Here is a 51,331-nt window from a genome sequence, read left to right as displayed (position 1 = left end):
GATCTCATGTCCGATTTTGAAAAATTTCTGAACAATGAAGAAATAAATGTTCCTCATCTCATAAAAATCGCAATAGCGCATTATCAATTTGAGACAATTCATCCGTTTTTAGATGGAAACGGAAGAGTCGGGCGTCTGCTTATCACGTTATATTTTGTCGCCTCTGGAATTCTTGAAAAACCTCTTTTGTATCTTTCGGCTTTCTTTGAAAAAAATCGCTCTTTATACTACGACAATCTGACAATAACTCGTGAAAAGAACGATTTAAAACAGTGGATAAAATATTTTCTGGTCGGAATTGCTCAAACTGCAGAAGAAAGCACACGCACATTGCAAAAGATAATGCAGTTAAAGTCAAAAGTTGAAGAAACGATTATGACAATGGGAAAACGGTATTCAACTGCACATACCCTTTTAATTGATTTATTTAAAAATCCTATTGCTTCAATAAAAAATATACAGAATATCACAGGACTTTCCGCAAAAGCAGCTGGAGATTTAGCCGCTGTTTTTGTAGAAAAAGGAATATTTGAGGAAATCACAAAGCGACAGCGCAACCGCATATTTGTATTTCAGGAATATCTAAAACTTTTTTCTAGCTGATAAGAATGAAACATGGAATCAAAAATGCAGATGAAAAAACATAAGCCGGGGGAAAAGCATGGAAAAAGAAATTATCAATCTAAGCAACTCGCAGTTTTCAGATGATTATATAAAGGACGTAAAGGATATTTTAAAGTCTGCCCGGAAGCAAAGCTACAAGTCTGTAAATTCCGTAATGATACAGGCGTACTGGCTTGTCGGATTCAGGATTGTTGAGCAGGAGCAGAAAGGCGAAAAACGTGCGGGCTACGGCGAAAAAATTATTGTGAATCTTTCAAAAGAACTGAACAAGAAAATCGGAAGCGGAATGTCCGAGGCCCACTTAAAAAATTGCCGTCAGTTTTATTTGACATTTCCATCAGCAAAGATTTGCTACACACTGTGTAGCGAATTGACTTGGTCTCACTTGCGTCTGATTATGCGGCTTGATTCCGAGGAAAAACGTAATTACTACATAAACGAAGCGAAACATGGAAACTGGTCAGTCCGGGAGCTTGAAAGAAGCATAAAAACCCAGATGTTTGAGCGGATTGTGCAGAACCAGATTCCTCAAAAATCAACATCCAAACTAAAAAATGAATCACTTGTAAAAGACCCGTATATTCTTGAGTTTTTGGGAATAAAGCCTGAAACTAGCAGTTCAGAAAAAGACATTGAAAATGCGATTATCTCAAACCTTGAAAAGTTTCTGCTTGAGATGGGGAAAGGGTTTTCCTTTGTTGAACGACAGATGCACGTAAAGACTGAAACTCAGGATTTTTTCATTGACCTTGTTTTCTACAATTATATCCTAAAATGTTTTGTTCTGATTGACCTGAAAAAGGGCGAGCTGAAACATCAGGACATCGGGCAGATGGATATGTATGTGCGGATGTTTGACTCGCTGAAAAAAGCCGATGACGACAACCCGACAATCGGAATTATTTTCTGTGCGGACAAGGACGAAAGCATCGTGAAATATTCCGTTCTGAACGAATCCCGGCAGATTTTCGCAAGCCGCTATAAAACCGTGCTTCCGACAGAGGAAGAACTGGGCGCAGAACTAGACCGCAACAGAAGATTCCTAGAAGAAAAATACGGAAAAAAACTGATTGAATAGCAGAATTAAGAGGCGGAGCAAAAACAATGCAGATGAAGAAATATAAGCTGGGAGAAAGTTGAAATGAAAATAAATTCTTCAAATAGTCCGAAAATACAAAGAAAAGGCTATGCGAATTTTAAGCGCGCTGAACTGTTTGAAAAACTAAAAACCTCGCTTGGTAAAGTCAAAAACAAAAAGACAGGAATTGAGGCGGTTCTTTCAAAAAAATCGCTTGAAAAAATGACAAGCGCGAAGGCAATAGAAAAGTCCAAGCAGAACGGATATTCTCTTGACGAGCATTTTGAAATGGCTGAAAAAATCATTGAACTTTTTGAGCGTGCCGAGCTTATTGCAAGCCACCCGGACTTGAAGAATCCTGACGACCCGAACATAATTTCAATAAAACGTTTTGCTTCTGCCGCAGATCTTTCAAACAGGTCTAAGAGCGAAGTTTTGATTACTGTAAAGGAAAGCATTGCCAACGGACATCATATTTATTCAATTGAGCTATTTAAAATAAATAAAGCCTCCGAAAAATTCAGAGGCTTGAGTGACGCGGCCAAAAACGGCGAACAGGGGAACTAACACACCTCACGTCCATAATTTGAATATAACATAACAAGGATTGGATGTCAAACAGGAAACAAACAATGCAGATGAAGAAATATAAGCTGGGAAAATTGATGGAAGTTACTCGCGGAATGTCTTTGGGCGGAGAATTTTATTCCACGAAAGGCGAACTGATGAGATTGACTTTGGGAAATTTTGACTACAAGAATAATTGCTTCAAAGATGACAAGTCAAAGGATAATCTGTTTTTTACAGGAGCTGTAAAGCCGGAATTTATTTTGAAAAAAGACGATATAATTACGCCGCTTACTGAGCAGGCAATCGGGCTTTTAGGCTCAACCGCGAAAATTCCGTGCGACGGAAAATATATTCAAAGTCAGGATGTCGCTCTGATAAAATGCAAGGAAAAACTGAATCCGAATTTTGCTTTCTATTTGATTCCGTCAAAACTTGTAAGAAATCAGTTAAGTGCAGCTGCCCAGCAGACAAAAATCAGGCACACTTCGCCGGGCAAAATAAAAGACTGCACTGTTTGGATTCCTGAATATTCTTCGCAGGAAAAAATCGGCAATTTTCTTTCTTCCATCGACAAAAAAATTGCCCTGAACAGCCGCATAAACGCAAAGCTTGAGCAGATGGCAAAACGCCTTTACGACTACTGGTTTGTGCAGTTCGATTTTCCGAATGAAAACGGCAAGCCCTACAAGTCCAGTGGCGGAAAAGTGGCCTACAACGCCGAGCTGAAAAGAGAAATCCCGGCTGGGTGGGAAGTTGGAAATCTTTATGAAATTGCGGACTATATAAACGGGCTTGCTTGCCAGAATTTCAGACCAAAAGAGAATGAACAATCATTGCCTGTCATAAAAATTCGTGAAATGAATGAAGGCATAACAAAAGACACAGAGCAAGTTTCAATAAATATTCCGGAAAAATATAAAATTAATAACGGAGATATTTTGTTTTCTTGGTCTGCAACTTTAGAAGTCATGGTTTGGAATAGTGGAAAAGGCGGATTAAACCAGCATATTTTCAAAGTTGTGCCAAAAAATTATTTTTCCAATGAATATGTTTATCAGCAATTGGATAGGTACATAGTAAACTTTCAAAAACAAGCGGAAGCCAGAAAAACAACGATGGGACACATAACTTCTGAGCATATAAATCAAAGCCGAGTGGTTCTACCGCCAAAAGAAATTGTTCAGGCTTTCACACAAAAAGTAAAAGCTCTGTCAAAAATGCAATCAAATCTAAAAACTGAAAATTTAAGATTGGCAATAATGCGAGATAGGTTGCTTCCCTTGCTTATGAACGGTCAGGTGGAGATGGTTTAAGGATTTAAAAATCTTGCGAAATCATAAGACTGAATATATACTATATGTATAAATTGTAATACTGTGTAAGCATGAATGAAGAATTTGGAGTAGTTTATGAGGGCGTTACTAGATACAAATATTATTATTCACCGTGAAAATACAAAAGCCACAAATTATGGAATAGGACTGCTTTTCTATTGGCTTGACAAATTGAATTATGAGAAATGCATTCATCCTTTTGTTGTTGAAGAGCTTCGGAGTTTTCATGATGAAAATATGCAAAATTTGTACAATGCAAAACTCTCCGCATATACAGAAATAAAAACGGTTGCAACTCAAACAGATGATTTTAAATCAAAACTTCCAGAAGAAAAAAGCCATAATGATAAAGTTGATAATCAATTGCTTTATGAAATTTATTCAAATCGGGTAGATTTGCTTATAACAGAAGATAAGGCGCTTAGAGAAAAATCAAGAATATTTGATCTAAGAGAAAAAGTTCTTTCCATAAATGAGTTCATTACAAGATGTACCAATGAGAATCCAGAACTTATATCATATAAAATGCTTGCCGTCAAAAAAGAGCTTTTTGGAAATATTGATATAAATAGTCCGTTCTTTGATACATTTAAAATTGCTTATTCTGGTTTTGAACAATGGTTTAGAAAAAAGAGTGATGAGAAAGCCTATGTTTGCCGTACAGACACAAATGATATTTTAGGCTTTTTGTATCTTAAAACAGAATTTGAAAATGAACCTTATTCTGATATAACTCCAGTTTTTCAGCCTAAAAAAAGACTGAAAGTTGGAACTTTTAAGGTGGAATCTTCTGGGTTTCGATTGGGTGAGCGTTTTGTAAAAATCATTTTTGACAATGCGCTTGAACGGAAAGTCGATGAAATTTATGTTACTCTTTTTGAAGATAGGCAAGAATTGAAAGCACTTGAAGATTTGCTTTTTGTTTGGGGATTTAGAAAATACGGAACAAAAAGAACAAACGGCAAAGATGAAGTGGTTCTGACAAAAACAATGCATTCTTATAATCCAAACTTTTCTGTAAAAGAAAATTATCCTAATATCTTGTTTGATAACCGCCAAAAATATTTTTTGCCGATTCTTGCAAAATATCATACAAGTTTGCTTCCGGATTCTAAGCTAAATACAGAAAATGAGATTGACTTTCTTGGAAAAGAGCCGCATCGTTACGCGCTTCAAAAAGTTTATATTTCTTTTACATCAGAGCGAGGTATGAAAAAAGGTGATTTATTGCTTTTTTATCGTATGGCAGAGAATGGTGAAATTAAAAAATATAAATCAGTTGTAACTACTGTTGGAATCATTGATTCGGTAAAATACATGAATCATGGTTTTAATACGAAAGAAGAATTTTTTAGAACGTGCAAAAACAGGAGTGTATTTACAGAACAAGAGCTGGAAGAATTTTGGAATAAGAAAAAGGACAAACTTCTTGTTGTGAATTTTATCTATGTGAAAAGTCTTGCAAAACGGCTTAATCTTGAGTATCTGTGGGCTAATGATATAATTCCATTTCCGAATGGACCAAGACCATTTACAAGGCTTTCTGATGAGCAGTTTAACAAGATACTGAATGATTCTAATACAAATATAGACTTTATAAGGGACTAAACATGTGCAAGATATTGTTATCAATAAAGCCGGAGTATTCATCAAAAATTTTACAAGGGACAAAAAAGTATGAATATCGCAGGCAAATTGCAAAGCGGACTGTCGATGAAATCTTGATTTACTCAACTGCCCCGGATATGAAAGTTATTGGCTCTGTAAAAGTCAATTCTGTAATAAAAGGAACACCGGCGGAACTTTGGGAAAAAACAGAAAAATATTCTGGTATATGCAGAGAAAAGTTTTTTTCATATTTTCAAGGAAAAGAAACCGCATTTGCATATAAATTGGGCGATGTTCAGACATTTAATCCTCCAAGAAATCTGACTGATTACAACATCAAGACAGCTCCGCAGTCATTTGTTTATTTGTAAACTTAGATATAAAGAACTGTTCATTTTGCATTTTTTCTGAATAAAATCCTCAGCTTCCCGGTTTGTTTCTGAAAAATCAAAAATCAGCTCTACAAGCGCATCTTTTGAAACCGAAAAAAGAAAATCCTTTTTTGTCATAACTGTTATGCGGTTTATTGTATGTTAAAAATAACAAAGTTTGAAGCGTAGAGGTTGATTTTTGGGGTTGCGTCTGTTTTTTTTTCATTTATACTCTCCAAAAATGTGAGTTTTCTTGATTTTGGCGACTATAACTGATGAAAATTCTGCACTCGATTTTTCCTGCAACGGAATAATCTACCGGAACATAAGAGATTTTCTGCTTGGGGAGATTTAGTTCAAATATTTTTTAGAATTTTAGAAATTGAACCAATTGTTTTGATTTTTCTGTTATTAAAATAGCGGACTGAATTTGAATACTCGCATCTCCTTTCACCCCTCCAAAATCCATTCCCTTATGTTCTTGCGCACGATTCCGTTTTCGTTTGAGGGCTGAAGCTCGTCCATTGTAAGAATGAGTTTTGGGAAGTTGTCGCCTAGTGCAAGGATCGATTTTAGCGGGCGGATTTCTCTTTCCTTTGTCTCTTCCGAGCTGATTAGGTATGCGACCTGAACGTAGAGCTTTTCGCCGTTCTTTTCCGCAGCGAAGTCAATCTCCGCATCGCCTATTTTTCCGATAAAGACCTTGTAGCCGCGCCGCAGAAGCTCGATGAACACGATGTTTTCCAAAATTCCGTTTATGTAGGTGTCCTTGTAGCCGTGCAGAAAAGTCAGCAGCCCCTGGTCGGCAAGGTAATATTTTTCCATTGTCTCAAGAATTTTCTTGCCGCGAACGTCATACCGCGGAACTTTGTAAAGGACGAGCGCGTTCTCAAGATATTTTATGTCGTTGTAGATTGTTTCCACGGAAAGCGGCCGTCCGCCGGACTTCATGAAGTCGGAAATCCGTTTTGCGGAAAAAATATTTCCTGTGTTGTCGGCGATGTAAAGGATGATTTTTTCAAGAACCGCGGTGTCTCGGATTTTGTTGCGTGCAATCACGTCTTTTAAAAGAACCGTCGAATATATTCCTTCCAGATACGAGCGGATTTGGACAGGATTTTCCATCATGTCCTTGAGTCCCGGAAATCCTCCGAATTCAATGAATTTTCTGAATGCCGCCGCAGAGTCGTTTTCAGAATTGAAATACAAAAATTCCTTGTAAGAAAGCGGCCAGATGTGAATCAGGACATAGCGACCGCTCAAGTACGTTGCAAGTTCGGAAGAAAGAAGGTTCGCGTTGCTTCCGGTTATGTAGATGTCCGCGTCAATCGTTGCGGAAGAGTAGAGCGAATTAACAAGCTTTTCCCAGCCGCTGACCTCCTGAATTTCATCCAGAAAAAGATAGAGCTTTTTTCCGCCTACCGCCTCGCTTTTTGATTTTATAAAGTCGTAGAGTTTTTTTGAGTCCAGAAATTCCGCATTCTCAAAATCTTCCATATTTAATAGGAGAATTTGGTTTTCCGCCGCGCCGCTTTCCAAAATCTTCCGCGAAAGAAGCTCAAGCATGAACGATTTTCCCGAACGTCTTATTCCCTGAAGCACTTTTATTACGGGCTTGTCCTTGTAAAGAGAAATTATTTCGTCAGTTCCGAATCTGTCCAGTGCAATCTGTTTCATTTGTTTCTAGTATAACCGAAAAAGTTTTGAAATTCAAGAAACGTTTCAGGTATAGTGGAAAGTTTTTGCTTAAGAAGAGATTCTTGCTTTTCCGCCGTATGTGTAGAAAGTACCGCCGATTGTACTTGAATGCAATAAAATTTTTTGCTAAATTCCTATTAGAAATTAGTCAAAGACTTTGAAAAATTTATAATAGGTGTAAAATGAGTTTTAAACGTGATATTTATCTCAAACGTTTGATTGTCCGTGAAAAGAACGGCCTTATAAAAATAATCACAGGAGCAAGGCGTGCAGGCAAGTCTTATTTTATGAACAGGATTTTCTGTGAATATCTTAAAAACAAGGGAGTTTCCGAAAATCAAGTCATCAAATTTGCCTTTGATTCTGACGAGGACATAGATTTGCTTGATTCATTTTTTCCAGAAGAAGAAACCCGTTTTAAGCAGAAAAACGGAACTTATTTAGTAAATGCCAAAAAATTCCGTGCGTTCATAAAAGAAAAAACAAATGAATGTGGCAGTTTTTATCTGCTTTTGGATGAAGTTCAGCTGCTTGAAAATTTTGTCGGAACATTAAACAGTTTTTTGAGGCATGAAAATTTTGATATTTATGTAACCGGTTCAAACTCAAAATTTCTTTCATCTGATATTATTACGGAATTTAAGGGACGCGGCTCGGAGGTTCATATTTTGCCTTTGAGTTTTTCTGAATATTGCGAAGGTTTGCATTTAAAACCTGATGAAGCATGGAAGTCATATATTGTAACAGGCGGAATTCCTTTGGTCGCTTTGATGAAAACTGATGAGGAACGTTTTTCTTATTTGAACAATTTGTGCGAGGAAACATATCTAAAAGACATAATTGAACACAACGGAATCAGAAAGCAGTCTGAGCTTGCAGAAACGTTTGACATGCTTTCTTCTATGATTGGCTCGCCTGTAAATGCTTTAAAGCTTGCCAATACTTTTAAAACGCTCACAAAGAAGGAAATTACTGACAGCACGATAACAACTTTTATCGGATATTTTGAAGACGCTTTTTTAGTTTCAAAGGCAAAAAAATTCAATATAAAAGGAAAGAAATATATTTCCTCTCCATTTAAAATTTATTTTGAAGATATAGGAGTCCGTAATGCAAGACTGAATTTCCGTCAGATTGAAGAAACTCACATCATGGAAAACATTTTATATAACGAGCTTCGCTACCGGGGCTTTTTGGTTGATGTGGGCGAGGTGAACATAAATGAAAAAACAGAACGCAGTGATGCCAACGGAAAAAATATCTATGCGCAAAAGCAGCTTGAAGTGGATTTTATAGCCAATTCTGGAAACCAAAAATTTTACATCCAATCAGCTCTTAGCATGGATTCGGCGGAAAAAGAGATTCAGGAAAAAAAATCACTTTACAACATAGGCGATTCCTTTAAGAAAATCGTAATTACAAAAAACAATCTGAAATCTTCTGTCGATGAAAAAGGCATTGTTACAGTAGATTTATTTGATTTTCTACTTAATTTTGATTTTTAACATTCTCCCTTGTTTTTTCCAATAAAGCCAGATGGAATAAGATAGAATCCAGTTCTTTATTCCATGTTTTATTCACCGATTTTTTCAATCGTGCATTGGCCGGGTTTTTGCCGTATAAGTTTTTCCTTTTCGCTATTTTCGACTGTCAGTATAAGCCCCTACAGGTTCCCCGTGTTCACCAAAATACCAATATGCATTATCTGGAACTTCATAGACTGCTATGCCGTCATCTTCCAAGTTTAATTTCTGTAAAGATGTGATTTTTTCCTTTAATCTTGCGCATATACGAGTCTTAATTCCTTTTTCATATTTTATTCCATCAATTGTCATATTCGGTGTGCACCATTCCGCTCCATGATATTGTTTAAGAGGTTTATCGTTTTCACCAATGCCGATGCTTTTTGGAATTGAGATGCTTTTTACAGTTTTGCTTGCAATCACGGATAAACTTCTGCAGCCAGGTTTGTAAACAACTTTCTGAAGTTTTCCCCTCCAGTCTTCATAGTCAATTGCGCCGCTGTAGTTTCTCCAGGTGTTTCCAAAATTAATGATTGGCTCTGAATACCAATTTGGTTCAATGATAAAACTTTCAAAATCATTCCCGCTAAATACAGGATTTGGATAGCTCGGATTACTCATATCAGGAATTCCCCAGGTGTGAGCAGAAAGTCCCTCGCCATTTTCAAAAATATAATCGACATTCGAAGGAAAATCTAATTTTGTAAGATGATTATTCTTAAATGCCCCTGCCTTAAATCTCAAATTTTTAGTTCTCGGCAGGACAATCAGATTTTGTATTCCACAATCCGCAAAAGCTTCTCTTCCAATTGTTTCTAAGAAAGGGGGAATTGTTACTGTTTTTATATTTTGATTTTTAAAAGTGTTATTCCCAATTTTTTTAAGCGAACTCGGAAGTTCCAGTTTTGTGATTTTATTTTTTGGGGCGAACAAAGAATCTCCGCAATAAATTTCCAAGACAGGATAATTTCCGATTTTTTCGGGAATCTCACATTTTGCGTTATTGCCAATATACTTTGTAATTTGTATGTACTTCCCGATTTTTTTATCAGTATATGAAGTAAATTCAAAATCCGACTCTGAATCAGCAAAAGATATATTTATCGCGATACAGAGCAGAAATAAAAAAATTGTAATCTTTCTCATTTATTTAGCTCCCGTAAAAAATCTACGCAAAATAAATCTTTGCGTAGGTTTCAGATTGTTAATTGATGATGCCTGAAAAGAAAAGCGCAAAAGTTGCCGCCAGGAATATAATCAGTAATAGTATGAAATATTTTTTTATAATTTCGAGCCAAGTCGCTGGTGGCAAAATTGCTGCCCAAATGCCGTACTTGAATTTTCCGATAAGTCTTACAACTCCTTCACTGGCAAGAAGTCCCCCAAAAGCACAAATAATTAATTTTATAATTGAATCAGACATATTATTTATCTCCTCGTGAAATTTCAATTTTTTTTAAAGAAAACTATTCCCGCTTTTTCATAACGAACCGCATGGTTCACAGAGCCAGTGATAATATCATCAAGCGTAATTTTTTCCGGCAATTTTTGCTTTAGTCCAGATTTGCTTAATCTGTCATTTTCTGCTTTTGTGATTTTTCCAATTCCTGAAAGTTTTTCTATGAATTCTGAAAGAAATTCTTTTGTAGGAAACGTATTCCTGTTTTTTATTTTTCTCATCAGATAATCTGTCAAAACTTTGCAAGGAATTGTGTGCTCGTCTGTGGAATCATTTTCAGATGCCTGAACACCTTCTGAAATATAACGAGGCTCTTTCCTAATCATCATTCCGCCAAGAATGAACTTAAGCGTATCTGAAAAGGCTTTCTCTGTGTCTTTTGTACAGATTTCATGCATTTTTAAAAAGTGATATAAAAATTCTGCACGTTCCTCGTAATTTGTTTCAACAAAATGTCCAGTCCAAGCCATGACTTGTTTTCCGTCCTGACTTATTTTGCTGTTAGGGCAGCTTTTATTTCTGCATTTTCAGCGTCAATAGTCTTTGTTATTTCTGGGATTTCGTCCATTTTTTGCTTGAACTCTTCATTCCTAAAAGAAAAATCAACCTTAATTTCAGGCTTTCCGTCAATAGGCTTCCAAAGTTTGAAGGAATTTGCTTTTTCTAAAAGCTCTGGATATTTTTTTAGATTGATTTTTCCTTTTATTGAAAAAAGACGTGTTCTTTCTCCTGAGAACGAAAGCCGAATTTTGCAGCTTTTTGCGAAAAACAAAAATCCATTATTCAGATTGATTGAAGCAGAGCATAGTCCGCCGCCAACAGAAACTGTGTTCTTCTTTTCAGTCTGATAGCTGCATATAAGCTTATAGACGGCGAACAAGCCTTTTGCATCTGGCATTTCCGAAAGGCTTGTCATAAAGGAAAATTTTGAAGATGCGTTTGATTTATCAGGACCTGGAAATGCGAAATCTTTTTCTGTAAGTCCGAGCCCAATTTGAAAATTTTTGAAACCTTTGTAAGATGCGAAATTTTCTGCCACACATTTATAGACGAATAATGCGGAGCAGCCGTCAAGCAAGTGTTTTTCTATTTGTTTCATTTCGTCAAGCTGCTTGTTTGATTTTGTACGCTTGTATTTGTCATATATGGATTTGTGCTCATTTTTCTGATTCTTCTTAAGTTTATTTATTGCATCTACAAGCTGCTGTGCCTGTTCCTCTGTAAGCTCAAAATCGGATGGCATCTTTTTTGAACCCTCAGCCAAATCAGCAGCGAATTTAAAATCTTCTCCATTCTCTAAATCATATATATCTTGAGTTGTATTTTTTAGTTTCTTAAAGAAATTGGAAACCGGAAGATAAAAATATATGAACTCGTCGCCGAAAGCTCCCGCATATTTTTGAGCAGTCTCGCTGGCTGCCGAAAATTCATTGCTTTCAAGAAGCTGCATTACTGCATTTCCTGCAATCTTTCTGGCCTGAGGATCATTTTTATCCTCCTGGACATTTACGACATTTATTTCCGTTTTGGATTCTCCAAAAACAACGCTAAAAATACCCATCTTTTTCCTCCGCGCTTACCGTCTGCCGACTTTCTTAGTCCGAATACTCAAACTTGGAAATCATTCTACAAGGAGGCTTTTATTTTGTATTGAGAGTTGAGCCTTGTAAAAAACGGGAGTTCAGTCCTGAAAAATCTAACTTTCAAATGATTAAAATGATTATTCAACAAACACGGTTCGGAGCAGTTTATTTTTTTGTAGTCCCCAAAAAAAACGCTTACATGGCAATGTTCTTGTAAAAAATTGATTTTTCACCCTGGAATTTCAACTCTCACTTCTGTTCCGGTTTCCTTGTCGCTTTTTATGTTGAGCGTGCCGCCTAAAAGCTTTGACCTCATTTCCATTCCGCTCATTCCAAAGTGAAGTTCTCCGTGCGTTCCGACATCGTTCTTGCGGCTGTTCACATCAAAGCCTTGCCCATCGTCAAAAATCATTATGCAGATTGTGTCATTTTCTTTTCGTATAACAACGCTTGTTTCGCTGCAGTTTGCGTGATTTTTTGCGTTGTTCAGGGCCTCCTGGGTTATCCGCAAAATGTGGTGCTTCTGCCCGGTTGAAAATTTTTCAAGAGGAACATCACTAGAAACGAAAAATGAACAGAAAATTCCGCTTTGAGAAGAAAACTGCTCGCACAAATCATTTATCACCGTTTTAAAAGGAGCGCCTTTTAGGACAGGAAGATTCAAATTCTGAATGATGGAGCGCAGTTCAGTTTGATTTTGCTTTTCGAGGCTGATTATTTTTTCTATTTCCGTGCGGATTTTTTCGTCTTTACAGGTGGCTTCAAGTTCTTTTTGTTTTAGCAAAAGGGTTTTTATGTTCTGGCTTATCGTGTCGTGCAGTTCCTGGCTTATGCGCCTTCGTTCCTCTTCCTGGGTTTGAATGATTTCCGAAATAAAAGCGTGGTTTTCTTTTAGCAATTTTCTGTTTTTTATGTTTCGTATTAAAATCAGCAGAATTATTAAAAAAGATGCAAAACAGACTGCAATCAAAAATAGAAAAAACGATGTGTAAAGATTAAGTGCGTAAATCAATTCTTCCGTCATGCGTTGCTCCCGAATTTTTGTTCAGCAAAACGGTATATGCCGAAGCCTGCAAAAGTGCAGATAAGCCTGTCAAGCACGGTAAGGGGAATCCGTGGCAATAAGTAGGACAAAAACACGTTGAAGTTTAATTTTTGAAATGCGATGGAAAAATTATCGATTGCAGAAAATCCGGAAGATTTGTTAAATAGCGGGCGGATGAATGTGTCGAGAAAGCTTGCGGAAAAACAGCTTAAAAATGATGATGCGAATGCGATAACCAGAAGGTAAAGAACGGTGACTGCACGGCTAAAGAAAAATTCTTTTTTATTGCGGCTTATTGTCCATGTTGCAAGAACAATAAAAATTCCGCAGACAGAATACAGAAAATCAAAATAGAAGATTTCTGTTCCGTAAAATGCGCAGCGTAAAACTGTCATCAGAGGATTGGAGAAGGCTGCAGCAATAATGCCCGGAACGAGCCCTGCGTAAAAAGTGATTGCAACTGTAAAAATTGTATCAAAAAAAGCGGGCAGTTCAAGCGCGGCAGAAAAAAATGAAGTGGCGATGTTTCCTAAAACGGCTGCGAGAATTAAAGCTGCGGTGAATCCGATTTTTTTCATAGACGCCCCATTCTTTCAAGGAATTCCAACTTGCTTTTAACGCCCGCTTTGTCATATAAAATCGTAAGATAATTAACGACTGTCTTTTCTGATATACCAAGCGTCGCGGCGACATCGGCGTTTGTATTGTAGAGTGTAAGGCTTTCTGCAACCAGCTTTTCCTTTTTTGTAAAAGTCTGTGTAATGTCGCGGACTTCAAGAAGTCCTGTTACGAGTTCCGCCTGAATATATGTTTTTCCAGCTGAGATTGCTTCAAGCGCGGCAAGTAGAACAGTCTCGTCTGCATTTTTAGAAACAAAGCCTTTAGCGCCGACTGCTGCGCTTGTCGCGTGTTCAACAAATCCGCCTGAATCGTGGCTTGAATATGCAATGCAGGGAATGCCAAGAGCGGAAAACATTTTGATAATTTCAAAACCGCAATACTCCTCGTGTCCTCTGTTCGTGAATTCCGCTTTAAACGAAATATCAACGATTGCAACGCAGCCGGCATCTTCAGCGTTTTTGCAGTGGCTGAACGATTCTGCGATTTTCTTACATTCGTCCCATGTTCCGGCCTCGTCCGTAACCTTGAAATTTGAATAAGATTGAATCCAGTTTTTTATTCCGTTTCTCAAAAGCGAATGGTCGTCGCAAAGAATTATGTTTTTTGCCATGCAGCATATTATACTGCATTCCGCCGAGATTTATAGGGAGTTTACTCCCGGAATACGCGGGAAGAACTGGTTTAGGCTGTTGCTACAATAAAAGTGTTGCTATAATTTTGTGATGAAAACTTAAAAAATGAGCTTTCTTCATTATTTTAGGTCTTAAAAAATGTGTATTTTGCCTTGTTTTAGGTCTTAAAAAGTGTTATATTTATGACGTGGAAAGATTCATACTGAATGATTTGAAGAACTGGAAAGAAAACTCAAGCAGAAAACCGCTAGTTCTTATGGGAGCCCGGCAGGTTGGAAAAACTTGGGTCATGAAGGAATTCGGCAGGCGATTTTACAAAAAAACGGCTTATATTTCCTTCTATAATAATTCCGCAATGAAAAATCTTTTTGAATCTGATTATGACATAAAGCGGATTTTGCCGGCATTAAGCATAGAGGCGGGCTTTCAGATTACTCCTTCAGACACATTAATTATTTTTGATGAAATTCAAAATGCGCCAAAAGCATTTGAGTCATTGAAATATTTTTGTGAAGAAGCTAACGAGTACCATATTATCGCGGCTGGCTCGCTTTTAGGAGTTGCCCTTCATCAGGGAGTTTCGTACCCTGTCGGAAAAGTTGATTTAATGCATCTTCATCCGCTTAGTTTTAGGGAATATTTGTATGCGGTTGAAGAAAAGCCTTTGAGTGATGCCCTGCTTTCTAGGGATTTTACCTTAATCGATAACTTTGCGGAAAAATACATTTATCATCTTAAAAATTATTATTTTGTCGGAGGAATGCCTGAGGTTGTGGAATCTTTCAGAAAGGACTCTGATTATATAAAGGCCAGACAGATTCAAAAGACGATTCTTGCCCAGTATAAAGGCGACTTTGGAAAGCATATTGACTCGCGCGAAATTCCAAAACTCAATCTTGTCTGGGATTCTGTTCAAATGCAACTGGCAAAGGAAAACAGGAAATTCTTTTTTGGAAAAATAAAACATGGCGCCCGCAGCGCAGATTTTGAAAACGCAATCCAGTGGCTCTGTGATTCAGGACTTGTTCATAAAGTTAACCGGGTGAATGAGCCTCACATTCCGCTTTCAGCATACAAGGATTTTTCCGCATACAAACTTTTTGTTCTGGACGTGGGACTTTTGTCCGCCATGAGCGAAGTTCCTGCAAAGGCGATTATCAATGGAAACACTCTTTTTGTTGAATTTAAAGGCGCGCTTGCAGAGCAGTTTGTTTTACAGGAATTGATTGCTGAAACAGATTTTACTCCGTATTATTATGGAAGCGAAAGCGCGACTTTTGAGCAGGATTTTTTGATACAAAAGGAAATGGACATTATTCCCATTGAAGTAAAAGCCGAGACAAATGTCCGCTCCCAAAGCCTTAAAGCGTTTTACGATAAATATAAGCCCGCCCGTTCGGTCAGATTTTCGCTGTTGCCGTACAAAAATCAGGGCTGGATGACGAATGTTCCGCTTTATGCAGTCTGCGCGGCGTTTATTTAAGCCTCTTATTTTTCCAATAAAGCCAGATGGAATAAAGCTCAGCCACAAGCGTCAAGTGTTTTTTGATTCCGCATATTTTTTTCTTGCTTTTCCGCCGTATGCGTAGAAAGTATCGCCGATTTAAAAAGGTGTAATCTTTGCTTGTTGATAATCTTAAAATGGTGTATAATTTTATAAAAATTAAAGTCAAAAAGGTGTAAATATGTATCGAAAGGCGTATAAAAGTCTCTTAAAATGGAAGAATGAAGAAAAAGGGAAATGCGCCATTATGATTGAAGGTGCTCGCCGTGTTGGAAAAAGCTTTCTTGCGCAGGAATTTGCAGAAAATGAGTATGAATCGTATATCCTCATAGATTTTTTTTCTGCTCCTGATGAAATCAAAGAACTGTTTGAAAAATATCTTTCTGATTTAGACACTCTTTTTATGCGCCTTTCTGCCTATTATTCCGTAAAACTGCACGAACGCGACACGCTCTTTATTTTTGATGAGGTTCAGTTTTTCCCACGCGCCAGAGCCGCGATTAAATATCTTGTTGCCGACGGACGCTATGATTTTATAGAAACGGGCTCTCTTCTTTCCATCAGAAAAAATACACAGGACATTTTAATTCCATCGGAAGAACATCATATACAGTTGAACCCCATGGATTTCGAGGAGTTTCTGCTTGCTTTAGGAAACGACACCTTGATTCCTGTTGTAAAAAATTGCTTTGAAAAGAAAATTCCTATGGAACAGGCTTTGCATAGAAAGGCTATGGATTTATTCAGGCTTTATCTTATAGTAGGCGGAATGCCGCAAGCTGTAAAAGAATATTGTGAATCAAAAAATTTTGAAAAGGTAGATATGATAAAGCGGGAAATTCTGGAGCTGTATCGTAACGATATTCAAAAGCACGCAAAAGGCTCGGAATTAAAAGCGGAATCTATTTTTGATGAAATTCCTTCTCAGCTTTCTAAGCACGAAAAAAAATTTAAGCTGGCTTCCCTAAAAAAAGATGCAAAAATGCGCAATTATGATGACGCGTTTATGTGGCTTAAAGATTCTAGAATCGTAAACATTTGCTACAATGCTGATGAGCCTAATGTCGCATTAAAAATGAATATGAGCCGCACCACATTAAAATGCTACATGGCAGATACAGGACTTTTAATCAGCCATGCGTTTGACGAAAACGGTCTTGTTGCTGAAGAGATTTATAAAAAACTGCTTTTTGGAAAGCTTGAAGTAAACGAAGGAATGATTTTTGAAAACATTGTTTCCCAGATGCTTACAGCAAGCGGACACAAACTCTACTTTTATTCAAAGTCTGACAATGAAGATTCAGATTCACGCATGGAAATTGATTTTCTTATTACGAAAAATAAAGTTACTTCGCGTCACAACATTCAGGGAATCGAAGTAAAATCCTCAAAGCGTTATACAATTTCCTCGCTTAACAAGTTCAGGAAAAAATTTGCAGAATATGCCGATAAATGTTTTGTCATTCACACCTCAGATTTTAAGGAAGAAAACGGCATAACCTACTTGCCAGTTTACATGGCAATGTTTTTGTAGAAAATTGATTTTTCATCCTGGAATTTCAACTCTCACTTCTGTTCCAGTTCCCTTGCCTCCCAGTCGTGTTTATTCCATATTTCACTCACCGAACTTTTTAATCAGTTCTTCGTGGTTCCTGCAGCCTGTTTTCTGGTAAATTTTGGAAAGGTAATTTTCCAGCGAGCGTTCGACAATATTCAGTTCTTTTGTAATCTGGCCGCGGCTCTTTCGTTCTATCAGTTTTTTGAAAACTGTCTGCTCCTGGCGTGTCAGGCCGTCAAAAACACTTTTATATGTAAAAAGCGGGGCTACAAGAGTCTGCTGTACATAAGTTTTGCCGGCAAGAATTGTTTCAATGGCTGAAAAAAGCTCACTCTCCGGGGCGGATTTTAGGACGAAACCGTCGGCATCGCCTTCAAGCGCAAGAGATACAATTCCAGGTTTTGCGAACATCGAATAGACAATGACTTTTACAGAAGGAAGATTGGCCTTTACCTCGCGCAGAATATCAAGTCCGCTTTCGTCGCAAAGGAATAAATCAAGAATCAGAATGTCCGGAATCCTGGATTCCTTTGCAAGTTCATAAAGCTTTTTTATGCATTCATTTTTTGAAAAAGCATAGCCACAGCAGGAATATCTGCCGCGCTCGGAAATCAATCCGCGGATTCCCCTGTTTGTAAGTGTATGATCTTCGACTACAAAAAAACTGACTTCATGTCCCATATTCTAATTCATCCTCTTAAAAATACTGATTTGTGTTCCCTCGCCGTGGGCAGAAGAAACTGAAAATTCGGCTCCAATCAGCTGGCATCTTTTTTTCATTCCGATAAGTCCAAAATGTTTTGCGCCGCCGATTCTTTTGTAACTTGAAAAGCCCTCGTACTGTTCTGCGTCATAATCAAAACCGCAGCCGTCATCACTTATAAAAATGTAAAGTCCTTTTTCTTCATTCTCGCTGGAATTTCTGATAAGAATTACCGCTTCGCCTGCATTCGCATGTTTTATTACATTTGTAAGACTTTCCTGCACAATACGGTAAAGGTTCAATATATCATTTTCATTCAAAAAGGAAGTGTCTGTGTCATCAGGCATTGAGATTCTGAATTTTACATCGCAGGTCTGAGCCTTTGATTTTCATTATGTCTGAATCTATGTTGTTCCTAAAATAAAGTCCTTCTGATAGCGTTAATGCCTACATAATAAGAAAAATATAACTGAAAACAATCATAAAACAAGCGTAAAATTTTACGGCTGATTTACGATTGGAATTTGATGGTTTTTATTGCCGAAAAACTTCGGGTGTTTTAGTGTGTTTTTCTTGTAAAGTTCGGGTGTTTTAGTGTGTTTTTCTTGTAAAGTTCGGGTGTTTTAGTGTAAAATATTGCACGTATGAACCGCAACATCTTTCTATCTCCCAAAACCCTCCGCAACTTCCGTTAAAAGCCGCACTTTTTCCTGCGGCAAATTCTCGCATTTTTCTGATAATCTACACATTGATTTCAGGCGTTTGATAAATTTCTTCTTCCTCTGAACCTGTCTGTCATACCAGTTGTTGTAAAATAATCTTGCATTTACGGAGGAAAAATGAAACTTTCAAATATTATTATTGCCGGAGCCACACTTGGCTTAATCGGTGGAATCTGCGTTTCGGCAATCAGATTTCTGACGGATGGCGGACGTATGTCCAGGGACTGTCAGTATTTTTTGAACGGAAGGGAGCATCAGACGGAATCAGCCCATATCGCTTGCCTGAAAAAATATTTCTGCAATAGGAAAAAGGTCAATGTCATGTTTTTGCTAGGAGAAAATTCCGTTGAAATAAGAAAAACAGTCAGCCGTAAATTAAAAAACAGGCGGTCATTGTTTGGAGCTGATTTTTCGGTCTGTTTCCTAAAAAATCCTTCAAAAATCAAGATGCCGGACGAAAATTCCCTTTTAATAGTCGTGCTTCCGCCTGAGAAATTCGGACATGAGCTTTTTGTCTCTGCATACAGGAAATTTGAGGAGATAAAAACTTCTGCCGGCGATGGAAACGTCAGGATGATTGAGATGCAGCGTTTTTATGATGAGGACGAATTTTCGGATGATGAGACCGTCCTGAATTCTGTTGAGATGCTCATCGCCAGTGCGGACTTGAACGGCTGGATTTAGGGCGATAATCTTATTGTTTTTTCCGATGTTCCATTCGGAGGATATATTTTTATGGAATCCGGATTTTTCAGATTAAAGAGAGCGGATGAGGCTTATGATTTTCTGTTTCCGGACCTCGCGGTCTGAATCTGGAATCTCAAAAAATATCGACGGTTTTACGGAAAGGGCATTCGCAATCTTGAATATTGTTGTTACAGTAGGAACTTTGCGGTTCGCCTCAATCATCGCAAGAAACCCCTGTGAGATTCCGGCTTCCAGCGCAAGCTCCATTTGGGACATCTTCCGTTTTTGGCGTTCTTCCTGAATACGTAAGGCGACCATCTTTGTGGAGGTGTTAACATCAATATCCATAGAGATAATTTTAGGGCGGTGTAACATTCTTCTCAAATAATTAAAGGAATAAATAATATTGCTAAAGAAATATTGTGTCATAATTATTTATCGGCTATAATAGGCGAGGCGGTTTTTCAGCATGAGTGAAAAGAATAAGGACAAAATTTTACAGGCGTACAGAATTCATCGGATTGATGATGAGATCAGGTCCGGAAAATATCCGAATGCGACGGGGCTTGCAAGGCTGCTTGAGGTTTCCGAGCGTACTATAAACCGGGATTTTGATGTTCTCCGGGATTTTTACAATGCGCCGATGGAATACAGTGCCGAACACCGCGGATGGTATTACACGGAGCCGAATTTTTTCATCAAATATATTCAGATAAACGAGGGAGAATTCTTCAGCCTTGCGCTTTTTGACCAGCTTCTTCTTCAATATAAAAATACACCGCTGGAAAAACAGCTCAGATCAATATTCAGAAAAATAGAAGGAAGCCTTCCGGAAAACGTTTCAATCGACTCAAGGTTCCTTTCCGGCGATATAACATACATTCCGGACGCGCTCGCTCCTATTGTCACTGAGGTTTTTGACTCTGTAATTGACGCCCTGAAGAAAAGGCGTTCCATTATTTTTGATTACCGTCCTCTCCAGAAAACGACCTTTATGCAGCGTCAGATTGATCCGTACCACATAATCTGCCAGAGGGGAAACTGGTATGTGATTGGAAATTGCCATCTGAAAAAGGAAGTGCGGATTTTCAGCCTCTCAAGAATGAAGAATGTCCGGCAGACAGATGAATTTTTTGAGATTCCAGCAGGATTTGACGCAAGAAATTATGTTGACCGGACGATGGGAGTCTGGCTTTCATCAAGGACAAGGCATAAAGTCCGGCTTCTGTTCAGCGCGGAAATCGGAACTTTCGCCGCCGAGCATATCTGGCACGAGAATCAGAGTGTGGTCCGAAATGACGACGGAAGCGTGGATGTCAGCTTTGAGACGACTCAACTGCCTGAGGTGAAACGTTGGGTGCTGGGACAGGGAAGCACTGTAAAAGTTCTTGAGCCACAGGAGCTGGTTGATGAAGTGACGGACGAGGCGAAAAAACTGCTGGAAATGTACGGACGGGGAAAATGAATTTTCTTCGGAATTAAATATGTATGACGTCGGATGTCGCAGCAAGTGGAGTAGAATGAGAAAGACAAATTTACTAAAGCAGCATATAGATTATAAGGAGACCGCAATGTACGAATAATGAAAATATTTTTGACCTAATGATGCAAAATGGCATGAAGGGTGTGTTTTGTAATATGAATCGTTTTAATGGAAGTATGAGAATATGTTACAGATTATAGACGTGAAAAAGGAATTTAATAAACTCAATTCGCTGTCTTTCTTTCAAAAACAAATTATTCATGAGCTAAGAAATCGGGAAGAGAAAAATATACAATATACAAATTGTTTTAAATCAGCATTTAATTCTCTTATTGAAAAAAATTATGATGAAGCTAAAAAAATGTGTAAGCCATTAAAAAAAAGTTTAAAGTGGCTTTTGTATTCCGAATTTGAATATTATCGTAAAGTCTTTAATAAGAAACTTCTTGCTGTTGAAAATATATCGTTAGTTTTTGGCTTTTCTCCAAGGAAATATGATAAATTCTTAAAATGTGTAAACGAAAAATTACCCAAAAATCGTTTTTCACAGCAATCTTATAATGATTTCTTAAATTTTAAGAATCACGAGAAATATTATAAAACGCTTCCTATAAAAAATATTGCAGTTTGTGCTAACATGAGTGCAGGAAAATCAACTTTTGTAAATGCTCTTCTAGGTAGAGATGTTTTGCCAGCTCGTAGCGAGGCTACAACGGCTAAAATTACAAGCGTTTATGATAACGATAACTCTGAATCGCTTTTAGGGTTTATTGAAGAAAACAATAAAATTGAACATCATTGTTTAGATACAAATCTTTCTATTATTAATGGTTGGAATGAGGATCCTAATATTAATCGTATATATCTTCAAGGCGATTTGGATGGTATTGGCAATAATGGAATTATTGCTGCAGTACATGATACTCCTGGAACAAATTATTCTGGCGATAACACCCATCATGATATTACATTAAAATTTCTTACATCAAATAAATTCGAAGCTTTGATTTATGTTGCTAATGCAACACAACTTTGTACCACAGATGAAGAAATACTGCTCAAAGAAATTTACAAGAAAGTTGTAAATAAAAACGAAATACCAGTGATTTTTATATTAAATAAATCTGATTGTCTTGATTCAGAAAAAGAAAATATTATAGACATTATAGAAAGGTATCGAATATATCTTGAAGAGATTGGCTTTAAGAATCCAGTTTTATTTCCTCTTTCTTCTAAAGCTGCAAGAATTCTAAAAATGGTAAGAAATGGTTTATATGAAAATCTTACTGGAAAAGAAAAGAAAGAGCTAAAAGTAATACAAACTGTATTTTCGGATTTAAATTCCACAGGATTACCAGAAGTGGAAAAATATATAGAAAAACTTATTGGAGGCAATAATGATTAATATTGATTTAAAGTATAACGCTTATACAAGAGAAACAACATTTTCAGATGGTTCAAGAAATTCTGATGATTTTCTTCTCGCACATGAAGGTGAAGAATTGAATTTATGGATTGATAGTTTTCTGACAAATCTTATTGATACATATAATTCAGAACTTAGTCTTTGTTTTGATGGAATAGAACGAGACTGTGATATCGTTGAAGATGCTGTAAGGAATTATAATCAAAATACAAATAGTTTTAAAATCTTATATCGTAGAAAAGTTAATAGGTCAAATACAAATCCTTCTTCAAAGAATAAAATAGAAAAGTTACGAGAATTATATGCAGAAATGAGAAGTGAGAGTTGTCCTTTTGAAGAACTCCGCACTGATAAAAATATTGAAAAATCATTTAATACAGCTCTAGATACAGAATTTGAAATTGCTGTAGTTGCGACAATGAGTAGTGGAAAATCTACACTAATTAATGCAATGCTAGGTACAGAGCTTTTGCCTGCACGTAATGAAGCGACTACGGCTACAATTGCTCGCATACATGATGAGGATGATGAAACAATTTTTCGTGGCATAGTTTATGATAAGGACGACAATGAAATTACTAGTAGAGAATCACTTACAATTGAAAATATGAATCAATTTAATGATGATCCAAATACGGCGCGTATTGAAATTTATGGGAACATTGTTGGTATTTCTTCGCAAAGTCTTAAACTTGTTCTTACAGATACACCAGGTCCAAACAATAGCAGAACGGATGAACATAAGAATCATACATACCGTTTAATAAAGGATTCAAAATACAAACCAATGGTTCTTTATATTCTTGATGGAGGGCATCTTGAGAGTAATGATGATGACACTTTGCTTACAGATATTGCTAATGCAATGCGTGATGGCGGTAGACAAGCCAGTGATCGTTTTATTTTTGTAATAAACAAGGCGGATGAATTTGATACAGATAATGAGGATGTTCAGAAGTATATCAATAAAACTAAAGAATATCTTGAAAAACATGGAATACAAAATCCAAAGGTATTCCCTTGTTCATCCTATGTTGCAAAGTTAATTAGATTATATCAATCTGGAAAGCAGTTTACAAAGAAAGAACGTCTTGATTTGGATTCAAAAATTGAACTTTTCTTTGATGATGAAGAAGAAAACTACAAAGGATTACATTTTTCTAAAATGGCAGATATTTCCGAATCTGTGCGAAGTAAGCTTGAAGCAGAAGAAACAATGGCTCGTTCTACAAATGATAAATACACAGATGCTTTAATTCAGACGGGTATACCCGCTGTTGAAGGGGCTATTAGTGAATATCTCGAAAAATATGCAAAGCCACAAAAAATAACCGAAGCGATTCACTCATTCTTACAAATAATTCGGGATTTAGGTACAGAAGCCCATGAAACCCAGATGTTAAAAGATAATAAATCAAAGGTTGAAGAAACCCAAAAAGCCATTGATAAAATGGAACAGATTATAAAAAAAGGTGATAAGGGTGTTAAATTCAAAGAAAAAATAGATTCTATTTCTGTAGAACCTAAAATAAAGGAAGCTTTTGAAACTCTTTCTGGAGATAAATTAGGTACATTAATTTCTCATGCAAGAAGTAAATATTGTAGTGAAAAGCTTACAGAGAATGAAACAAGGAAACGAATCAAACAAATTCAAGCTGATTTAGAAGAATTCAGAAATAAGTTTGCAATTGATATTGAAAATATTATCAATGAAAAAGTTGGAAACCAAGCAAGAAAATATTGTGATGAATATAATTCTTATGTTTCTGAACTTCTAGGAAGTGCTTTTGGACATGAAGTCAAAGCTGCATCTGTTTTAGGAAGTCTTGCAACTATGAATCTTTCGGCAGAGAATGTAGAAGAGTTTGAATTTAATGTAAAAGAAAAAACTGGAACTCAACTTGTCGAAGAAGAAAGAACAAGAACAGAAATGAGAACAAAAACAAGGACCAGAACTAGAAAAAAGAGCGGATTGGGAAGTGCAGTTGCTCGTGGTTTTGGAAAACTATTTTCTTTCTTTGGGGCTGATACAGATGATTGGGGTTATGAGGACTATACTTATACAGAAGATGTTCCTGTACAAGTTAAATATATGGCTACAATTGAAAGAGATAAATATGAAAATAGACAGTATGTAAATTTCACAAAGATGTTTAATGCTGTTGTTACTCCAAAACTTGATGATTTTTCTTCACAGGCTCGTACAATAGCGACAGATGTTGCAAAAGAGGAAGAGAGAAAACTGAAAGAAGCATTTAAGAAATCTTTTGATGAATTGAATGCAGCTATCGAAACTAAATTGAAAGAACTAAAGAATACTCTTAGTGATAAAAAATCTTTTGAAGAAATGGTAGCCAATAATGAAGCAAACCTTGCTTGGCTAGAAAAGTTCAAGAAACAATTGAATGAGGCAATTACAGACTAGAAGGAGTTGTTTATGGATAAGAAATTAATTGATGCGATTCAGACTAATGATTTTATAGCTATACGTGATATGTTGAGGAATCGTTTGTTGATGAACCATGATGTAAATGATGGAGTTTTTAAAGAGTGTTGGAATGAATGCGAAAAAGCAGGAATAATACAAAACATATTACAACCACATGATGGTCGGGAGTTCTCTAATGAGTTATCAGAGAAAAACTATAATACTCTTGTTGGTCAATTATCAACAAACTTTTCAGAAATAAGGTTAAATAAGATTCTTTTCCTTGCAAAAGAGATTTGGCCATCTGAGCAGACAGAAAATATGTCGTCTCAAAATCGGGAAATAAAATCATCTTCAACAAGTACTACATATTATAATGAAGATGGTAGAGTTGTAGGTGAAAGAATTATAGAGGAAAGAGAAATACCTAATGATGAATCCCAAGACACATATGAGAGAGTAATTCATAACAACGAAAAAAATGATTCTAATCTTGGTGTGGTATTAGCAGTAGCTGCAGTAGCTACAGTTGCAGTAATTGCAGGTGTTGTATTATTTGGCTAAAGGAGAAAGAAATTAAATGAATGAACCAGCATTGAAAGAAATAAAAAAGGAAGATTTACAATATGCTCTCGGAATTGCAGATAGTATTCTCAGTAAAAATTATCTTGCAAATCTTTCAAATTGTGAGGTAGTAAATAATTTAAAATCAGAAAGTGTGGATTCTTTAAAGGATAAACTGAATTCTTCTGTTCGATTTTTTGATATTTCACAGGTTATTTTAAATAAAAAAGAAAACATGCGTGATAAACTTGCTACTGTTTTCAATGCTGTAGGTAATACCGGTGCCAGTCTGTTAATGCAGATAAAAGGGGAAAAAAATAAAGTAGAAATTCGAATTGGTGTAAAAAATCCAAATGGAGATGTACAGAAAACAAAGAATGCAAAGGATATTCTTGAAAACAGTCTTCTTAGTAATTTTCCAGGAATAAAAGTTTCTGAGCATTATAAAGAAATAGATATAAATAATAATGAAGTAACTAAAAATGTTTTGGAGAAAGTATTAAATGATTTCTCTGCAAAAAAAACAATTGCAGCTGTTACTGATATTGCAGGTTTGCGCAGTGAAGAAGAATCAGAAGAAAAGAAATTTGTGCAGGGAATTGAGAAATTGATAGATGCAATGCGTGGTAAAGAATATACCTTACTATTAATCGCAGACCCTATAAGTCTTACTGATTTGAATGAAAACCGACGCGCATTGGAAAATATATATACTCAATTAGTTCCTTTTAGTTCTTCACAGTATTCGATTGGTGAAAATGAAAGCGAAGGAGTTAATGAATCTATCTCAATTGGTGCAAGTGATACAATAACAAAAAGTTTAGCAAAATCTGTAAATCATACTATTGGAAAGTCATTTTCTGAAACGGAAGGAACAGGTCGTTCTGAAACTAATGGGACTTCAATTACGGAGACAGATGGTACAAATTCTTCTAAATCTACAGGATTTAATATTAGTGCTATTGTTGTAGGTGCTAATCATTCAAGAACTTCAGGAAAATCTCATTCTGTTTCTAAAGGTACAAATCATTCTGTAACTAATTCAGAAAATCATCAGATATCACATGGATTAAATGAATCAGATTCAGAAGGAACAACTACATCAGAAGCAGAAGCTCATGCTGAGAATATTAATCTCCAAACAGGAAAACAAAAACAAATTGGAGAAAGTAAAAATATTCAAATTCCATTTGAGAATCATACTGTTAAAAGAATTATGGAACGAATTGATAAAATACTTGAACGCTATGATAATTGTGCAGATTTAGGAATGTGGAATTGTGCTATGTATTGTATTAGCGACGAATGGACCGCTCAAATGGCGGCAAGTGTATATCGTTCACTTATTCGTGGTAAGAATTCTTCATTAGAATCAAGCTTCATTACAGTATGGACCCCTGAATCAAATAAAACGCCAGCAATCTCAGTTTCATTACGACATTTTGAGCATCCCAAAATTATGTATGGCAATTTAATTTTGACTCCAGGTACACTTATTTCAAGCACTGAACTTGCAATTGAAGCGGGCTTGCCGAATCATTCGCTTCCAGGACTTCCTGTAATTGAGTGCGCAGAGTTCGGGCGGAGTGTTTCAAGTTATGACAAACCAGAAAGTGGCGAAAAGTATAGAGTGCATCTTGGTAATATCTACTACATGCACAGCGAGGAAGAGCTTCCTGTAAAATTGAATCCGAAAAGTCTTGCTTCCCATACGTTCATTACAGGCTCGACCGGTGCGGGAAAGTCAAACACCGTTTATCAAGTGTTGGATGAGCTTAAAAAAATTGGCGTGAAATTTTTAGTTGTGGAACCTGCAAAAGGTGAATATAAGAATATATTTGGAACAAATGCAGACGTAAGTGTTTATGGAACTAATCCTGAATTAATGCCACTGCTTCGTATAAATCCTTTTAGCTTCCCTAATAGAAATGCAGATTCTTATAAAAATGTTCACATTTTGGAACATCTTGACCGTCTTGTTGAGATTTTCAATGTCTGTTGGCCAATGTATGCTGCAATGCCAGCTGTATTAAAAGAGGCAATTGAGAAATCTTATATTGATTGTGGTTGGAATCTTACAGAGTCTACAAATGCGTATGGAACAGATTTATATCCAACATTCGCTGATGTTACACGAAATATCCGTACAATTATTGATTCATCTGAATATGATGCAGAAAATAAAGGTGCATATAAAGGTTCTCTTATAACTCGCTTAAAATCACTTACAAATGGAATTAACGGTTTGATTTTTACTGATAAAGAAATTGAGGCGGAAGATTTGTTTGATAAGAACGTGATTGTTGATTTAAGCCGCGTGGGATCAGCCGAAACAAAGTCGTTGATTATGGGCTTACTCGTTCTAAAATTGCAAGAACACAGAATGACACAAGGCGGAATGAACTCTGATTTGCGACACGTCACTGTTTTGGAAGAGGCGCATAATCTTTTAAAAAAGACTTCTACTGAGCAGGCACAAGATTCGGGTAACCTGCAGGGGAAATCTGTTGAAATGCTTACTAACTCTATTGCGGAAATGCGTACTTATGGCGAAGGCTTTATCATCGCAGACCAGGCACCTGCACTTCTTGATATGGCTGTTATTCGTAATACAAATACGAAAATTATCATGCGTCTGCCAGACCAAGATGATCGTGAACTTGTGGGAAAAGCCGCGAACCTTAATAATGACCAAATTGCGGAACTTGCAAAACTGCCTCGTGGAGTTGCCGCCGTTTATCAAAATGAGTGGGTAGAACCGGTGCTATGCAAGGTAAGACATTTCGAAGATGATAAAAAAATATATTCATACAAGCATCCGGAAAAAGAAATAAAAGAAGACTTCTTGTCCGAAAAAATTGAAATTGCGAGCCTTTTGTTTAATGGACTTGCCATAACAGATGAAGTAAGACTCCGTGAACTTAAAGAAAAACTATGGAAATTAGATTTACGAGGTTCAACAAAGGTCCTGATTTTAAATGCTGTAAAAACTCCATTAGAATCTCCTCGTTATACAAAACTTTCTCCTGTTATTTCTGAATTTTTTCCAAAAGTTCATTCAGTATTTGTAAGTACATTCTCCAGAACAAGTGATAATGAACAATGGTCAATCGATGTAGACAATGCAATCAGGGAATATGTCAAATCTGATATAGAAGAAGAATTACTTCGTTCAATTCGCCAGTGCATTATCACTGATTATATTCATAATGAACTCGGGAAAACAGAATTGCTTGAAAAGTGGAGTCTTGAAGGGGGAGCAAAATGAGCGAGTTGATACCGAAAACTGCTGAAGTTTTGTTAAAAGGAGCAGAAATAAAATCCTCGTTTGATCCAGATAAGAAAATCATAAAAAATGAAATTTTCAATATCAACGAAGCAAAATCAAAAGATACTGGATATGATCCGGATAAAAAGGTCGAAAAAAAAGAATCTTGCAATGAAGAAAAAATTCATACTAGAAATGAATCACTAGAAGGAGATAGACATCCTACAACTGGAGTTCCATTTGAACTCAAAACTGTACAAGATGTGGATGGAAATGATGTGACTGGTGTTTTTCCTGTATTTGATTCTGAATTTGATGTTCAATTGCCAGAGAATCTTTATCAATCAACAGATAAAGAACAGTTTGCAGAATGTAATAAACAGCTGAAAGCAGCCATTGAAAAAGATCCGGAACTTGCAAAGAAATTTAATCCTGAACAATTGGAGCAGATTAAAAATGGTGATACTCCAGATGGTTATACTTGGCATCACAATGAGGAAGCTGGTAAAATGCAACTTGTTGATTCAGATATTCATGCAAAGACTGGTCATACTGGTGGAAAAACAATCTGGGGTGGCGGAAACGAAAACCGCTAATTGAGATACTAATACAAGGAGCTGTTACTATGAGTGAAATTACATGGAAATATGTAAAACCATTAAAGAATACAAATGCAATTGAAGCTTTTGAGAAGGAGCATTCTGTTTCTTTCCCATTGGATTTAAGAGAAATCCTTTCCAAGTACAACGGTGGTCGGCCTAGTTTAAAATATTTTGATACAAAAACAGAAAAGGACAAAGAATTTAAAACTCTTTTATCATTCAATAAAGAAGATATAGAGACTATCTACAAACATTATCCGTTGGATTCTTCTGATGATAAGATTGTACCATTCGCTTCAGATCCGGCAGGAAATTATTTTGTTATAAAAGATGGAAAAGTCTGTTTATGGAATCATGAAAATGATTCTACTTTATGCATCGCAAATACTTTTTCAGATTTTTTAGCAAGTTTACATGAATAAATTAGCATTATAAATGTATAATAAGTTTTCATTTTAATTCTCCAAAATGAATAAAGCAGTTATATTTTAGAGTTTTGGAAGTCATAATATGGGATTTTCCGGGAAGAGGCGGTTTTTATCGGGAACATAGTGCAAAACCTTTTCACAGTGTGTGATTTTTCCAGCGTCTTTTTGAGCGGATTTCAACCTTGCACCTTCGGGATGGGCAGCCGTATTTCTTATAGCAGACCAGAATCGAATGCTTCATTTTTTCCAGCCAGAGAGGAATTCATAGAACCCTTTTAGGGACTGCGTGTCCTCAAGAATCGCCGTCATGCCGAGGAGAGCAAGATTGCACCTCTCCCCGGTCGTGAGCGTGAGGAAAGCCTGCGCAATCTCATCCTTTGAAGGCTTCCTGTCCACTGCCTCGAGTGTTTTTCTTTCATTGAGGTTCGACTTTCTTGTCCGGGAGGCTTTTATTCTGCCAAGAAAAACGTTCGCGCAGCGGCGGCTGCAGAGCCGGACAGTTCTTTTTATCTCGGGAACGTCGTTGTGCGGATTTATCGCTATGGAAAAAGAACTGACGGTTTTTCCGCAAATTTTGCATTTTGCCATTCTTTACAGCTCCTTTTCTTTCTGTGTCCTGTAGGCGCAGTTCTCGCAGCCATATTTTTCATAGCACGGAACAGCAGGAAATTCTGCCTGTGGCGCGGAAATAATTCCCGGCGGAATGTCGGCACGAAAGTGCCTGAAGCGGCATTTTTCTTTCTCGGATTTGCTGCCGCTCGTTCCTGCCATACTTTTTTCCTCATTCTGCTCTGAATCTTCGCGCGTGCTTTCATCCTCATAGAAAATTTTTTTTTTGAATTTTCTTGCGTACTGAAGCTCCATCCGCGCGCCTTTTGAGTCCCGCCAGTCCTTCTGCATATATACAGCGTCGCACACGTCAATCATCGCGAAGCAGACGTGCATATAGTCGGAATGCTCAAATCCGCCGTTCGACGCAAGCACAGCCGGAGACATTGTAATGTAGCCCTGCTTTTTGAGCTGGCTCACGCTCTCGTTGAACTTTTTGAAAACTTCGGCTTTCTCAAGACCTGTAACTTTCCCTGCGATGTAGACTTTCAATTTTGACCTCGCTTAAAGAGTGCAGCCGTCTTTTTGGACGGCAGGTGTTTTTTCTTTTTTTGCCGGAAACAGGCTTTAAGAGCTGGTCGCGGTGCTAATCTGCTTTGCAAAGATTCCCGGGTTGACAATCACGGATGCAAGGGCAAGCGTGAAAATGACCGCAGCAAAAACCACAACGGCAATCTTTGGAACTGAGCTTGCGGCGACTGAGACGACACACATCATGAACGATGCAAGAACCACCGCAATCCAAAGCCAGAAGCTAAAAAGGCATTTAGTCCATTTCTTCATTGGTTCACCTCCTTACGCTTTTGCGGCAAGATTTATGAGGCAGGACGGACTTGAACCGCCACAGTCGGCTTACATTACATTGCCATCATGTGCGCTTGGTGACAAACACGACAGCAAAGGCACATTTTGCCGCCGCTTCTCGCGGCATCTGCCCCGATTTCAGAATACGTACATCACGACTACAGGTGGTCGCCGCAATGTCCGCTGGCTGATGAAAGCGTATGATGAAAGTATAAGAAAAGGAAAGCTCTGGTGTAGATTAACCGCTGTTAAAACTTCGGCTTGACTTCCAAGGCGGAGAGCCGTATTATGCAAGTAAAGGTAAGCGAAGGTAGAAGTCAATATAGGAGCGGACATAGGGTCTTCGGACATGCTACATGCAGTGTGGTTCAACTCCCACCGCCTTCGCCTATCTTATTTTTTTTAATTTCAAAATCGCATTGAATTCATCTATACCTTGATTATCTTCTGTTGCAAGCCTTAAATAAAACATTGTGTCAACTTTTGGAAGCCTCAAATATCGTTCTGTGGTCAGAACATCAACAGCAATTTTGATGTATTCTGAATCAGAGAGTTTTTTCAGAAAAAGCAGATTTTTCTTCTTGTCTCTGTTGTCCCAGTAAACATTCGCGTCTGCTATATAATCCATCAGATTTTTCCAATCCTGTTCCGTCGGTGCATTCCCTGCTTTTGCATGCCTGACAAGGTACTTGTCGCCGGTTACCAGCCGCTGCTCAAGGACAATGATGTTCCGTCCGCCTGCATCTATTCCTTCCGCTTTCAGGAAGTCTGTGAGCTTTTTGTCCAGAAAGCCGACAGGTGTAGTGTTCTTGTTGTTCACCATTCCGGCAGCCTTGTTTTTATATGCCTGTTCTACGAAGCTGGAAAGCTGGTCTCTGTAAATCGTGGAGTTCTGTAATGTCCTGATTACGGAATCGACGGCTTCGGGCATTTCGTTTTGCGCTTTTTTTATGCACTCCTGCAGGACTGGTATTGTTCGTCCTGTCTGCCCCTGATTCCAGTTGAATCCGGGAGTTATTCCCTGCGGAATGCGCTCAAGAGTCCCTTTCCGCTCGTTGAAGAAATTCCTGTAATTCGGTTTCGGTGATTCCGTCTGGACTGGAACGCGCACAGTTTTCCGCGTGCCGGAGTCGTAAGCCGGAACTCCGTCGCGCTCGTACTTCTGCTTTCTCGTTTCTGTAACGGCGACGGTGTAGCACTTGCAGCCGTATCCGTTGGGTGGAAAAATACTGTTCCAAATCGGGTCGTCTTTCGGGCGGATAAGGTTGTTCCATCGCACGTGCTGCTCCCGGTGGTGGATGCTTGCACCGATTCTGTACATGAGGTACGGATGCAGGTCGCTTTCCATCGTGCGGTCGTACTGTCCTTTTTGGTACGCGCTGCGGAGGTTCGTGCTGTAGATTGTCTTCAGGCGGCGGTCGCTTCCGAGCTGTGCGGCTATGGTCTCGCCTGTGAGTGGGTCGGTCATATCCTTCTTTCCCCACCAGCATTTCTGCATGAGCGTGGGTTTCAGCTCCTTTTTGAACTGCTCGAAAGTCGTGCCTTTTTCAATCGCCTTTTCGACAGCTCCTTTTATGTCGGAGAGGATGTCAAGCTGCATTGCCTTTGCGACCGTGAAAGCCGTGGCGTGTTCCTCGTTCCACACATCCTTGTAGCTGAACGCAGGGCGGAGCTTTTTGTTTTTGATGTATTCAAGTGCCTGTTTCGGAATGAGTTTGTCTGCCATTTTTTTACCCTGCAAAATTGCTGTCGCCTTTGGCACGAGCTGAGAAAAACGCTATCGCCATAAGGTCTGCGATTTTGTCTGCGCTCCATTCTGACGAAAGCTGCAAAAGCTCCGCCTTGAAGCTGTCGAAGTCGGTTGATTTGTCCGCTGCCTTTTCCAGTACTTCCGCTATTTCGTCGCTGATTGGCACAAGGTCGCCTGAATAATCGGCTTCGATGTCGGAAACAAAGCTCGAATCAGATTGACTGCCAGCAGATGCGGCATTGAGTTCCGTGTTTGAGTTCAAATCTGATTCTCCATCAGGTGCTGAAACAGGCATTCTGCCGCCGATAATCTCGTCCTTCTCCTCCGGCTTTGAAAGTCCGAGCATGCTTCTGATTTCGTCTGCCTTGACCGTCAGACCGTGAGGAGCGAGCTTTTCTATTGCGTTCACAACCTGCTCGACATTCTGCTCGTCCGGCTTGTAGAGCACGATTTCAGGATAGCGTTCCTGCTCTCCAAAATTGAAGTTGATGTACGGAACTACAAGACATGAATTGAGCGTATCGGCAACCGCGAGAGCATCCGCAGCCGCTATGTCCTGCCGGACTTCCTCGTGGACTTCGCCCTGTGCACGGCTTGAACCGTCGTCGGTGGTCATCGTCTGACCTAGTACGAGCTTTGAAATCTGCTTGTCTATCCAAGTCGCCATTTTCTGATAGGCTTCGCTGTTCTCGCTTGAAGTCTTGGACTCGATGATTTCGATTGCTGCGCCCTCTGGGATGACCGCTCCGAAGTCCGCGCCGATTGAGGCGACAGCCCGGCGCAGCGTTGCGATGTCGTCCTTGGTCGCCTTGCGGCTGTATTTTCCCAGCCGGATTGGAAATCCGTAGCGGTCGATGAAAGCCGCCCAGCTTGTCACGTCGTAGCTTTTGAGCATGAAGTAGAACAGCGCCGGAAGAGCCAGCCCTCCGGCAATCTGCGTTCCGCTGATTAGGTGCGGCTCGTGGATTATGAACTTGTTTTGTAAAAGCGGATGCAGCTCGCTTGTCAGCTCGTCTCGGAGCATGAGAGTCTGCCCGGTCTCCTTGTCGTACTGAAACCAGCGCGGGTCTTTCCAAGCGTATTTTCTAGGCTTCCAAAGTTTTCCTGTGGTGCTCCACTCAATCTCGCAGACAGAGAAGCCTTTTGCCAAGGCGTCGAGCATATCGCGCAGAAGCGGAATGAACCTTGCGGAGCGGTTCTTTACAATGTCGTTCTCTATCGCCTGCGCCATTTCAATGTCGTGCCTGTCGTCGCTCGCTGGCTCGACGCGGATTTCGAGTCCGCACACAGCGTCCTTCCGTGTGGAGAGAACAGAGCGGTAGTGCAGGTCCCTCATCTCCATGTCCTGCGCAAGCTCCAGATATTCCGCAGGACACTCTCCGCTCCTCACATCGCGGAGTATTGAGGCGAGCTTTTCAGGCGACAGTCTGTTGAGCAAAGAGAAATCAGCCCACGGAGTTCTGTTCGTGTACGGAACAGCGAAAGCCTGCTCTGCTCCAAACTGATTCTTTCCATTCTTTTCGTTTTTGTCATTTTCTTTTCCGTCTACCATTCGTCGTCCTCTTTTTTGAATCTGAATCTGTTCGATGTCCCGACCGCCTCGTATGTCATCTTCTGGTAAGCCGCGCCCTCAAGCTCGTTGTGCGCAAAGAGAGACATCGCCTTTGCGATGCAGCCGTCGCCGTGCCTCTTGCTTCTTTTTGTTCCAGTCCTGTCCGTTATGAGCGGAACTCCCTGCACCAAGCAGACGACCTTGTAGTCGTCTTTCAGGAACAGGTCGTCTGGAATGTTTGTCTTTCCGTCCTCAAAGGCAGTTTTCAGTTTTGGCATATTCTCCGCGTACCAGCCTCTTGTTAGCATGACCTGAAGAATCGAGCCGGGATATTCCTGCGCCATCATCTCGGCAATCATCTGTCCGTTTCCACGAGAGTCGAAAGCCGCTCCGCTGAAGTTCTTGAGCGTTTCACAGCACAGCATTATGAGCTGGAGCTGCTGCGCGAACGGAACATTGCGCAGCTCTATTACGCACAGCGTGTCCGTGCCTCCGTCCGAAAGCTCCGTGTCGAAGTGAAGAACGGTAAGGTCTCCGCTTCTCGCGAAGTCCTCGCCGAAACAGACCGGCAAGTCCGTTGCTTGCAGAACAGGTCTGACTTCCCTGAACCATTTTCTGCATTCCTTTTCACGCCGCTCTCTTCTCTCAAATGTGAACGAGTCGTCCGCTCCGAAGCGGAACACAGGCTTGTCCTTGACGGCGCAGGAAGCCACCAGCGCAGCAGAAAAATAACGCTCTCCGCTCCTTGCAGGTATGCAGTAAAGCTCTTCTTCCGCGGCGTCGCCGTAGTCCCTCTCAAGCTGCGAGAGCCACTGGCTTTCTTTCTCTTCCGTCCACTCCCTGTCCTTGACCTCGCATATCCGCTTGTAAAGTCCGTCAGAAAGAGCGTCCGTAATCGTGGTGTGATGAAGGGAATAGTCCTTGCCGCCTGAATGAATCTGCTGGATTAGGATGTTGAAGGGATTGTCGTCGCCGTTATGGGTGGAGAGAATTGAAACCGAGCCGCCCCACATCAGGAGAGCCATCGCAGCCTTGAGTAGCTCCGGCAAATCGTCAACGAAAGCCGCCTCGTCAATGACTACATGCCCCTGCTTTGAGCGGAGCGAGCGTGGAACGCTGGGCAATCCCCAAATCTCAAAGCCCGAATCAAAGCGGATTCTGTAGACCATTATGTCCTTGTCCTCGTCGCTGACAACGACTTCCTCCATATCGGAGCAGGCGATTCCGAGAATGTGCGTCCAGAACGCGCAGTCGTTTATGAACTGCTGTGTCATTTCCTTTGAGTACGAGAGATAGTAGCAGCTCATTCCTCCAGCCGGCTTTGACATCATGGCAATGAGAACGCAGTTCAACGCCTCGACATAGGAAGCTCCGATGCGCCGGGATTTTTCCCACACTTTCACGAGAGACTTGTCGAGAATCCATAGTTTCTGATACGGCAGGAGAACTGCCTTGCCCATTGCTTCCTGTATTGTCATTTTTCCGTAATGCTGAAAATCTCAGCAAGGATTGCTTCTTTTGTTTCCGCCGTCACGCCTTTCTGCCTGCATACCGTCTCGACCTTTTCCGCGGCTTCTTTCTGGACAGCCGCCTTGATTTCCGACTCGCGCTGCGCGTTGAGCTTTTCCGCCTGCTCAAGCTCCTTTATTGCCCTTGAAACCTTGTAGATTATGTCCGCCAGATTTTCCGGCTTTATCTCTCCGTCTGAATCCTTTAGCTCCTCAAGCTCGGTTGTCAGGTCGAACACCATAAGCTTGATGTATTCGTTCACGACCTTGCCGAGCTTATTCCTGTTTTCTGTTCCGTATTTTTCGATGTACGCGTCCGCGACCTCCCGGGCTTCCCTTGTCTTGGCGGCGAACTTGTCCATGCGGAGCTTGTAGCGGTTCACGCTGCTCCTTGACACCACATTCTCGCCAGCCTCTGCGTTTATCAGCCCGACGATTTCTTTCTGTGTTACGGCAGGATTCTGCAGAAGCTCAATCAGCTTTGAGCGGAGTTTTTCGGGAAGCCTGTCTATGCTGGATTTCTGTCCCATAGCCTAGTCCTCCACAGGCAGGTCTACGCCGTCTTCCCGGGCGAAGCCTAGAGCCACTTCCTGTCCGTGCTTTGTGAGCTTCATTGTGAGGAGCGACTCGTCAAGCCGCTCGATTGTCACAAGTCCGCGTTGTTCAAGCCACAGGCAGGCTGCGTTCACTTTTTCGAGCGGAAGCGTGTGTCCGTAGACGCGCAGAAGCCTCTGCGCCATTTCATTTGATAGGGTTATGTTCTTCTCGATTCCCTGCAGAATTATAATCCGCTGGTTTCCGATAAAAATGTCTTTCACTTGCTAGCTCCTCGGCGTGTTGTTGATAAACCAGCCCTGAATCTGCTTCAGGATGTTGTTCATTCCCTTCATCTCGCCCTCGATGTTTGAGAGCCTCTGTCCTAGATTGAGGCTCACATCTCTCTGCAGGTCAGAGACAGTTTTTTCAAGGGCGACAATCCGCCTCTCAAGTTTTTCCGACTTTGCGATTGAGCCTTCGCGCACTTCGTCAATTTCAGTCCGCGCGCTGCTCTGGGCTTCCTTTATCTTCTCGTCCGCCTGCTGCTGGATGGACTTGATTCTTTCCTCCATCTTTTTGCTGTAGGCTTTCCAGATGCCCATGAAGAATCCGCTGACAGCGATAAAGCTTCCTATGCAGGTCAGGACGAATTTTGCTATTTCCATATTTGCTCCGTTTAGAGAATGTTACTGGAAAAAAAGAACGCCTGCGGTTTAACAGGCGTTAATAAAACTGGAGCTGTCAGTTCTGAATCCGTATCGTGAAACCGAATCCGCTTCCGGCAAGGAATCCTGCTCCAAGACCGCCGAAAGCGTACAGCCATTTTTCCTTTTTGAGACGCGCTATTTCCGTCTCATGCTGCAAAGATTTTATCCGCCAGTATTCCGCGTCGGGAGCGGAAGCGAGCAATCCCTGCTTGTAGCCCTCGTTGAAGGCTTCATCGATTGCTTGCTCCGCCTCCTGCTCTGCAATCTGAATCATCGCCAGAACCTGAGAGCCTGTGTAGTTCCTCGTCAAGTCTATTCCGTATCCGTTCCCGGAGGGTGCGTTTGATTCTGTCCTTTTCTGCGCGGAGCTCGTCTGCGTTGCCAGCAGCAGAGACAAGAGAGCCGGCAGGAGTGCCTTCAATCTCATTCTTCTTTTCCTCTTTTGCCTTTTCAGCCTCGTCGGATTTTTCTTTTTCAGGTTTTCTGAGAAGCAGCGCGCCGGTCAGAATTCCGAGCGCAAGCAGTCCGATGAGCGCGAGTGCTGATTTAATCTTTTGAGCTGCTTTCATCCATCCCCAGCCATGTCCTGATTTTCCGGTAGATTGCCTCGTAGCCGAATACGCTCACGGCGAAAATCACAGCCCAGTAGAAAGGCGTCTGCCGCCAAGTGAAGAACTCGCCGAAGGCAAGAAGAGCGGATTCAAGCAGGCTCAGCGCGGCTGGAATGTAAATCCTGTAGCCCTTGAGCCTGTCTTTTCTGTCAGCCTTCTTGATGATTTCAGTGAGAATCACAGTCAGCATTATTGCCGCAATGACCGCCGCAGGAAGCAGCCTTGATATGTCCATGCTCATGCGTTGCCTCCGTGAAAGTCTTCTATGACCTCGCCCTCGACTTCATCTCCAGCCTTTACGCCCTCTCTTTTGAGGACTGCGTTCAGCTCTGCGAGGTCTTTTGATGAGAGGATGAAGCAGCCTGCTGACCAGGCGTAGTTCGTGTCCCGTCCTAGCTTGAAGCTGTGCCTGTCGTGGATTAGCCACCGTCCGTTCTGGAAGCACTGCGCAGAAATCTGCATAGCGTTCCTGTCGATAGCCTGTCCGTCAAGGTCTGTTGTGCTTGTGATTGCGTGGATTTCGCCGTGGAACTTCCTGGGCTCAACGAAGCAGCGGACTGTGAATTTTCCCTCGGCGACTGTGTCACCGTGCGGAAGCCTGTCGCCCGGCTTCATGTCTCCGAAGCAGTAGTTTGCGACTGTCTGCGCGCGGCACTGGAACAGAAGCTCCTGACCGTCCAGAAGAGCGAGCAGGTCTAGGCTGTTGTTCTTCCAGTTGTTCTCAAAGCTGTCGGGCTTGCCCGGGTCTGCCCTGAAATTGTAGCTCTGGCGGTTTCGCCGTATCTCAAATTTTAGCATTGTTCACCTCTTCCTTCGAGGCTATCAGGAAAAGGCTTTGCGGATGGCTTAACGGAGGTTAAAAGATTCGGAATTTCTGGAAAAAATATTTAATAGTTTTTTTGAATAAAAGCATTGACAAAATAATCAAATAAAAGTATATTGAAAACATCAGGAGCGTTGCTCCGTAGTTCATCTTTATTAAAGGGAGTATGCGATGACTGAACGGATAAAAAAAGCCTTGAAGACTGTGGTTGTGGAAGTCTACAAGGCATTCGTTCAAATCCTTATAGGTGTAGCTCTGCTGGTAATCAGCAAGTACATCTAACGGGTGCGAGGCTGGGCTGGTGTGACGACCGCTCAGCCTTTAGTAAAAAGCATACTACCTAGGGGCGGATATGTCAATCAAGCTGAAGGCATTCTTGAGAATCACATTGGAGTCGGTTTTCCGTGGAATCATCATGGGAATTGTTGTCGTCATTATTTCTAGAATTTGGGGGTAGCCATGCCGAGAGGCGGAAGAAGAGAAGGTGCTGGACGTCCTGCTGGAAGCCTAGGCGCACGCAAGGAAAATGCCCTTTCCGTGCAGGTTGCCGTCCGGCTTACAGAGAGCGAGAAGAAGCGGCTTGAGGAGCTTGCGGCACAAAGCGGTCTTACAGTAAGCAGGTACATTCATAAGGTCTTGGCTGAGCGTTTTTAGCCGCTGCTAATACATTCTTGATTTCTCCCTGTGATAGCATATTTATCTGGTCATGTTAAATGCTATATGGGCTTGTGAGAACGCTTTTCTCTCACAAGCCATTTTTATTGATATTATTCTTTTCTGAAAGAATGCAAAACAGCTGAAATTATTTTGTTGTTTTTTTCAGTCGTTGTTATTGTCATTTCGACAGGTTTGCCCTCAACTGCATTTTTAAGCCAGTTATAATCATTTGCTGAAATAAAATCAGCAAGAATGTTTATATGAGCAATTATCAATCCTGAATTCTCTTGTTTAGCATCAATGTAGACATTATTATTTTCACGGTATATTGCACTTATGTTGAACTGTCCGCTATAGACATTTTCTTCTAGCTCGTATTTCTTTCTTTCAATTCTCGTAAGCTCAGCAATGTCGGCTTTTGTTACAGTATTCCCATTGATTTCCAGATTTTCTATATCATCATCTTTTAAGGCTGAATAGACAGCAACCGCGGAATTGTAAACATTATTTTGCATTTCAAGTATGATTCGCTTGTCTTCAAGAGCTAACTGTGTGGCAGCGTCTTGTGAAGCTTTAATGTTGTTAAGCATCTCGACAGTTGCCTCATGCTCGATATGCGCAGTTTCAATCTCTTTTTTATAATCAATGTACTTTGTGCCTAGTGCCCAGCCTGCTGTAAGAACACCTGCTATAGCAACAGCCGCAAGTTTATGTTTGGATTCCATACCAATAACCATATTCCCCAAAGATTTTACAAGATCTACAAGCGTATCTGTAGAGCCTTCCGATACGATAACGGTAAATTCCAGCATTTTTCTCTCTTCTGCTGTTAGCCGCTTTATGCACCCATAATGCAGAAGGGAATACTGTCGATAAATCATATCCTGCAAAGACAAAAAACCTTTCATAATTGAAGGTGTCAGCGTGGAATTAAAGCCTTCGCCTTTGATATGTATCCTGAGCCTTGCATATTCAGGGGCAAATGATATATTAACCTCCGTTAAATCTTCTGTTGTTGCTGCCTTGAAGAAATCGGCGACCAGTTTTGGATTGCTGATGGTTAGTTCTTTTTTTGCCATAATTTATTACCTTCCTTTGAAATTATCTCCTAGTACGGATTTCTGTGAAGCCAACTGACAACTTTGCCATGTATACGCAAAAGCTGTTCGGCTTGTTCATAAGTGATTATTTCAGGATTCGGATAACGTTTTGCATTCTCTGAACTAATGACAATTTTTCGCTCTATCGGTCTATATTCAAGATGCTTTACCCGGACATCAGTTCCAATGCTTATAACATATACTCCGTCGCCTTCAATTTGTGTTCGGTCAAAAATAGCAAAATCACCATTGAACAAATTCATATCTGTCATGCTGTCACCAACGACCCGGACAATTCCACAGTTGCGTGGGTTTGCTCCGCCGAGCATTTCCAGCACAATCGGGATATATTTATCGATTTCTTGAAGCTGAGTTTCGGGCTGTCCTCTTCCTGCCGCCGCCGTCTGTGTGAAAACTGGAAGAAGTACGAGTGCATCAAAATCAGTCTCTTTTGCAGCAAGTGTTACGGCTGTTCCGTGTCTTAAACGGAAAATGTCGAAAGCCTGAGAAGGTACAAGTTCATTTTCTTTTTGTTGACTAGCTAATTCCCGCAAGGCTTCTCCAGCCGCTCCAGTCGTTTTTTCTCCGCCTTGATACGAGCCTGTTGTTAAGTCCGCATACGGGTAGCCCATTTGTGCAAGTTTTACAAGTATTTGAATAGGTGGTTTTGCCTTGCCGATTTCATAACTTGCCCAAGTGGTTTGTGGTATTCCTAATTCTTTTGCTAATTTTGTTTGACTTAACCCTAAAGATTTTCGTGTTTTTAGCAAATATTTCGTTAATTCTTGCAAATTTTACCTCTGTTAGCAATATGTTCGCTTGACTTTAACGAAAATCTTGCTATACTTTAATTATCGGCAATAAATAATGATTTATTAACCGGCTAAAAAAAAAGCCGAAAGAAAAGGCTCTGCAAAACTGATTCTTTCGGCATAAAACACAGCGCAAGGAAAATCCTTGCAAGGAGTATTTATGGATTATACCACAAGAAGCCCTTGTCTGCAAAGATTGGACGCGGACAAAGGAAAATGGGTCAATTACCAAATCAGGCTTCGTGGACTTACGCAGACAGACATCGCAGTCCGCGCAGGCTGTTCTCAGTCGCAAGTCTCAAATGTACTGGCTGGTCGCACTTCCTCATCAAAAGTCTATGACGTGCTTTGCGGCATTCTGGGATTAACAACTGTCGGCGAGCTGCTGATAGTTTCCAGAAGGAGCGCAGCATGAAAAAAAGCGACCTAATCAGAGCCACTGATTCTTTCAAGGCGTTTGACAGTTTCAACAACCTGTTTTGCAATTCATGGCTAGTAGGCATTCTTGCAGCCTCAAAAGCCTTATATCACCGTATTACCATCGGCGATGCTATTGAGCTGTTCGGAAAAAATGCAGGTGTTGCCATTGATTTGCTTGCAGCATTCAGCAACATGGCTGACACATACGGCATCAAAGATATAGGACTTTTTGTCATCGTAGAAAACAACTTAGGCAGAAGCAACAAGAGGCGCGGCATGAAAAAATCAGACAAGGAGCTGTACAGAAAATGAAGTGGGACTTTTCAAACCCGATGTTTCCGAAGCCTGCGGCTGAAAAACGCCGCAGCCTTTCAAGGTGGCAAGCAGACCTTGAGCGGACAAGAATCCAGTTCGGGATGCTGCTCCACAACACGCCAAGAACAAACGTGAGATGCCTTGAGTGGAGCGGACATAACGCCTGCGTGTACATTGTCTTCAACAACGGATACAGACGTGCTGTCAGGATTGAAGGCGATTCGCCAGCAGCCTTTATGAAGGATATTTTGAACAAGATTTTTTAAGGAGAACAAACTATGGCAAAAGAAATAAAAGAACAGTTTTTGGAAGATGCGCAGGGGCGGCTTGTTCCCATAGCGGCAGTAAAGCCGATAGACCTCAAGCGGCACGAGGCGGTCACCTCAATCATGGTTGACACATTCAAGGAGCGCGACAGGCTCGTCGAGTTCAAGAAGTCAATCTGGCTACGTGTGCAGGACTTCCTCGCGGAATCGGCAAAGGACAGCGGCGCAAGAAAGTTCGGCGGAACTAAGGGAAATGTGACGCTCACGAGCTTCGACGGCAGGTTCAAGGTGATGGTCGCCGTGAACGACACAATCCAGTTCAACGAGAAGCTTCAGGTCGCAAAGCAGCTGATTGACAAGTGCATCGCAAGCTGGAGCGAGGGCGCAAACGAGAACCTGCGGGCAATCGTTGACGACGCATTCAATGTCGGAAAGAGCGGACTTGTAAGCACAAGCAGAGTGCTGGGACTCCGCCGCCTGAACATCAAGGACACCACATGGAAAAAAGCGATGGACGCTATCACGGAATCAATGCAGGTTGCAAGTTCAAAGACATACATGAGGTTCTACGAGCGTCAGGAAGACGGAAGCTACAGGCAGATTCCGCTTGATGTCGCAAACTTGTAGAAAGGAGAAGCGCATGATGGGAGCAATCTACAGGACAGGACTCAGAATCAAGAATTTCGGCGAGAGGCACCGCATAGCTTTTCTTGCAAGGCTCGGAATTCAAATCATGGACAAAGCCATAAGCATGGGAGGCAAAAGATGAGCGGTGAAAAACTGAATTCGCAGGAAAGAATAATCGCGGAAATATTCGCCATGTGCGACAACCACATAGCCGGAATGACAAACAAGGAGCTTGCAGAAAAGGTGGAGACAACAGCGACAAATGTATGCCGCGACCTTGCCATTTTCGAGAAATTCGGTTTGGCAGACCGGGACACGAAAGGACGCTGGCGGCTGTCGCCTAAGTTCGGCGGCTTTGCAGGGCAGATTGCTAAGAGCTATCAGAAAGCAAGGCTTCTTCTTTCTGAGGAAGAGTCAAGGTATATGTCCGCGATGCAGTAAGAAAATCAAAAGCGCAGACATCTGCGTTTTTTTAAGAGCGAGGTAATTTTATGGGCAGAAAACCACTGTCAGACATATCAGACGAAAACACTGAATCAATGGAGCTAGTCGCACAGTCCGTTGAAGCAAAGGCTTCCAGAAAGCAGGAGATAAACACACGCTTTCTTGAGGAAGGCGAAACATACAATCTCATGGTCTGCCTTGAGAAAGCGAAGATGTACCAGGAGCAGATGGCAAGCGGAATGCTCGGGCTTGGCGCGCAACTTCTTTTACTCAAGGCAAATGAAGCTCATGGAAACTTTTTAGCGGCAATCGAAGAGCTTGGACTTGCAGAAAGGTCTGCTCGCTATGCAATGGAAGCCGCTTTAAAGTTTGGAAATCGGCAGACGTCTGCCGATTTGAATATTCTCGGAAAAGAAAAAATCAGAGCCTTGACAGTTCTTGATGATGACGACGCACAAGACCTTGTAAATGGAGATGAAGTTGACGGACTTGGAGACATTGACGATGTTGCGAAAATGACAGTCCGCGAGCTGAAAAAGGCTCTCCGCGAGCTCCGCAATGAGCGCACAAAAACACAGAATGAACACGAAAAGCAGCTTGAGGCTGTCGAGGAAGTAGTCCGCAGAAAAGAAGGCAAAATCAGCGAGCTTGAGATGGAGCTTGCTGGCAGACAGCCGCCGACAAAAGAACAGCTGGCACAGACAGCCCTTGACGGTTTGAAAGCTCCGATTATGCGCGAGCTTGCCGCCGCAAACGAAGCTCTTAGGTCTTGCAGACAGATTGTGGCACAGGCTCAGAAAATCGAGGGCGTGAATGTAGACCAGCTCACAGCATTTTCCGAACAGTGCAACGACCTGTTTCAGCTCCTTGACGACAGCTATCAGGACTTCTGTCAGGACATGGAATATATCCGTCCGACAAAGCAGGAGGCATAGCCGTGTACGAGGATTTTGTTCTGCAAATGCAAACGGCAAAAACTGCAAAAGAACGCAGCTCTATAATTGCCGAAATGTGCCGACTGTTTGGTTTCTGCGAAGTCAGCGCGTATCGCGCTCTACGCAGAAACGGCTGGAAAAGCGACCGCAGAAAACGGAGCGACGCAGGGGCTTCAAGTATCAACGAAAAGGACTTGAGTACTGTTGCCGCACTCCTGCAGAACTCTGTCCGCAAGAACGGAAAGAAAACAATGAGCATAGAGAACGCGAGGAGCATAATGCTCCAGAACGGCTTTGACATTCCGATTTCATCAAGGCAGCTGGGAGGACTTCTAAAGGCACGCACGCTGTCAACGGAAACAACGTCAAAGCCAAGCCCCCACCAGAGAATGAGAAGCGAGTATCCTAACCAAGTCCATTTTGCAGACCCTTCGGTCGCGCTGATGTACTTCGCACCGAACGGCAAGCAGAAGTTCCTGAGGGACGACGAGGTCTACAAGAACAAGCCGTTCCTTGAAGGCAGGGAGAACCTTAAGTGCTGGAGGTATGTCCTGACCGACCACTACTCAGGCACAATCTGCGTCCACTACTATGCGGCGGCAGGAGAGAACTCGGCAAATATGTACGACTTTCTGCTGTACGCCTGGGGAAAGAAAAAAGACCCGCTCTACAACTTCCACGGACTGCCGGAGCTTCTAGTCTGGGACTGCGGCTCCGCGAACATCTCGAAGCCTGTGACGAACGCGCTGAAAGCCCTGCGCGTGGAGACAAAGCCACACCTGCCGGGCAACCCGAGGGCGAAAGGACAGGTCGAGAACGCGAACAACATCGTGGAGTGCCAGTTCGAGAGCCTTCTTCATCTTGAAAAAGTGAATTCCATGGAAGAGCTGAACGACGCGGCGGAAAGGTGGTGCGCGGCATTCAACGCAAACAAGCTGGAGCACAGGGACACAAGAATCACTCGGGCAGGTCGTAAAATCGGCTCACGCACAATGATTTGGAACTGGATAGAAGAAGAGCAGCTGAGGGAGCTTCCCGATGAAGAGATATGCCGTCAAATTTTTACGACCGGCATACAGCCGAGAACCGTAGGCGGCGACCTTGCAATCAGTTTCGTACATCCCAAGAACAAGACTGCTACACGCTACAGCCTTTCTGCCCTGCCTGACATCATGGTGGGAATGACCGTAAATGTCCAGCCGATTCTTGTGAGCAAAGAGGCTCTGGCACTCGTAAGCTACCAAGACCGCGCGGGCGAGATTGTGAGCTTCGAGGTCAAGCCGATTGAATACGACAGAGTGGGCTTTGATATTGCGGCTCCAGTATTCGGACAAGAATACAAAAGCCAGCCCGATACGCTCATTGAGAAGAACACAAAGGCACTTGCGGAAATCGCCGCAAGCGATGACAAGACGGAAGTTCCGTTTGCAAAGGTTACAGACGGACAGGGCTTCAAAACCCACAGTCTCATCCATACCCAGGCAGACCCGTTCTTCAGGACACAGACAGGAAAGCAGGTCGAGGTCGCCGCAGGAACAGTGGAAGTCCACGACATACTCATCACGCCTGTTGAGATGGCAAAAAGGTTCAAAGCAAGAACAGGCTTCATACCAGAAGGGTTCATCGCAGGCTTGAAAAAAGAATTTCCTGAAGGAGTTCCGTCGCAGCTTGTCGATGATTTGGTTTCAGAATACACGGACGGCTCAAACGCCGTCAGGCTGGCGTAACGCCAAGAGGAGAATGCTATGCTGACGATGAAAGCGTATAAAAAATTCGGTCTTTTCCAAGACCCATTCAGCGGAGATGTGACAAAGGCGGACGATGTCTACCTTACAGACGAGACCCGGTTCATAGCGGAGTTTCTTTACCAGACTGCAAAGGTTGGAGGAATGGTCGCCCTGCTCGGAGAGTCGGGAAGCGGAAAGACGACAATCCGCCGCTACGCAATGGACAGGATTCAAAGCGAGGGGCAGAAAATAAAAATCATATCGCCGCGCTCAATCGACAAGGGACGGCTCACAACAAGCGCAATCTGCGACGCGATTATACAGGACTGCTCTGCGGAAAAACCGAGAAGGACGCTAGAGGCTAAGTCAAGACAGGTCGAGAGGATTCTCACCAACAGCTCACGCGCAGGCTACAACCATGTGCTTATGATTGAGGAGGCGCACGACCTGAGCATTCCGACCCTGAAATACCTTAAGCGGTTCTGGGAGCTTGAGGACGGATTCAAGAAGCTGCTCGCGATTGTCCTTATCGGGCAGACGGAAATGAAGGCTAAGCTCGACGAGTCGCAGAACTGGGAAGCCCGGGAGGTCATCCGGCGCATTGAAGTCCTTGAGCTGAAGCCTCTGGGAACAGGAAAGGAAATCGCGGACTACCTTGACATCAAGTTCAAGAGGCTCGGAAAGGAGCGCGGAAAAATAATCACGGACGACGGCTGCGAGGCTCTGGCTGAAAAGCTCAGGAAATCCACAAGGCGCGGAATTGTGTACAGCGTGGCTTATCCGCTCCTGATAAACAACTGGGTACGTCGGGCTATGAACCAGGCGGCGGAGCTTGGGGCGGAAGCTGTGGACGCTGACGTGGTCAATTCTTTATAGGAGGCAATCCAATGGGTGGAAGGAAGATTCTGATTACTGTCACGGACGGACAGTACAAGGCTCTTGAGCAGGAAGCGGAAGCCAGAGGACTGTGCAAGGTCTCGACGCTCGCAAGAAGCGAGGTGGTGAAAGCCGTGCAGAACAGGCTTAAGCCTGATGGAAACAGGAAATCAATATTCGTGACTGTCAGCAACTACAGCGAGCTTGCGGACTACGTGGACTGCAAGAAGTTCGGCGGAATCGAAAGCTTCGCCACATTCGCGATGGCGCAGTACATGGCGAAATATCCTGCAAAAGCCGCGAAAAAGACTGAATCGGAAAATTAGCCGACATTGCCCCTGCCGTCGCAAGGGCTGTACAGCCCGACGCGCCACAGGGGCGGAAAATGTCATGCCTGGAGTTGAAATGAAGAGCAAAACAGAGCGTTCAAAAATCATCCAGCTTATCCACATTGCAAAGTCGCAAATCGGACTTTCTGATGAAGACTACAGAGCCGTTCTGGAAAGCACGACCAAAAAGACAAGCTGCTCCGATATGTCGCTTTTCGAGCTGGACAAGACACTGGAAGCAATGAAGAGGCTCGGCTTCAAGGTCAAGAAGCTGGAGACAAAAGAAGACGAGCTTGGCTGGGACGCGAGCAGGGAGCAGATGGACTACATCAAGGGAATGTGGGAACTGGTAGCACGGAACAAGTCCGACAAGGCTTTGTACAGCTTCATAAGACGGATAACAGGAGCTGCGCATCCGCGCTTTATGACAGCAAGGAACTCGCAGAAAGTGATAACCGCTCTCAGAAAAATGATGGCGGACGCCGGACTGAACCCGGACAGGAAGGAGACGGAATGACAGAACTGAACCTCGCGGCGGAAATGGTTTCCAGCTGCTCTCTTAGGCTCGGCAGGGGCGAGCATAAAACAGCGGTCAAGGGAATCCGCGCAATCTGCCAGTATTTCGGCGGACAGATGGTTTTTCTTCCCAAGTTCAAAAAGGAAAAATCAGAGACGGCGGAAGAAATCAGGGGAGTCCTTGCAGACGCTGTCGGCGACGGAGCTGCAGAGACAATGCTCGATGTCCTCATGTCGCAGTTCGGAGGAGTCCCGCTTTATATTCCCAAAGAAAACAGAGCGTTCCGCGACGAGCTGGCGAAGGAAATCCGGGAAAAATACGACGGAACAAAAGAAATGCGCGGAGAGTTGTGCAGGATATACAACATGAGCTTCTCCCAGATTTACCGGCTGTACCACAGGGCAATCGAGATGGAGCACGAGCAGAAGCAACCCTCCCTGTTCAGCGATTTTTAACGGCAGTTACACCATTGCGGATAAAAAAATGATATAGGCTTTCAGTATGAAAACTACTGAGAGCCTTTTTTTATGCCTTAACACAGAAAGCGGAGTTCCCGGACGGATACAGATTCTTCCTGCCGGAAAAGAAATCAGAGGCGTGGACGGACGGCACTGGAAAAACGAGAATCCAGCCGCCCTGTGCGCAAAAATGAACTCAAGTGGTCTTGTCACCGTGAAGAACGGATGCGTAATCGACGAGAACCACTCGACAGACCTCTCAGCTCCAAAGGGCGGAACGTCTCCGGCATTCGGCTGGTTCAGGAATTTCACGGTTGAAGCTGACGGCTCTATATGGGCGGATGTCGAGTGGAACGCGCGCGGACAGAAAGCCGTGGCGGAAAAAGAATACAAGTACATAAGCCCTGTCTTCACACGCGACAAGGACGGAAACATCACCGAGATTCTCAGGGCTGCCCTCACCAACAACCCGAACCTTGACAACCCGGCACTAAATTCATCGCAGGATACTGCGGAGGAGAAAAACATGGAAAAAGAACTTTGCGCGGCTCTGGGCTTGCCTGAAACCGCGACAATGGCAGACGGTCTTGAGGCAATCAACAGGCTCAAGACCGAACTGAACGGAGCAAAAAACAAGGTCGTTGACCTTGCGTCCTACGCTCCAAGAGCAGACCTCGCCGCGGCGCAGCAGCGCGCGGAAAGAGCCGAGAAGGAGCTTGCCGAGATGAACGCAGCTTCCCTCAAGGCGAAGGCTATAGCCGCAGTCGAGCAGGCGGCAAAAGACGGCAAAATCGCTCCTGCAAGCAAGGCTGAATATCTTGAGCTTTGCGCAAGCGAGGACGGACTTGCCAAGTTCGAGAAGATTATGGCGGTAACACCGTCAATCACTGGAGGCGCACAGGTGTCCGACAAAGCTCCTGAGAACAAGGACTCTGTCGAACTGAACGCAGCTGAAAAAGAATGGGCTTCCTCTATGGGGTACACAGAGGAGCACTGGAAAGAAATCAAGGAGGCAGGAAAATAATGGCAATTCTAAACAATACAACCCTTAACAATCTCCGAACAACAATACGCGGAGAATTCAATGTCGCGTTCAAGAATGCGAACGCAGGCTCAATGTACAAGCATCTTGCGACAACAATCCAGTCGTCAAGCAAAACAAACACCTACGACTGGCTCGGAAAGTTTCCGCAGATGCGCGAGTGGGTTGGAAGCCGTGTGCTCAAGGACATGAGCGAATCAAGCTACCAGATTGCGAACAAGAAGTACGAGGCGACACTTGGAGTTGACCGCACCGACATCGAGGACGACAATCTCGGGCTTTACTCAACAATCGCGCAGAGCATGGGACAGGAGGCTAACGACTTCCTCGACCGCAAGGTTGCGGAGCTTCTAAAAAACGGATTCTCCTCCACCTGCTACGACGGGCAGAATTTCTTTGATGAGGAGCATCCTGTCTATCCGAACGCGGACGGAACAGGAGAAGCAGACTCTGTCTCAAACATTCTCAAAAAGACAGACGCCGACGCAGGAACTCCATGGTTCTTGCTCTCCCTGAACCGTCCTCTCAAGCCGCTTATCCATCAGCAGCGCACAGGCATGGAGCTTGAGTCCCTTACAGACACAAAAGACGAGAGCGTCTTTATGGAGGACAAAATCCGCTTCGGAATCCGCTACCGCGGAAACTTCGGCTACGGACTATGGCAGCAGGCTGTCGCCTCAAAAGCTAATCTGGACGCGGCAAACTTCGAGTCCGCATACAAGCTCATGCAGATCTTCAAGCGCGACGGAGGAGATCCGATGGGCATTGTGCCGACAGCACTTGTAGTTCCGCCGGAGCTTCAGAGCGATGCTGAAAAAATTCTGAAGCGGACAGTCCTCGACAACGGAGCTGGAAACATCAACTACAACAAGGTCGAGCTTATCGTGAACCCTTGGCTTGCATAGGAGGCAAAAATGGCAGCGTCAAAGAAAAACCAAAGCCAGACTGAAGAACAGAAGCCTGAAAATCCGCAGACAGAGAATCTTCCGCCGGAAACACAGGCTTCCGAAGAACCCTTAAAAACAGAAGAATCAGCTGAGCCGCAAAACGCTGAAAACAACGGCGGCGAGGAAAGCCTGAAAGAGCAGCCGGACGACAAAAAGCCTGGAGACAAGAATGAGGAAAAGACTGAGCCAGAAGAAAATCCGGCAACGGCGAAAAAAACGGTCAGGATGGTCTTGAGGCACAAGAGCCACACGCCACGCTACCACCGCTGCGGTCTTACGCTCACGCAGGTCTTCGCGGAATACGATGTTCCAGAGGAATGCATCGCGAAAATCAAAGCTGACAAGTGGATTGCAGTAAAGGACGGCAAATGAGGAATCTCCTTTCCGTAGAGGAGCTTGAGGAGCGTCTTCCAGCAGGGACGCTCCCTCTTGCGCCTGACAGCGACGAAACTGACAGCCGCCGCGTTGAAACCGCGCTGAACGATGCGACTGGAATAATCGTGTCACAGCTGCCGTGGCTTCTGGACAAGGAATCTGGCGACATCATAGAGCCTGTTCCGCCGCAGTTCGAAAACGCAATCCGCTCGTTCTGCTCCGACATCGCCATGCACAAGCTGACCGACACGGTTACAAGCCGCGAGGACGAAAGGGAATGGTTCAAGATGACAATGCAGCTGATAGACAAAATCGACAAGGAATACAAGGGCGGTCTTTCCGGACCTGCCGAGCAGGAGAGCTTCGTTGTTGAAGCGAATAAAGCTGACGGAATTCCAGAAACGAGGTTCTTCAAGAAAGGAAGGCTGTTCTAGTGGACGGCGCATTTGTAAAAATACAGGACGACGAGCTGAAAGCTCTGTGCTCCCGGCTCAATGAAATGGCACTCTCGCCTGACGAGAGAAAATCTCTTCTCGCCTCAATCGGCGAGGAGATTATGACGCAGACAAAGGACAGGCTTGCAAAAAAACAAACTCCAGACGGAGACGACTGGGCTGACATAGCGGACTCAACGAAAGCCTACTACAGAAAAAAGTTCGGCACGGAAAATCCGGGAAACGGAATCCTGTGGCGGCAGGGCGGACTTATGGACTCGCTGGCGCATGAGGAAGACTCATGGAGAGTGATTGCCGGAGCGACAAAAGTCTATGCCGCAGTGCATCAGCTCGGATGGAGACAAAGGAGCATTGCCGCCCGTCCGTATCTGGGGCTTGGAGATGACGACAAGGCTGAAATCGCCGCAATGATAAATCTTCGTCTTGAGGAAAAAACAGGAGCGAAGAGTTGAGCAGATACACATATCTTGACATAAGAAATGAGGCAGTCCGCATAATAAGGGACTCATTCCAAAGACAGAAAATAAAAATCAGCATAGAGCCGCACGCAGGAAGGTTCACGGAAAACGAGATAAGAAGGCTGGCAACAAAAGCTCCTGCTGTCCTGAC

Annotated in this window: 61 protein-coding genes; 35 read left to right on the top strand and 26 right to left on the bottom strand. The window is 42.2% G+C overall.

The genetic code is table 11. From position 1 onward, the window contains the following. From B3209_RS01130 to B3209_RS01105, 6 genes are all read left to right on the top strand, one after another. On the top strand, positions 1-603 hold a 603-nt coding region (locus B3209_RS01130; protein WP_296689554.1), incomplete at its 5' end, for a Fic family protein. Positions 604-661: 58 nt separating this feature from the next. Further along, positions 662-1,702, top strand: coding sequence for a PDDEXK nuclease domain-containing protein (locus B3209_RS01125; protein WP_296689552.1), 1,041 nt, complete (start codon positions 662-664; stop codon positions 1,700-1,702). Between the two features lie 63 nt (positions 1,703-1,765). Then, a complete protein-coding gene (locus B3209_RS01120; protein WP_296689550.1) occupies positions 1,766-2,269 on the top strand; it encodes a hypothetical protein in 504 nt (167 codons plus the stop codon). Between the two features lie 65 nt (positions 2,270-2,334). After that, positions 2,335-3,585, top strand: a complete 1,251-nt coding sequence (locus tag B3209_RS01115; protein WP_296689548.1) for a restriction endonuclease subunit S — start codon at positions 2,335-2,337, stop codon at positions 3,583-3,585. 96 nt (positions 3,586-3,681) lie between these two features. Beyond that, a complete protein-coding gene (locus B3209_RS01110) occupies positions 3,682-5,214 on the top strand; it encodes a PIN domain-containing protein (RefSeq protein ID WP_296689546.1) in 1,533 nt (510 codons plus the stop codon). Positions 5,215-5,216: 2 nt separating this feature from the next. Further along, positions 5,217-5,585 (top strand): ASCH domain-containing protein, encoded by a 369-nt coding sequence (locus B3209_RS01105; RefSeq protein ID WP_296689544.1) that lies wholly within the window; start codon positions 5,217-5,219, stop codon positions 5,583-5,585. Positions 5,586-6,035: 450 nt separating this feature from the next. Here the strand turns inward: B3209_RS01105 and B3209_RS01100 are convergent, their stop codons facing one another. Next, complete coding sequence (locus tag B3209_RS01100) at positions 6,036-7,262, bottom strand: ATP-binding protein (protein ID WP_296689541.1); 1,227 nt, start codon at positions 7,260-7,262, stop codon at positions 6,036-6,038. A 203-nt stretch (positions 7,263-7,465) separates the two neighbouring features. Here B3209_RS01100 and B3209_RS01095 point away from each other — a divergent pair, with 203 nt between their 5' ends. Beyond that, positions 7,466-8,788 (top strand): ATP-binding protein, encoded by a 1,323-nt coding sequence (locus B3209_RS01095; RefSeq protein ID WP_296689540.1) that lies wholly within the window; start codon positions 7,466-7,468, stop codon positions 8,786-8,788. 132 nt (positions 8,789-8,920) lie between these two features. Here B3209_RS01095 and B3209_RS01090 read toward each other — a convergent pair whose 3' ends face one another. From B3209_RS01090 to B3209_RS01060, 7 genes are all read right to left on the bottom strand, one after another. Then, on the bottom strand, positions 8,921-9,952 hold the full coding sequence (locus B3209_RS01090) for a leucine-rich repeat domain-containing protein (RefSeq protein ID WP_296664266.1): 1,032 nt from the start codon (positions 9,950-9,952) through the stop codon (positions 8,921-8,923). Positions 9,953-10,010: 58 nt separating this feature from the next. Further along, positions 10,011-10,229 carry a hypothetical protein gene (locus B3209_RS01085; RefSeq protein WP_296664265.1) on the bottom strand — a complete coding sequence of 73 codons (219 nt, stop codon included), beginning with the start codon at positions 10,227-10,229 and terminating at the stop codon, positions 10,011-10,013. A 23-nt stretch (positions 10,230-10,252) separates the two neighbouring features. Beyond that, entirely contained in the window at positions 10,253-10,735 is a 483-nt protein-coding gene (locus B3209_RS01080; RefSeq protein ID WP_296689537.1) for a hypothetical protein, read from the bottom strand. Positions 10,736-10,755: 20 nt separating this feature from the next. Continuing rightward, positions 10,756-11,826, bottom strand: a complete 1,071-nt coding sequence (locus B3209_RS01075) for a hypothetical protein (protein ID WP_296664263.1) — start codon at positions 11,824-11,826, stop codon at positions 10,756-10,758. Between the two features lie 251 nt (positions 11,827-12,077). Then, entirely contained in the window at positions 12,078-12,872 is a 795-nt protein-coding gene (locus B3209_RS01070) for a sensor histidine kinase (RefSeq protein ID WP_296664262.1), read from the bottom strand. Then, positions 12,869-13,471 (bottom strand): hypothetical protein, encoded by a 603-nt coding sequence (locus B3209_RS01065; RefSeq protein ID WP_296664261.1) that lies wholly within the window; start codon positions 13,469-13,471, stop codon positions 12,869-12,871. The genes B3209_RS01070 and B3209_RS01065 overlap by 4 nt, the downstream gene beginning before the upstream one ends. Then, positions 13,468-14,124 carry a LuxR C-terminal-related transcriptional regulator gene (locus tag B3209_RS01060; RefSeq protein WP_296664260.1) on the bottom strand — a complete coding sequence of 219 codons (657 nt, stop codon included), beginning with the start codon at positions 14,122-14,124 and terminating at the stop codon, positions 13,468-13,470. The genes B3209_RS01065 and B3209_RS01060 overlap by 4 nt, the downstream gene beginning before the upstream one ends. A gap of 209 nt (positions 14,125-14,333) precedes the next feature. On the opposite strand from B3209_RS01060, the gene B3209_RS01055 reads away from it, so the two are divergent. Continuing rightward, a complete protein-coding gene (locus tag B3209_RS01055; protein WP_296689534.1) occupies positions 14,334-15,629 on the top strand; it encodes an ATP-binding protein in 1,296 nt (431 codons plus the stop codon). A gap of 268 nt (positions 15,630-15,897) precedes the next feature. Then, entirely contained in the window at positions 15,898-17,184 is a 1,287-nt protein-coding gene (locus B3209_RS01050) for an ATP-binding protein (protein ID WP_296689532.1), read from the top strand. A gap of 81 nt (positions 17,185-17,265) precedes the next feature. On the opposite strand, the gene B3209_RS01045 is transcribed toward B3209_RS01050, so the two are convergent. Together B3209_RS01045 and B3209_RS01040 are read right to left on the bottom strand one after the other, a co-directional pair. Continuing rightward, positions 17,266-17,889, bottom strand: a complete 624-nt coding sequence (locus B3209_RS01045; protein WP_296689529.1) for a response regulator transcription factor — start codon at positions 17,887-17,889, stop codon at positions 17,266-17,268. A gap of 3 nt (positions 17,890-17,892) precedes the next feature. Next, positions 17,893-18,258 (bottom strand): sensor histidine kinase, encoded by a 366-nt coding sequence (locus B3209_RS01040; RefSeq protein ID WP_296689526.1) that lies wholly within the window; start codon positions 18,256-18,258, stop codon positions 17,893-17,895. Positions 18,259-18,750: 492 nt separating this feature from the next. Here B3209_RS01040 and B3209_RS01035 point away from each other — a divergent pair, with 492 nt between their 5' ends. Then, a complete protein-coding gene (locus tag B3209_RS01035) occupies positions 18,751-19,317 on the top strand; it encodes a hypothetical protein (RefSeq protein WP_296689524.1) in 567 nt (188 codons plus the stop codon). A gap of 72 nt (positions 19,318-19,389) precedes the next feature. Here the strand turns inward: B3209_RS01035 and B3209_RS01030 are convergent, their stop codons facing one another. Then, on the bottom strand, positions 19,390-19,668 hold the full coding sequence (locus tag B3209_RS01030; protein WP_296689523.1) for a helix-turn-helix domain-containing protein: 279 nt from the start codon (positions 19,666-19,668) through the stop codon (positions 19,390-19,392). Positions 19,669-19,789: 121 nt separating this feature from the next. On the opposite strand from B3209_RS01030, the gene B3209_RS01025 reads away from it, so the two are divergent. From B3209_RS01025 to B3209_RS00995, 7 genes are all read left to right on the top strand, one after another. Continuing rightward, a complete protein-coding gene (locus B3209_RS01025) occupies positions 19,790-20,785 on the top strand; it encodes a helix-turn-helix transcriptional regulator (protein ID WP_296689520.1) in 996 nt (331 codons plus the stop codon). Positions 20,786-20,987: 202 nt separating this feature from the next. Continuing rightward, complete coding sequence (locus B3209_RS01020; protein ID WP_296689516.1) at positions 20,988-22,208, top strand: dynamin family protein; 1,221 nt, start codon at positions 20,988-20,990, stop codon at positions 22,206-22,208. Further along, the gene (locus tag B3209_RS01015; RefSeq protein WP_296689511.1) at positions 22,201-24,654 is read left to right on the top strand and encodes a dynamin family protein; all 2,454 of its coding nucleotides are present in this window, start codon (positions 22,201-22,203) and stop codon (positions 24,652-24,654) included. Before B3209_RS01020 ends, B3209_RS01015 begins: the two co-directional genes overlap by 8 nt. A gap of 12 nt (positions 24,655-24,666) precedes the next feature. Continuing rightward, positions 24,667-25,221, top strand: coding sequence for a hypothetical protein (locus B3209_RS01010; RefSeq protein WP_296689509.1), 555 nt, complete (start codon positions 24,667-24,669; stop codon positions 25,219-25,221). Positions 25,222-25,237: 16 nt separating this feature from the next. Continuing rightward, complete coding sequence (locus B3209_RS01005) at positions 25,238-28,489, top strand: ATP-binding protein (protein WP_296689507.1); 3,252 nt, start codon at positions 25,238-25,240, stop codon at positions 28,487-28,489. Next, positions 28,486-29,085: an HNH endonuclease gene (locus B3209_RS01000; RefSeq protein ID WP_296689501.1), complete on the top strand. Its 600-nt coding sequence runs from the start codon at positions 28,486-28,488 to the stop codon at positions 29,083-29,085. The genes B3209_RS01005 and B3209_RS01000 overlap by 4 nt, the downstream gene beginning before the upstream one ends. Before the next feature lie 29 nt (positions 29,086-29,114). Then, the gene (locus B3209_RS00995) at positions 29,115-29,513 is read left to right on the top strand and encodes an SMI1/KNR4 family protein (RefSeq protein ID WP_296689498.1); all 399 of its coding nucleotides are present in this window, start codon (positions 29,115-29,117) and stop codon (positions 29,511-29,513) included. A gap of 243 nt (positions 29,514-29,756) precedes the next feature. Here the strand turns inward: B3209_RS00995 and B3209_RS00990 are convergent, their stop codons facing one another. The 13 genes from B3209_RS00990 to B3209_RS00930 all read right to left on the bottom strand — a co-directional run bounded on the left by B3209_RS00990 (position 29,757) and on the right by B3209_RS00930 (position 38,395). Next, positions 29,757-30,107: a hypothetical protein gene (locus B3209_RS00990; protein WP_296689495.1), complete on the bottom strand. Its 351-nt coding sequence runs from the start codon at positions 30,105-30,107 to the stop codon at positions 29,757-29,759. Positions 30,108-30,110: 3 nt separating this feature from the next. Beyond that, positions 30,111-30,620 carry a DUF4406 domain-containing protein gene (locus B3209_RS00985; RefSeq protein WP_296689492.1) on the bottom strand — a complete coding sequence of 170 codons (510 nt, stop codon included), beginning with the start codon at positions 30,618-30,620 and terminating at the stop codon, positions 30,111-30,113. A gap of 75 nt (positions 30,621-30,695) precedes the next feature. Continuing rightward, positions 30,696-30,911, bottom strand: coding sequence for a hypothetical protein (locus B3209_RS00980; RefSeq protein ID WP_296689488.1), 216 nt, complete (start codon positions 30,909-30,911; stop codon positions 30,696-30,698). 409 nt (positions 30,912-31,320) lie between these two features. After that, complete coding sequence (locus tag B3209_RS00975) at positions 31,321-32,658, bottom strand: phage minor head protein (protein WP_296689484.1); 1,338 nt, start codon at positions 32,656-32,658, stop codon at positions 31,321-31,323. Between the two features lie 4 nt (positions 32,659-32,662). Beyond that, on the bottom strand, positions 32,663-34,234 hold the full coding sequence (locus B3209_RS00970) for a DUF935 domain-containing protein (RefSeq protein WP_296689480.1): 1,572 nt from the start codon (positions 34,232-34,234) through the stop codon (positions 32,663-32,665). Continuing rightward, positions 34,228-35,712 carry a hypothetical protein gene (locus tag B3209_RS00965; protein ID WP_296689477.1) on the bottom strand — a complete coding sequence of 495 codons (1,485 nt, stop codon included), beginning with the start codon at positions 35,710-35,712 and terminating at the stop codon, positions 34,228-34,230. The genes B3209_RS00970 and B3209_RS00965 overlap by 7 nt, the downstream gene beginning before the upstream one ends. Continuing rightward, a complete protein-coding gene (locus tag B3209_RS00960) occupies positions 35,709-36,272 on the bottom strand; it encodes a phage protein Gp27 family protein (protein WP_296689475.1) in 564 nt (187 codons plus the stop codon). Before B3209_RS00960 ends, B3209_RS00965 begins: the two co-directional genes overlap by 4 nt. Before the next feature lie 3 nt (positions 36,273-36,275). Further along, the gene (locus B3209_RS00955) at positions 36,276-36,560 is read right to left on the bottom strand and encodes a hypothetical protein (RefSeq protein ID WP_296689470.1); all 285 of its coding nucleotides are present in this window, start codon (positions 36,558-36,560) and stop codon (positions 36,276-36,278) included. 3 nt (positions 36,561-36,563) lie between these two features. Next, entirely contained in the window at positions 36,564-36,944 is a 381-nt protein-coding gene (locus B3209_RS00950) for a hypothetical protein (protein ID WP_296689468.1), read from the bottom strand. 76 nt (positions 36,945-37,020) lie between these two features. Then, entirely contained in the window at positions 37,021-37,260 is a 240-nt protein-coding gene (locus tag B3209_RS00945) for a hypothetical protein (protein WP_296689464.1), read from the bottom strand. Then, on the bottom strand, positions 37,217-37,555 hold the full coding sequence (locus B3209_RS00940; RefSeq protein WP_296689458.1) for a hypothetical protein: 339 nt from the start codon (positions 37,553-37,555) through the stop codon (positions 37,217-37,219). Before B3209_RS00940 ends, B3209_RS00945 begins: the two co-directional genes overlap by 44 nt. After that, entirely contained in the window at positions 37,533-37,838 is a 306-nt protein-coding gene (locus B3209_RS00935) for a hypothetical protein (RefSeq protein WP_296689454.1), read from the bottom strand. Before B3209_RS00935 ends, B3209_RS00940 begins: the two co-directional genes overlap by 23 nt. Then, a complete protein-coding gene (locus B3209_RS00930) occupies positions 37,835-38,395 on the bottom strand; it encodes a hypothetical protein (RefSeq protein WP_296689452.1) in 561 nt (186 codons plus the stop codon). Before B3209_RS00930 ends, B3209_RS00935 begins: the two co-directional genes overlap by 4 nt. Positions 38,396-38,879: 484 nt before the next feature. On the opposite strand from B3209_RS00930, the gene B3209_RS00925 reads away from it, so the two are divergent. Next, positions 38,880-39,074, top strand: a complete 195-nt coding sequence (locus tag B3209_RS00925) for a plasmid mobilization protein (RefSeq protein ID WP_296689451.1) — start codon at positions 38,880-38,882, stop codon at positions 39,072-39,074. Positions 39,075-39,187: 113 nt separating this feature from the next. Here the strand turns inward: B3209_RS00925 and B3209_RS00920 are convergent, their stop codons facing one another. Together B3209_RS00920 and B3209_RS00915 are read right to left on the bottom strand one after the other, a co-directional pair. Continuing rightward, on the bottom strand, positions 39,188-40,156 hold the full coding sequence (locus tag B3209_RS00920; protein WP_296689449.1) for a hypothetical protein: 969 nt from the start codon (positions 40,154-40,156) through the stop codon (positions 39,188-39,190). Positions 40,157-40,185: 29 nt separating this feature from the next. Next, positions 40,186-40,968 carry a LexA family transcriptional regulator gene (locus B3209_RS00915; RefSeq protein WP_296689447.1) on the bottom strand — a complete coding sequence of 261 codons (783 nt, stop codon included), beginning with the start codon at positions 40,966-40,968 and terminating at the stop codon, positions 40,186-40,188. A gap of 181 nt (positions 40,969-41,149) precedes the next feature. Between B3209_RS00915 and B3209_RS00910 the strand changes: the two genes are divergently transcribed. From B3209_RS00910 to B3209_RS00830, 17 genes are all read left to right on the top strand, one after another. Then, complete coding sequence (locus tag B3209_RS00910) at positions 41,150-41,404, top strand: helix-turn-helix domain-containing protein (protein ID WP_296689445.1); 255 nt, start codon at positions 41,150-41,152, stop codon at positions 41,402-41,404. After that, on the top strand, positions 41,401-41,721 hold the full coding sequence (locus tag B3209_RS00905) for a hypothetical protein (RefSeq protein ID WP_296689444.1): 321 nt from the start codon (positions 41,401-41,403) through the stop codon (positions 41,719-41,721). Before B3209_RS00910 ends, B3209_RS00905 begins: the two co-directional genes overlap by 4 nt. Further along, the gene (locus B3209_RS00900; protein ID WP_296689442.1) at positions 41,718-41,990 is read left to right on the top strand and encodes a hypothetical protein; all 273 of its coding nucleotides are present in this window, start codon (positions 41,718-41,720) and stop codon (positions 41,988-41,990) included. The genes B3209_RS00905 and B3209_RS00900 overlap by 4 nt, the downstream gene beginning before the upstream one ends. A 12-nt stretch (positions 41,991-42,002) precedes the next feature. After that, positions 42,003-42,617 (top strand): DUF3164 family protein, encoded by a 615-nt coding sequence (locus B3209_RS00895; RefSeq protein WP_296689440.1) that lies wholly within the window; start codon positions 42,003-42,005, stop codon positions 42,615-42,617. A gap of 13 nt (positions 42,618-42,630) precedes the next feature. Further along, entirely contained in the window at positions 42,631-42,759 is a 129-nt protein-coding gene (locus B3209_RS00890) for a hypothetical protein (RefSeq protein ID WP_296689438.1), read from the top strand. Then, the gene (locus tag B3209_RS00885) at positions 42,756-43,058 is read left to right on the top strand and encodes a hypothetical protein (RefSeq protein ID WP_296689436.1); all 303 of its coding nucleotides are present in this window, start codon (positions 42,756-42,758) and stop codon (positions 43,056-43,058) included. Before B3209_RS00890 ends, B3209_RS00885 begins: the two co-directional genes overlap by 4 nt. Before the next feature lie 50 nt (positions 43,059-43,108). Continuing rightward, entirely contained in the window at positions 43,109-43,996 is an 888-nt protein-coding gene (locus B3209_RS00880; RefSeq protein ID WP_296689432.1) for a hypothetical protein, read from the top strand. Between the two features lie 2 nt (positions 43,997-43,998). Beyond that, entirely contained in the window at positions 43,999-45,723 is a 1,725-nt protein-coding gene (locus tag B3209_RS00875) for a transposase (RefSeq protein ID WP_296689429.1), read from the top strand. An 18-nt stretch (positions 45,724-45,741) separates the two neighbouring features. After that, on the top strand, positions 45,742-46,599 hold the full coding sequence (locus B3209_RS00870; RefSeq protein ID WP_296689427.1) for an ExeA family protein: 858 nt from the start codon (positions 45,742-45,744) through the stop codon (positions 46,597-46,599). Between the two features lie 11 nt (positions 46,600-46,610). After that, complete coding sequence (locus tag B3209_RS00865) at positions 46,611-46,925, top strand: hypothetical protein (protein ID WP_296689425.1); 315 nt, start codon at positions 46,611-46,613, stop codon at positions 46,923-46,925. 79 nt (positions 46,926-47,004) lie between these two features. After that, the gene (locus B3209_RS00860; protein ID WP_296689423.1) at positions 47,005-47,445 is read left to right on the top strand and encodes a regulatory protein GemA; all 441 of its coding nucleotides are present in this window, start codon (positions 47,005-47,007) and stop codon (positions 47,443-47,445) included. After that, positions 47,442-47,900, top strand: coding sequence for a Mor transcription activator family protein (locus B3209_RS00855; protein WP_296689420.1), 459 nt, complete (start codon positions 47,442-47,444; stop codon positions 47,898-47,900). Before B3209_RS00860 ends, B3209_RS00855 begins: the two co-directional genes overlap by 4 nt. Before the next feature lie 46 nt (positions 47,901-47,946). Beyond that, positions 47,947-48,927 (top strand): phage protease, encoded by a 981-nt coding sequence (locus tag B3209_RS00850; RefSeq protein WP_296689418.1) that lies wholly within the window; start codon positions 47,947-47,949, stop codon positions 48,925-48,927. Then, positions 48,927-49,850: a Mu-like prophage major head subunit gpT family protein gene (locus tag B3209_RS00845; RefSeq protein ID WP_296689416.1), complete on the top strand. Its 924-nt coding sequence runs from the start codon at positions 48,927-48,929 to the stop codon at positions 49,848-49,850. Before B3209_RS00850 ends, B3209_RS00845 begins: the two co-directional genes overlap by 1 nt. A gap of 9 nt (positions 49,851-49,859) precedes the next feature. Further along, the gene (locus B3209_RS00840) at positions 49,860-50,264 is read left to right on the top strand and encodes a hypothetical protein (RefSeq protein WP_296689413.1); all 405 of its coding nucleotides are present in this window, start codon (positions 49,860-49,862) and stop codon (positions 50,262-50,264) included. Next, positions 50,261-50,701, top strand: a complete 441-nt coding sequence (locus tag B3209_RS00835) for a hypothetical protein (protein WP_296689411.1) — start codon at positions 50,261-50,263, stop codon at positions 50,699-50,701. The genes B3209_RS00840 and B3209_RS00835 overlap by 4 nt, the downstream gene beginning before the upstream one ends. Then, positions 50,701-51,174, top strand: coding sequence for a phage virion morphogenesis protein (locus B3209_RS00830; RefSeq protein ID WP_296689409.1), 474 nt, complete (start codon positions 50,701-50,703; stop codon positions 51,172-51,174). Before B3209_RS00835 ends, B3209_RS00830 begins: the two co-directional genes overlap by 1 nt. Positions 51,175-51,331: the final 157 nt, after the last annotated feature.

Origin of the sequence: Treponema sp. UBA6852, assembly GCA_002449305.1 — a bacterium.
GTDB lineage: Bacteria > Spirochaetota > Spirochaetia > Treponematales > Treponemataceae > Treponema_D.
This window is presented reverse-complemented; position numbering and strand designations above follow the sequence as displayed.

Bases quoted from the DNA above. Each gene is read 5' to 3' on its own strand.
- B3209_RS01060 (WP_296664260.1), bottom strand. From the start codon at position 14,124: ATGGCAAAAAACATAATTCTTTGCGACGACCATTCGCTTTTGAGAAAC.
- B3209_RS00840 (WP_296689413.1), top strand. From the start codon at position 49,860: ATGGCAGCGTCAAAGAAAAACCAAAGCCAGACTGAAGAACAGAAGCCT.
- B3209_RS00850 (WP_296689418.1), top strand. From the start codon at position 47,947: ATGAAAACTACTGAGAGCCTTTTTTTATGCCTTAACACAGAAAGCGGA.
- B3209_RS01035 (WP_296689524.1), top strand. From the start codon at position 18,751: ATGAAACTTTCAAATATTATTATTGCCGGAGCCACACTTGGCTTAATC.
- B3209_RS00885 (WP_296689436.1), top strand. From the start codon at position 42,756: ATGAGCGGTGAAAAACTGAATTCGCAGGAAAGAATAATCGCGGAAATA.
- B3209_RS00990 (WP_296689495.1), bottom strand. From the start codon at position 30,107: ATGGCAAAATGCAAAATTTGCGGAAAAACCGTCAGTTCTTTTTCCATA.
- B3209_RS01120 (WP_296689550.1), top strand. From the start codon at position 1,766: ATGAAAATAAATTCTTCAAATAGTCCGAAAATACAAAGAAAAGGCTAT.
- B3209_RS00855 (WP_296689420.1), top strand. From the start codon at position 47,442: ATGACAGAACTGAACCTCGCGGCGGAAATGGTTTCCAGCTGCTCTCTT.
- B3209_RS01105 (WP_296689544.1), top strand. From the start codon at position 5,217: ATGTGCAAGATATTGTTATCAATAAAGCCGGAGTATTCATCAAAAATT.
- B3209_RS01030 (WP_296689523.1), bottom strand. From the start codon at position 19,668: ATGGATATTGATGTTAACACCTCCACAAAGATGGTCGCCTTACGTATT.
- B3209_RS00960 (WP_296689475.1), bottom strand. From the start codon at position 36,272: ATGGGACAGAAATCCAGCATAGACAGGCTTCCCGAAAAACTCCGCTCA.
- B3209_RS00880 (WP_296689432.1), top strand. From the start codon at position 43,109: ATGGGCAGAAAACCACTGTCAGACATATCAGACGAAAACACTGAATCA.
- B3209_RS00900 (WP_296689442.1), top strand. From the start codon at position 41,718: ATGAAGTGGGACTTTTCAAACCCGATGTTTCCGAAGCCTGCGGCTGAA.
- B3209_RS01115 (WP_296689548.1), top strand. From the start codon at position 2,335: ATGCAGATGAAGAAATATAAGCTGGGAAAATTGATGGAAGTTACTCGC.
- B3209_RS01110 (WP_296689546.1), top strand. From the start codon at position 3,682: ATGAGGGCGTTACTAGATACAAATATTATTATTCACCGTGAAAATACA.
- B3209_RS00910 (WP_296689445.1), top strand. From the start codon at position 41,150: ATGGATTATACCACAAGAAGCCCTTGTCTGCAAAGATTGGACGCGGAC.
- B3209_RS01000 (WP_296689501.1), top strand. From the start codon at position 28,486: ATGAGCGAGTTGATACCGAAAACTGCTGAAGTTTTGTTAAAAGGAGCA.
- B3209_RS01090 (WP_296664266.1), bottom strand. From the start codon at position 9,952: ATGAGAAAGATTACAATTTTTTTATTTCTGCTCTGTATCGCGATAAAT.
- B3209_RS00965 (WP_296689477.1), bottom strand. From the start codon at position 35,712: ATGACAATACAGGAAGCAATGGGCAAGGCAGTTCTCCTGCCGTATCAG.
- B3209_RS00980 (WP_296689488.1), bottom strand. From the start codon at position 30,911: ATGAAGAAATGGACTAAATGCCTTTTTAGCTTCTGGCTTTGGATTGCG.
- B3209_RS01085 (WP_296664265.1), bottom strand. From the start codon at position 10,229: ATGTCTGATTCAATTATAAAATTAATTATTTGTGCTTTTGGGGGACTT.
- B3209_RS00870 (WP_296689427.1), top strand. From the start codon at position 45,742: ATGCTGACGATGAAAGCGTATAAAAAATTCGGTCTTTTCCAAGACCCA.
- B3209_RS01070 (WP_296664262.1), bottom strand. From the start codon at position 12,872: ATGACGGAAGAATTGATTTACGCACTTAATCTTTACACATCGTTTTTT.
- B3209_RS01020 (WP_296689516.1), top strand. From the start codon at position 20,988: ATGTTACAGATTATAGACGTGAAAAAGGAATTTAATAAACTCAATTCG.
- B3209_RS01075 (WP_296664263.1), bottom strand. From the start codon at position 11,826: ATGGGTATTTTTAGCGTTGTTTTTGGAGAATCCAAAACGGAAATAAAT.
- B3209_RS00925 (WP_296689451.1), top strand. From the start codon at position 38,880: ATGCCGAGAGGCGGAAGAAGAGAAGGTGCTGGACGTCCTGCTGGAAGC.
- B3209_RS01080 (WP_296689537.1), bottom strand. From the start codon at position 10,735: ATGGCTTGGACTGGACATTTTGTTGAAACAAATTACGAGGAACGTGCA.
- B3209_RS00935 (WP_296689454.1), bottom strand. From the start codon at position 37,838: ATGAGCATGGACATATCAAGGCTGCTTCCTGCGGCGGTCATTGCGGCA.
- B3209_RS00895 (WP_296689440.1), top strand. From the start codon at position 42,003: ATGGCAAAAGAAATAAAAGAACAGTTTTTGGAAGATGCGCAGGGGCGG.
- B3209_RS01045 (WP_296689529.1), bottom strand. From the start codon at position 17,889: ATGGGACATGAAGTCAGTTTTTTTGTAGTCGAAGATCATACACTTACA.
- B3209_RS01125 (WP_296689552.1), top strand. From the start codon at position 662: ATGGAAAAAGAAATTATCAATCTAAGCAACTCGCAGTTTTCAGATGAT.
- B3209_RS01095 (WP_296689540.1), top strand. From the start codon at position 7,466: ATGAGTTTTAAACGTGATATTTATCTCAAACGTTTGATTGTCCGTGAA.
- B3209_RS00865 (WP_296689425.1), top strand. From the start codon at position 46,611: ATGGGTGGAAGGAAGATTCTGATTACTGTCACGGACGGACAGTACAAG.
- B3209_RS00940 (WP_296689458.1), bottom strand. From the start codon at position 37,555: ATGAAAGCAGCTCAAAAGATTAAATCAGCACTCGCGCTCATCGGACTG.
- B3209_RS01050 (WP_296689532.1), top strand. From the start codon at position 15,898: ATGATTGAAGGTGCTCGCCGTGTTGGAAAAAGCTTTCTTGCGCAGGAA.
- B3209_RS00970 (WP_296689480.1), bottom strand. From the start codon at position 34,234: ATGGTAGACGGAAAAGAAAATGACAAAAACGAAAAGAATGGAAAGAAT.
- B3209_RS01025 (WP_296689520.1), top strand. From the start codon at position 19,790: ATGAGTGAAAAGAATAAGGACAAAATTTTACAGGCGTACAGAATTCAT.
- B3209_RS00835 (WP_296689411.1), top strand. From the start codon at position 50,261: ATGAGGAATCTCCTTTCCGTAGAGGAGCTTGAGGAGCGTCTTCCAGCA.
- B3209_RS00920 (WP_296689449.1), bottom strand. From the start codon at position 40,156: ATGGCAAAAAAAGAACTAACCATCAGCAATCCAAAACTGGTCGCCGAT.
- B3209_RS00950 (WP_296689468.1), bottom strand. From the start codon at position 36,944: ATGGAAATAGCAAAATTCGTCCTGACCTGCATAGGAAGCTTTATCGCT.
- B3209_RS01005 (WP_296689507.1), top strand. From the start codon at position 25,238: ATGAATGAACCAGCATTGAAAGAAATAAAAAAGGAAGATTTACAATAT.
- B3209_RS01010 (WP_296689509.1), top strand. From the start codon at position 24,667: ATGGATAAGAAATTAATTGATGCGATTCAGACTAATGATTTTATAGCT.
- B3209_RS00975 (WP_296689484.1), bottom strand. From the start codon at position 32,658: ATGGCAGACAAACTCATTCCGAAACAGGCACTTGAATACATCAAAAAC.
- B3209_RS01065 (WP_296664261.1), bottom strand. From the start codon at position 13,471: ATGAAAAAAATCGGATTCACCGCAGCTTTAATTCTCGCAGCCGTTTTA.
- B3209_RS00860 (WP_296689423.1), top strand. From the start codon at position 47,005: ATGAAGAGCAAAACAGAGCGTTCAAAAATCATCCAGCTTATCCACATT.
- B3209_RS00930 (WP_296689452.1), bottom strand. From the start codon at position 38,395: ATGCTAAAATTTGAGATACGGCGAAACCGCCAGAGCTACAATTTCAGG.
- B3209_RS00945 (WP_296689464.1), bottom strand. From the start codon at position 37,260: ATGATTCAGATTGCAGAGCAGGAGGCGGAGCAAGCAATCGATGAAGCC.
- B3209_RS00890 (WP_296689438.1), top strand. From the start codon at position 42,631: ATGATGGGAGCAATCTACAGGACAGGACTCAGAATCAAGAATTTCGGC.
- B3209_RS01015 (WP_296689511.1), top strand. From the start codon at position 22,201: ATGATTAATATTGATTTAAAGTATAACGCTTATACAAGAGAAACAACA.
- B3209_RS00905 (WP_296689444.1), top strand. From the start codon at position 41,401: ATGAAAAAAAGCGACCTAATCAGAGCCACTGATTCTTTCAAGGCGTTT.
- B3209_RS00845 (WP_296689416.1), top strand. From the start codon at position 48,927: ATGGCAATTCTAAACAATACAACCCTTAACAATCTCCGAACAACAATA.
- B3209_RS00995 (WP_296689498.1), top strand. From the start codon at position 29,115: ATGAGTGAAATTACATGGAAATATGTAAAACCATTAAAGAATACAAAT.
- B3209_RS01040 (WP_296689526.1), bottom strand. From the start codon at position 18,258: ATGCCTGATGACACAGACACTTCCTTTTTGAATGAAAATGATATATTG.
- B3209_RS01100 (WP_296689541.1), bottom strand. From the start codon at position 7,262: ATGAAACAGATTGCACTGGACAGATTCGGAACTGACGAAATAATTTCT.